Here is a 57,671-nt window from a genome sequence, read left to right as displayed (position 1 = left end):
CGTCCAGTTTGCGGGCGTTGGCTTCGACGAACTCGGCGGTGCGGTCGCCGATCAGGCCCTCGGCGTGTCCCAGCCGGATCGCCTGGCTGAAGGAGGCCACCCCCTGCCCGTGGACCTCCTTGCCGATGTACGCCGACAACAGCCGGGCGGCCAGGCGGGAGTACTGCGGCTCCTCGCCGATCATCTCGGCGGCGGTCTGGATCGACAGCTGGTCCAGTTCGGCGGTGGTCGCCCCGTCGTACAGCCCGCTGATCGTCTTGGTGGCCACCCGCAGCGGGTCGATGTCGGTCAGATCGCCGGCGCAGCGCTCCACCGCACGGACGATCTTGCCGACATCGACCGGCTCGGCGGTGCCGTTGCGCTTGCGAACGCGCATCTGTGCCCGCCGTGATGCGGGCATCTCGTTGGCCGGCAGGTCTTCGGTGACCGTCACAGCTCTCTCCTCGCGAACTCGGTCAGGTACCGAGAACGCGCAGGAGGCGTCGGCAAGGGGCGCGTACAGCCTCGCGTCCGGTGCCGTCGGCCGTCCCGCGCGGCCTCGGAGCAGCCGTGTACGCATGGCCGTACACGGCGCGGCCGGCAGGTCTTCGGACTTGTGGGCATGATCTTGGCGCCTACTGGCCGTCGCTTCCCAGGCCCTGTGGCCCAGTGCGCCTGACGGCGGTCGTTCCCACTCACCGCTGCGGGGCAGTCCCGGATTCCCACCGGGTTCCCTCTTGCCCCGGCCGCCCTGGCCGGGCGGCCGGACCGGCTGCAGAGACACCATATATAGACGCGATCAAAAAGTCACACCCAACATCTCGTGTTGAGGTGGCTCATCGAGGCGCAGAGGCCGCGTGAACCTCCGCATGAGACCTCGACCAAACGGCGACCCTGCTCATCACCGCCTATGGCATCGGTGACGCCACCGGCTGATCACCGAGGCAACGGACCACGGCATGGCGCAGGCGGTAGATCGCGGGGTCGAAGGCAGGCGGGCGGCCTCCTTTCGACCCCTTGGCCCTGCGGTGGTCCACGCTCACCGTCCAGCCGATCTTCCCGGCTGCGTCCGCACAGGCCTGTAACGCCGCCAGGATCTGTGCCCGCCTTCCCGCCCGCTGCCGGCGGCGGAAGAGGCCGTACACGGTGGACCAGTGGCCGTAGCAGGCCGGCACGTCCCGCCACGGCGCCCCGGTCCGGACCCGCCACCGGGTCCCGTCTATCAACTGCCGCCTGCTCCACTGACCAGTGCCATTCCCCGCCCCACCGGCCAGGCCCCTGCGCACCGACGTCGATGTCCCGCACATTGACCTCGATCGCTCAGAGCCCGATCGGCGGCGTTGGTATCGCAGGGCTACGTGGCCGGCGGCGACCGATCCGCCGACGTCACCGATGAGTGCGCAGACGATGGCATCCCGGGCATCGCGCTCTCGATGGGAGCGGAGGGCTTCGTCGAGGAGCGGGAAGACCGACCGCAAGGCTGAAAGGAGGTTGGCCCGTGTGCCCCCTGGTGGGCTCAAGGGCCTCCACCGCGTGATCGCGGGTCACTGTTCGTGGGTGGATGGGCCGGAGGAGTCCCGTGAAGAGGGCGGGGGAGGGCGGTCGATGAGGGGCGCAGCCCGTCGAGGAGTATGGCGAGATAGCGGCGGTGGCCCGCGCTGTGGGGATCGCCGGGATGTACGGTGGCGGCGGTCATCATGATGACAGCGGCCAGGTCCCGGACCTGTAGCTCCGGGCGCACCACCTTGGCGTCGATGGCGCGACTGATCAGGGGTTCCAGGGAGCGGAGGAGGCGGTGCGCGGTTTCGTTGGCGAATGTCTGGAATTCCAGGGCGAGCGAGTGAATCGCCTGCCGTTGGGCAAGCACGTCGGCGACGGTGGTGAGCGCACCGACGAGGTCTTGCCACGGATCATCGGTGTGGGCGGTGGTCATGGGTTCGATCTCAGTGATCAGAACATGATCGAAGACGGCCCGGATGAGCTGGTCGCGACTTCGGAAGCGGCGATACAGCGTCATTACGCTCACCTGCGCCCGCTCGGCGATCTCTTCAAGCGTGGCTTCCGGCCCGATCTCCTCGAACGCCGCGACCGCAGCGCCAAGGATCCGCTCGTAGTTACGGGCGGCGTCAGCCCTGAGTGCCCGTCCGCTCACCAGGTCACCGGTAGCGAACGCAATCCGTAGACGGGGCTGAAGATCTGGAAATCGAGGGCGGCGTCCGGATCGGCCAGTGCGAGGCTGGGAAAGCGCCGGAGTAGCGCCGGGAATGCGGTCCGCATCTCCATACGCGCCAGCGGCGCCCCCAGGCAGTGGTGCACCCCATGGCCGAAGGCGACATGACTGGCGGCACTGCGGGTGATGTCGAGCGCGTCGGGATCGTCGATGAGGGCGCTGTCGCGGTTGGCGGCGATCGGTGAGGGCACCACGATCGAACCGGCGGGAATGGTGCGCCCGGCGATCTTCACCTCGGTCGTGGTCGTGCGCATCAGCGAGGGCACGATGGACAACCAGCGCATCAGCTCTTCGACGGCTGGCTCGGCCCGCGCCGAGTCGTCGCGGATCATCGCCAGTTGGTCCGGGTGCTGCAGCAAGGCCAGGGTGCCAAGGGCGAGCATGTTGGAGGTGGTCTCGTGCCCGGCCAGCAGCAGCAGGCCGGCGATGCCGATCAGCTCATCGGCGGACAGGTCATCACCGTGTTCGCGCACCAGCATGCCCAGCATGTCCTCACCCGGGTGCGCCTGCGCCCGGGCGACCAGGTCCGCCATGTAGGCGCGTTGCTCCCGCCGCGCCGCGTTCCGTTCCTCGACCTGCGCGGATAGATCCAGTTGGCGCGCGGCACGGTGCTGAAACTCGCCCCGATCGGAATAGGGGACGCCGAGCAACTCGCAGATCACCATTGATGGCACCGGCAGCGCGAAGTGTGCCACCAGATCAGACGGCTTGCCCGATCGCTCCAGATCATCCAGTGCCGACTCCACGATCTCGGTGATCCGCGGCTCCAGCCGGCGCATCCGGCGCACCGTGAACTCCGGGGTCAGCATCCGCCGCAGCCGCGTGTGTTCGGGCGGGTCAAACGCGATCAGGTGCCCGGCCCGCGACTTCGCCTGCTCCTCCTCGCTCAACTCATCGTCGTCGGGGAACCGCATGCGGCTGCTGAACCGGGTCGCATCCGAGAGCACTTCCCGGACGTCCTCGTGACGCAAGATCAGATATGCGGGCACCCCGAACGCCGTCATCTGCCGTAGCACACCCTGGTCATCTCGTACCTGGCCGAGCTCCTCGACCGGGTCGAGCCCGTTGCGCCGCATTTCCAGCGGTAGCTCCGGCGTATGCGTCATCGTCTGTCCACCCATCCTCGTGATCGTCTTCCCGACGCTATCAGTTAAGTGTTAGTAGTCTTTCACTTTTCGGGCGGCGCCGTGCCGAATGATCAAGGAGGCGCGGATGCGCAAGCGGGTGATCGGCTCGGGGACCGGCTTGAGGTCCGGGGGAAGAGATGTTCCTGATGGTGATGAAGAACCACTCGCCCGAGTTCAAGGCCGACACGGTGGCGTTGGCGTTGTCGAGGCCGGATCGGACGCTCACGTCGACCGCGCGGGGCCTGGGAGTCAGCCGCGAGATCCTGCGAGTCTGGGTTCGCGCCGCGCAGGCTCGCGGTGAAGGCGGACCCGGGAGCTGGTCAAGGAACACGCCCGGCAGAAGGCTGCGTGGGAGGGCCGCCACGCTCACCGACCCATCGCCTCTTTGACCACAAGACCACGAAACGCTTGAGGTCATCACGCTCGTCTTCCAGCTGCCCAAGCTCCTTCGTGATGTGGTCGATGCCGTGCTCGGTCTTCTGGGAGCCGATGAAACTCCTGCCTGGCACTGGGCGTGTCCCAGTCCTGGTTCTACGAATGGAGGAGCCGGATCGGACCGGGCCGGTTCCTCCTGCTCAGACTCCGTCAGCTTCCCGTTCCCGCCGCCGTTCCCGCCACCGGCCTGCCCGCTGGCATGCCGGTCCATCTGTCGAGTCGGCACGGAGCGCGGTGCTGGTGTCCCACCTGCCCGTTTCTCCGTGCCGCTCGCCGAACCCGGCGTACCCGTCTCCGAGTACCGGGCTCTCCACGGCCTGTGCCGTCAGGCGTGTTCAGGGACCATCCAAGGGCTGGGAATCTCGTCGCCGCGGTAGCGGTAGCGGGTGGCCGCAACCGCCGATGCCGTCGGAGCCGATGTCGGCCAGGGGCAGGTTACTCGTATCGGTCTAGATCATCCGGACGCCGAGCGTTTCGAGCTGCTCCACCATGGCGGGGATCTGGGCGTTGAACGCCTCGCGCCGCGTGGCCTGAGCGGGGTCGCGCAGCGGCTGCACGCCCGCCATCAGGACGGTGACTCCCGGGTCGGCGATCTCGTGGATGAGGCGGCCCCCTCCATGGCGACGAGCAGCCCACCGGCCAGCGCGATCACCGTCAGCGCCGCGACCAGGCGGCGCAGTATGCGCGCCGCCGCTGCCAGGCCCCGCCGGCCCTTGACCGCCGAGGCCGCGAATAACTGTGCTTTCATCAGGTCTCCCCCAAGAGGCGGGTGCTGCGCGGCCGTTGTTGATCCTTTGTCGCGTGCGTTCCCGCCGGTGCGGGTCGCGCCTCCGAGAACGGCCGGCGGTGCGCCGGCCGCACCTGGGCCGCGACGGCCCCTACGTTTCCCGGAGGATGGATTCGACGAAGCGGTGGGCAGGCTTGGCGAGTCGATCGTGCAGTTCGAAAAAGGTCTCGGCGGCCCGCACGCCGTTCCAGTCCATGGGCAGCACCTCGGCAGGGAGCCCAGGATCGGAATATGGCAGGCGGCGCCAGTCCGTGAGGGCGCCGACGTGGTCCACGAACGCCTGAGCCGAATCCATGCTCGGGCAGTCACGATAGCGGCTCAGGATAGGGCCGTACCGATCCAGAAACTCATCGTAGAGACCCTGCAGGCGGGGCAGGTCCCACCAGCCTGGAATCTGGGCTTTGATATCGGCGAAGGCAAGATGTTGGGCCTGGAAAAGATTGACGTAGGCACTGAGTTCGTAACGCTCAAGAACATCACGCGCCTCGCCGAACAAATTGGCAGGTGCGATCCAGACTCCCGCGGCCACTGTGCCGAACCCCAGCCAGGACAGTTGGGAGCGCAACTGGTGTCGCTTGTCGCGCTCTGTTTCGGGCACGCTGAAGACGGCCAGCAGCCAACCCTCTCCGAAGGTCGCCCGGCGTCGTTCGAAGATGCGCCGGTCGCCTTCGCGCAGTATCTGGTAGGCGGCTTCGGTCAAGGCGTATCCCGCGGTTCCGTTGACCTTGGCGGCGGTGAGGAGACCGCGCCGCTTGAGACGGGAGGTCGCCGATCGTACGGCCGGCGCGTCCACTCCGCATCGGGCAAGCAGCTTGATGAGCGAGGCGATGCTCATCCAGCCGCCGGCTTCGCGTGCATATATGCCGTAAACGGTGACGATCAAAGCGCGGGGCTGGTGGCCCCTTCCATTGGCTTCGTCGTCATCGACCACGATGGGGCACCTCTGCGCTTACGGACGCACTCCTGGTGGGTGGTGTGCTCCTCGCCGGACATCAACGGGCTCAATGGTATCGACTCATCAAAGCGCACGTTCGACACGGATCTCCGGGTCGATCAAGTACCCCGGGCCTGGTCCTGCGCCGGTTCGGCTCACGGGCGCCACCGCGCGTGCCCGCCGGTGGGCGTGCCTTCGCGGATCAGCCGCAGCCGCGGCTTGGGCCCGTCGGCGCGGCCCGTCTGAGGTTTGCGCCGGCCCGCTCGCCAAGGATCCGGCCAGATCGCCCCGGACCCGGCGTAGTCCTGCTCGACGGCGGCGTGCAGCGTCCAGTTGGGTTCGTAGAGATGAACCCGTCCCAATGCGCACAGGTCGGCACGGCCCGCCAGGATGATCGAGTTGACGTCGTCGTACGACGAGATCACCCCGACCGCGATCGTCGGAATACCGGCCTGATTGCGGATCTTGTCGGCGTACGGTGTCTGATATGACCGGCCGAAGGCCGGCTTCTCCTCTGCCGTGACCTGGCCGGTGGACACATCGATGGCGGCGGCGCCAGCGTCGGCGAACGCGCGGGCGATCTCCACGGCGTCGTCGCCGGTGATGCCGTCCTCGACCCAGTCGGTGGCCGAGATCCGCACCGCCATCGGCTTGTGCCGCGGCCAGACCTGCCGCATCGCGCGGAAGACCTCGATCGGGTAACGGAGCCGGGCGGCGAGGCCGCCGCCGTACTCGTCCGTGCGGCGATTGGTCACCGGGGAGATGAACGACGACAGCAGGTAGCCATGCGCGCAATGGAGCTCCAGCAGGTCAAAGCCCGAGACGTTGGCATATCGCGCCGCGACGACGAACTCCTGCTTGATCTCTTCCATCTCGGCGTGGGTGAGTTCGCGGGGCACCTGGTTGACCCCCTCCCTGTAGGGCAGGGCGGACGGTGCGACGACCTCCCAGTTGCCCTCGGGGAGTGGCTGGTCGATTCCCTCCCACATAAGGCGGGTGGAGCCCTTCCGCCCGGAATGGCCGACCTGAATGCCGATTTTCGCGTTGGTCTCGCGATGCACGAAGTCGGTGAGCCGACGCCAGGCGGCCGCCTGCTCCCCGGTCCAGATACCGGTGCAGCCGGGCGTGATGCGCCCCTTGCCGGAAACGCAGACCATCTCCGTCATGACCAGGCCGGCGCCGCCGAGCGCTTTGCCTCCCAGGTGGACCAGGTGGAAGTCGTCCGGCATGCCGTCGACGGCCCGGTACATGTCCATCGGCGACACCACGATCCGGTTCGCGAGCTCCAGTTCGCCGAGGCGGAAGGAGTGGAACATCGGCGGTGTGCCCGGCCCGTCTCCATGCCGGTGTGCCTGCCGCTCGGCGAACCAGGCGTCGATGCGGCCCACGAACTCGGGGTCGCGCAGCCGGAGGTTGTCGTAGGTGACCCGGCGGCTTCGGGTCACGATGTTGAACGCGAACTGCTCGGGCTCCTGGCCGACGTACTGGTCGAGGTTTTCGAACCATTCCAGGCTCGCCTGGGCCGCCCGCTGGGTGGACTGGACGACAGGCTTGCGTTCGTCCTCGTAGGCGGTGAGCGCCTGGTCGAGGGTGGGCTGTTCGTGCAGGCACGCGGCCAGGGCGAGGGCGTCCTCCATGGCCAGTTTGGTACCCGAGCCGATGGAGAAGTGGGCGGTGTGGGCGGCGTCGCCGAGGATCACGATGTTCTCGTGACGCCAGCTTTCGTTCCGGACCGTCGTGAAATTGATCCACTTGCTGTTGTTGGCGAGGAGCGCGTGGTCGCCGAGTTCCTCGGCGAAGATCTCTTTCACCCGTTCGATCGACATGTCGTCGGACTCACCCGGTGCGAGTTCCCGGGCGGCGAGGGTGTCGAATCCGGCTTTGCGCCACACGTCCTCGTGCATCTCGACGATGAACGTGCTGCCCCGGGCGTCGAACGGGTAGCCGTGTCCCTGCATCACGCCGTACGGCGTTTCGCGGACGTAGAACTTGAAAGCCTCGAAGACCTTGTCCGTGCCGAGCCACATGTACTTGCAGGCGCGGCGCTCCAAGCCGGGGTGGAAAGAGTCGGAGTACTTGGACCGGACGGCCGAGTTCACCCCGTCGGCGGCGACCACCAGGTCGTGGGTCGCGGCGAGCTGCGCTACGTCGGGCGCCTCGGCGAGGAAGTGGACCTTGACCCCGAGTTCGCGGCAGCGCTGCTGCATGATCTCCAGCAATCGCCTGCGGCTCAGCGCCGCGAAACCGTGGCCCCCACTGGTGAGCACCTGTCCCCGGTAGTGGACGTCGATGTCGTCCCAGCGGGCGAACTCGGCCTGCATCGCATGGTAGATAGCGGGATCAGCGTGTTCGATCCCGCCGAGCGTCTCATCGGAGAACACCACGCCGAATCCGAAAGTGTCGTCAGGAGCGTTGCGTTCCCAGACGGTGATCTCGTGTTCCGGGCCCAACTGCTTGGCCAGCGCTGAGAGATACAGGCCTCCCGGCCCGCCCCCGATGACCGCAATCCGCACGGTGCCTCCTCATATGACGACGATCGACGCTAATGTATCGCGAGTTCGAAACGACCGTCAAGAAAGCGCATCACGTAGGGCCGTCCAGGACCGAGGCGGCACATCAGTCGCGGGGAATCCTCAGTCTCTCGTCAGGGATCACCGCGGTGCCGAGGATCTCGATCAGGGCGTCCGGCTGCCACAACCCGGTGCATCCGATGCCCGCCATGGCCGGATAGACCGGTCCTGCCATCTCTCGCCAGACCTTGCCGATCTCCTTGCCGTGTGACTGGTAGTCGGCGATGTCGGTGAGGTAGATCGTGATGCTGACCAGGTCCGCCGGCTCTCCGCCCACTTCGCGCAGCGTGGTCAGCACGTTGCCGAACGCCTGCCGGAACTGTGCGACGATGCCGCCGGCCACGATGCGCATGTCGCGGTCCAGTGCGGTCTGCCCGGCGAGGTGAAGCGTGTTCCCGTGCAGCGTGCCATGCGAGAAGCCGCTCGGCGTGGGCAGGGCGGCGGGGTTGACGGGGACGGGCTTCACGGCATCCTCCAGGGTTCGATGATGGTATTGACAATATATGACGGCCGTGAAGAATGCGACATATCTACCTTGGGTTGACACCCGCATCCCATCGACCTGAAGGACACTCAGCGCGCATGAACCCCACCTCGGAGACCCTGACGGCCGCGCTCACCCTGACCCCGGCGCCGCCGGAGCGCTTTGACGAGGCATATCTCGCCACGTCACAGGACTGCCCGTGGCCCAAGGCGTACGGCGGTGACCTCGTCGCCCAGGCCGCCGTCGCGGCCATGCGATCCGTCGGCGGCGACCGGAGCCTGCACTCGATGCACAGCTACTTCATGCGCCCCGTCGAGATCGGCGTCGAGATCCGTTACGAGGTCGAACGCCTGAGGGAGGGGCGCAGCTACACGACCCGGCACGTCCGCGGATACTCCGGTGGCAAGCTCGCGTACATTGCCATGGCCTCCTTTCGCAGTGCGGAGCCGGGGGGTGATCACGCGGCGGCGATGCCCGAGGGCCTCCCGGATCCCGACGCGTTGCCGACCAGCGCCGCCTGCCTCGACTCGATCCAGCCGGGCACCCGAGCGGGCGGCACCATGACCAAGGAGTCGAAGGCGTACTGGTCGTCGGGGCGTGGCTTCGACATGCGGCACGTGCCGAGCCCGGTCTACCTCACGGTGGAAGGTGCGACGGCCCCGCACCAGGCGGTCTGGGTCAGGCCGTTCGACAAGCTCCGCCCCGTCGACGGACTCACCTCGCGCATGCGGGACCTGGCCGCACTCGCCTACGTCTGCGACTACACCATACTTGAGCCGATCTTGCGCGTCCTGGGCCTGCCATGGGCGCTCCCGGGGCTCACGACCGCCAGTCTCGACCACGCCATGTGGTTCCACCGCCATGAGCCCGTGGACGACTGGCTGCTCTACGCCCAGGAGGCCGGATCGGCCCAGAACGGGCGCGGCCTGGGGCTGGGCCGCTTCTTCAGCCGCGATGGACGGCATCTCGCGACGGTCGCGCAGGAAGGGGTCATCCGTGTGTCCTGATCCCGGCCTCCCCATCGACTCCGGCGACGCCGTATGAGCGACCGGCCCTCCGTCACGTACGTGGTGCGGGTCGAATGGAGTGACACCGACGCCGCGGGGCACCACCACAACACCGCCGTGACCAGGTTTGTGGAGGCCGCCGAGGCCGCGTTGACGCGCGAGCGCGGGCTCACCGGCTACTTCGGCAGCGCGCCCCGAGTGCGTTACGAGGTCGAATTCGAACAGCGCCTGTACTTCGGACAGCAGGTCACCGTCATGCTGAACGTCGAAGCCATCGGCACGTCCTCCATGACCTTCGGCTTCGAGGTCTGGGGTGAGGAGTTCGACGGACGCCCCCGGCGGCGCGCCGCGAGGGGCCGCTACGTGACCGTGCACGTTCCTCTCGGCGAAGACCGGAGCCGGCCCTGGCCCACCTCCTGGATCGCGGCCCTGAGCTGACGACGGCATGCCCGGCCCGCGTCGCGCACCATCCGATCCCGTCCCGTGTGGCCGAGGCGAAGACCGTCACCCCGGCTGGCTATTGACAATTGGTGACGGCCGTGAAAAATACGAGATACATCGCAGTGGATTCTGCGTGACCACATCTTCCCCGCACCCCGCCGCACCCCTCGACTGACGTCTGGTGCGCGTGCCTGAGGCTTCGGTCCCGCTCGACCAGATCCGCCTCGCCATCGACGCACACCGAACGACCGAACGACCGAAACGGAGCCGACCATGACACCCGACTTCAGTGCGTACCGCCTCGAAGGCGACAACTCGATGTATCGGCTACCCAGCGGACTCGTCGCTCCGGTGGTGACTCGCGGTGGCTGCGAGGACGCCGGCGCCGCCGACTCGGGCGGGGCCGTTCGGGTCTCGGGCGTCAGCATTCAGCACACCCCGGCCACCAGGTTGTGGTTCGGCAAGGTCAGCAACGAGCCCGGTTACCGCTCGGTGTCCCACCATCACGGCGAGGCCGAGACCGGCGGTTACGTCTTGTCGGGACGGGCGCGCATCTACTTCGGCGAGAAGTTCGAGGACTACATCGACATGGTGGAGGGGGACTGGGTCTTCGTGCCGCCGTTCATGCCGCACGTCGAGTGCAACCTCTCGCGCAACGAGCCGCTGGTATGGATGACCACTCGGACACCGGAGAACATCGTCGTCAATCTGCCCGATGTCGCCGATGACGGTCTGCCCGACTGGCTGGATCGATGACCAGCGGCACGCTCCCGGACCTGTGAACTTTCCGCACGGAGATCACGCCGGCGGTCATGGGAGCCTCGGCGTTTCGACCGCCGGCCCCGCCGTCGGCTTCTGGAAGGACCCCCCGTTGCCCCTTTCGCCCTCCGCACACCTGGACACCTTCGCTCGCGACCACTTGCCTCCCGCCCACCTGTGGCCGACGATCGAGTTCACCACGCCGGACCTGCGGTACCCGGACCGGTTGAACGCCGCCACTGAGCTCATCGACATCCCCACCGCGACATATGGGGCCGAGCGGCCGGCCCTGCGCACGCCTGCCGGAGAGACCTGGTCGTACGGCGAGCTGCGGACGCGGGCGAACCAGATCGCGCAGGTGCTGACCGAGGACCTCGCCCTGATTCCGGGACAACGTGTCATGCTGCGCTCGCCGAACACCCCCTGGACGGTCGCGGCCTGGCTCGGCGTGCTCAAGGCCGGCGGCATCGTGGTCACCACCATGGCCGCCTTGCGCGCCCCCGAGATCACCGCGATCGCCGAGCGGACGCGGCCTTCCATCGCGCTGGTCGACCACCGGTACACCGCAGACGTCCACACCGCGCTGTCGTCGATGACGGTGGTGGAGTACGGCGGGACCGGCCCGGCGGATCTCATCGCCCGCGCCGCCGCCAAGTCCGGCGAATTCGCCAATGTGGAGACCGCCGCCGATGACGTCGCTCTGCTCGGGCCGACTTCCGGCAGCACCGGCGTCCCAAAGATCACCACGCACTTCCACCGCGACATCCTGTCCATCGACAACACCTTCGGCCGGCATGTCCTGAAGCTGGTCGCGGACGACGTCGTCGCCTGCTCCGCTCCCTTGGCCTTCACCTTCGGTCTCGGCATGCTGGTCGTGTTCCCCCTGCGGGCCGGCGCCTGCGCCATGCTGACCGAGGCGGCCACCCCGCCGCGGCTCGCGGAGATCGTCGAGCGGGAGGGCGTCACCGTTCTCGCGACGGCGCCCACCGCCTACAAGGCGATCCTGCGAGAAGGGAGGGAACACCAGCTCGCCGGATTGCGGACCGGGGCATCGGCGGGCGAGCACATCCCTCAGGCCACCTGGGAGGGGCTGCGGGACACGATCGGCCTCCGGGTCATCGACGGCATCGGCGCCACCGAGATGCTGCACATCTTCATCTCCGCCGCCGGCGAGGACATACGTCCTGGTTCCACCGGCAAGCCGGTGCCCGGCTACCGCGCCGCCATCCTGGGCCCTGACGGCTCCGAACTCGGGCCGGGCGAGCCGGGGCTGCTGGGCGTCATCGGCCCGGTGGGCTGCCGCTACCTCAACGACGACCGTCAGAGAAACTACGTACTCAACGGCTGGAACGTCACCGGTGACATCTTCTACCGGGACGGGAACGGCTACTTCTTCTACCAGTCCCGCAGCGACAACATGATCGTCTCATCGGGCTACAACATCGGCGGGCCCGAGGTCGAGGCCGCCATCGACACTCATCCCGACGTGGTCGAGTCCGCTGTCGTCGGGCGGCCCGACGAGGAACGGGGCTCGGTCGTCTGTGCCTTCGTCGTGCTCCGCGACGGCGTGACCGGCGACGCCGCCAAGGCCAAGGAGATTCAGGACCACGTCAAGCAGGTCCTGGCCCCCTACAAATATCCGCGGGATCTGCGGTTCCGCGACTCCCTACCGCGCAATTCGAGCGGCAAGCTACAGCATTTCCTGCTCCGCGAGATCGTGCGGGACGAGCAGGCCGCGCCGCGGCACGGCCGCTGACCTTGGGATTCATCCTCGTGACCACACGCCGCGAGGTCATGGCCCAGGCGTGACCGGCCGATCCCCACCAGCCGGGGACCGTACCGAACTCCACCCTTGACGCCGTCTCTTGCCGCTATATACTACCGAGAACTAAACTAAACGGACCAGTTCAATCGTCCGGCCACGTCACGGCGACCGACGCCCGAGACCGCAGACGTATTCAAGGCCGTCCTGTCTCTTGGGGCCGACGTGACTTTGTCACACCATGTTTCGACTGGCTCGGCATTGCGAGCTTCGTCGACCTGATCACCGATTGATGGCTCTCGACAAGGCCGTGGAGAGGTCCTGTCGAACCGCCGGGGCGAAGGGTCGTGATACCCCAGCTCCGAGCCTTGGAGAGGGGAACAACTCATGTTCGGTCGGGAAGCAGGTTCGGAGCGGGCGGGCTCGCTGAAGGAGGCGGTTCGCCTGGCGCATGCGGCCACCCGGGAAACCGCGGACGTCCTGGCGAAGAGAATCTACGCGAACCCGGAGCTCAGCGACCAGGAGTATCGCGCCGCGGGCTGGTGTCGTGAAGCCCTGGACAAGGCCGGCTTCACCATCGAGGACGTCGCCGACCTGCCGACAGGGTTCGTCGCGGAGTACGACGCGGGGTCGGGTGGGCCGACGATCGGCCTGCTCGCGGAATACGACGCACTGCCGGACATCGGCCATGGCTGTGGCCACCATCTCATCGCGGGGTCCGCAGTCGGGGCCGGACTCGCACTCGCCCGGCTCCGGGAAGCGTTCTCCGGTCGCATAAAGGTTTTCGGTTGTCCTGCCGAGGAGGTCCTCACGGGAAAGCCGCGGATGATCGACGCCGCGGCGTTCGCCGGCGTCGACGCCGCCCTCACCTTCCACGCGTACCACTCGACCAGCGTGATGACCAGTTGCATGGGCATCCGCACCTTCGAACTGGCTTTCCGGGGTAATTCCTCCGCGACCGCCGATCCCTGGGCCGGGGTCAATTCCATCGACGGGGCGGCGATGACGTACCAACGGATCAACTCCTTGCCGGAGTCGACCCGTGCGGGCATCCGGGTCCACCGCTTGGACACGCAAGGAGGCGATGCCTTCAGCGCCGTCCCGGAGCGGTCGACGTGTCATGTCGCGGTCCGCGCGGACGACGTGGCCGAGCTCGAACGCCTTGCCGACACCGTGGTGGACTGCGCGCGGCGCGCCGCGGAGTCGAGCGGCAACACGCTGGAGGTCGTCGAGGGAAAGGGGAGCGAGCCGATCCGCTACGACCGGTCACTCGGCGGCGCGATCCAGGCGAACCTCCGTGAACTCGGCGAAGAGGTGGTGGACTGGCCGGCCCTCGCGTTCACCGACTTCGGCAACGTCAGCGGGCTGATCCCCGGAGTTCTGTTCTCCGTCGCCACCTGGCCGGGCGACGTCCCGTTCCACACCCGGGCGGCCGCGGAGCACTCGGGCCGGCCGAGGGCGTTCGAGGCGATGCACACGGGTGCTCTCGCCATGGCGCTGACAGCCATCGACTTCGTCACCACCGACGACTCCCCCGGATCCGAGGCCGCTGCGGAGTAGGACACCGCGTGCCACCTCCAAACGGCGGCGGGCCGGGCTCGGTGGGGCGAGCCTCGGCGAACGCCGGTTTGAGCGTGGACCGATACAACAGCCCCGAGACTCCGGACGAATCAACCGATAGCGATCGTGGTGCCTGCTCGCCGATGACCACCAGTGCGAGCTGTTCGTGCTCAGCCCAAACGGAGGTTCCGTTGCCCCCCACCAGCATCTCGTCCGGTCGGACGCGTGTCGTGCTCGCCGTACTCTTCCTCACGTTGTTCGCCTACAACGGGCTGGAGACCATGCTCGCGCCCGCTCTACCGCTCGTACAGGAAGCGGTCGGCGCGACGACGCCCGCGATCGCCTGGGTCTTCACCGGTGTGCTGCTGGCAGGCGCGGTCGCGACCCCGGTGGTCGGACGGCTCGCCGACACCCGTGACAAGCGCACGGTCCTGCTGTGGGTGCTCGCCATCGTCATGCTGGGCACCGCGGTCGCCGCGCTCTCGACGTCGATAGTGGTGCTCACGATCGGACAGTTGCTCCAGGGCGCCGGGCTCGGGCTGCTGCCGGTCTCCGCGGGCATCATCCGCGACACGCAGCCGGCGAGCGCGATCAAGTCGGCCAACGGCCTGATGATAGCGGCCGCGACGCTTTCGATGGGGGTGGGACTGCTGGTCGCGGGCCCGATCGTCAGCGTGTTGCCGTACACGTGGCTGTTCTGGCTTCCGCTGGCGCTGTTGGTCGTCGCGTTCGCCGTGGCGTGGTTCGTGGTGCCGTCCTGCCCACCGGGGGAGTCGGGGTCGGTGGACTGGCCGGGGGCCGCCCTGCTCGGGCTGGGTGTGGCCGGGCTGCTGATCGCGATCACCCTGTCCGCGTCATGGGGGTGGCTGTCGACCGGGACGCTCGGCCTGCTGGGCGCGGCGGTCGTGCTGCTGGCCGTGTTCGTGGTCGTGGAACTGCGCACCGCGCGGCCTCTGATAGACCTGCGGCTGCTGGCGAACCGGCCGGTGCTGCTGGTGTGCGCGATCTGGTTCGTGATCGGGTTCGTGAGCATCGCGGTGTACGTACTCGTGCCGATCCTGGTGCAGTTGCCAGTGGAGTCCGGGATCGGGCTGGGCGCCTCGGCGACCCTGACCGGCCTGATCCTGTTCCCGATGGGGATCATCGGCTCGATGGTCGCTCCACTGACGGGCCGGCTGGAGAGCGCGATCGGCACCCGCGGCGTCATGCTGGTGGCCACCGCCGCGCTTGCGACGTCGAGCGCATCGCTGCTCGGGGCCATGCAGCTCTGGGTGCTCTTCCTGGCGACGGGCCTCGTCGGAGTCGGCATCGGCCTGGGGCTCACCCAGGCGATGAACATCGTCGCGGCCTCCGTTCCCAGCGAACGGCTGGCCAGCGTCAGCGGCATCACGTTCGTGATGAAGGCGGTCGGTGGGTCACTGGGCGGGCAGATCGCCGCCGCGCTGCTGGCCGTGAGCGGTGCGCCGCTTCCGACGTGGGGCGACTTCAGCTTCGCGTTCGTGGTGTTCGCCGTGGTCGGCGTGGTCGCGGTGCTGCTGAGCGGAGGGTTTCCGGCCAGGATCACTTCGGCGCCCGAAACCGTGGCCATGGCGAAATGACAGGACCGACCGCGGAAGGTCGATCCACGACCGTCGGTCCTTGAAATGAACCGTTCGATTGAGATGGGTTGGACATGACACTTCAAGAGGCTGGGCCGATCGCCACTCCCGCATCGGGCGCGCTTCGCGGATCATGGGAGCGGGAACTGGCGGTGTTCCGCGGCGTCCCGTACGCCGTCCCGCCGGTGGGGGAGCGCCGGTGGCGGCCCGCGAAGCCGCTCCCGGCTTGGTCCGGGGTGCGGGATGCGACCTCCGACGGCCCGGTGTGTCCACAGCCCCGTTCGGGGCCGGTCGTGGACCTGATGGGCGATCAGATACGCGCCGCATCCATGTCGGAGGACTGCCTGACGCTGACGATCTGGTCCCCGGGCCTGGACGAACGGCGCCGCCCGGTCCTGGTCTGGATCCATGGCGGAGGGTTCATCGGAGGCGCCGGGTCGTGGGACGTCTACTCGGGGGCCAACCTCGCGCGGCACGGAGACGTCGTCGTGGTCGCGATCAACTACCGGCTCGGGCCGTTCGGCTACCTGTACGTCGATGGCGACGATCCCACCGGAGGCAACCTATGGCTGTCCGATCAGCGCCGTGCCCTGGAATGGGTGGTGGCGAACATCTCGGCGTTCGGCGGCGATCCCACCCAGATCGTCGTGGGCGGACAGTCGGGTGGAGCCTGGTCGACGATGGCGCTGTTGGGGATGCCGGATCCGCCGCCGGTGCGCGGGGCGGTACTGCTGAGCGCGCCGGGGAGCCTGCGGCCGCGCGACCGGACGGAGTCGATCGCGTTCACCGCTCGGTACGCCGAGGCGCTGGGCGGTGGTGAGCTACGCGCCGTGGACGCCGAGTCCCTGGTCGCCGCGACAGCGCGGCTACGGCCGAAGCCGGGCCGCTTCGCGACGGTCCTGCCGCCGTACATGCCGACCGCGCACGACCCACTGGTGACCGAGGACGTGCCGGCGCGGTTCGCCGACAGGGCCGGGATCGATGTACTGATCGGGTGGACGGGGGATGAGATGGGCTTCTTCCTGGCCCAGGACCCAGCCGCGGTCGGCTGCACCCCGCAGCAGGTGGTGGCCCGGATGCGGGAGACTTTCGGGACGCACGCGTCCGATGCGTATGGCGTGTACGGCGACGGCGGGCGCACGCCATACGAGGTGCTGCGGGCCTACACCTCCGACGAACTGTTCCGCATGCCGGCCCTCAGCCTGGCGCGCGGTCTGGCGGAGCGCGGGCGCCGGGTATGGACCTATGAGCTCGCGGTCGAATCCCCGGCGTTCGACGGGCTGGCGGGCGCCGCGCACTGCGTCGACATTCCCTTCGCGTTCGACCTGCTCGACACCTGGCATGCCAGTGGCAGCAGGCTGCTCGCCGGGATGAACACCGCGGCGAACCAGGTGCTCGCCGACCGGCTGCATGCCGGGCTCATCGCGTTCATCCGCGACGGCGACCCGGCCACCCGCGCCACCCCATGGCGACCCGCGGCCGGCGGCGAGATCCCCACCATGCGGTTCGGCCCGCACGCGGCCGAGTCCCCGGTGGCCCCGCAGCTCGTCGAGATCTGGCGAGAGGCGGCCGCCTCTGCGACGTAGACCGCGCTACGTGACGGCCTCGCCGCGGATGCCGTACGCGGCGAGGAAGACATCGACCGCCGCGGTCGCGATGCCGGAGATCTCCTTCTTGGAGGGCAGCATGGCGGGGTCGAGGAGTGCGTAGAGCCGGCGTGCTTCCAACATGCCCACGAACTGGAGGGCCGCGGTGTCGATGTCGTCGATGTCCAGCCCGCCGGCGGAAACCAGCTCACGCAATGCCTCGCTCAGGTGAGCGATCGTCGGTAGCGGACCACCCTCCAAATAGAGGCGCCCGACCTCGGGCTGCTTGTGCGCTTCGGCGACGACAAGGCGAAGCAGGCCGACGGTGCTCGGGTCGAACAACACCAGGGCATAGCGTTCTGCGAGTGCGGTCAGCCGCGTGCGGGGGTCCTCGTGCGGGTCGCTGTGGTGGTCGATCTCCTGGCGGATCCGCTTCGCGGCGCCGCCGATGATCTCAGTGAGCAGCTCGTCCTTGCTTCGGAACTTCGCGTACACAGTCGCCTTGGACACATTCGCCGTCGCCGCGACGAGATCCATCGTCGCGGCTCCGTACCCATGCTCCAGGAACACCTCGTGGGCCGCTCGCACGATCGCCGACCGCTTCCGGTCCGGATCCCGGCCTGCGCCGTGAACATGGCGTTCACCGGTCGCAGGCGCCCTAGCTCCTTGAGGTCCGTCCATGGCATGAACCCTACCAAGACTGAACGGACCAGTTCAGGCGAGTCGGTGGCGAAATGGCGCCAAAGCGGCGCGGCCGAGCATCGGGCACCTTCGCAGGCCGGTATCACCATCAAGCGGTGTTTCTTGATTTCGGCCCAGCCGACGTGAAAGGCGTTGCCGAGGGCGGCGGTGGGCCCCGGCCGGCACTCAACGTACTGGGCAGCGGCGAGCGCGACACCGGCGTCGACAACCTCGTCGGCATCTTCCACAAGATCTACGCCAAGACCCCGCGGAGAGGGTTGTCACTGTCGAGGCGAGGCCCAGCATGTACCAGAGTGCGTGTCCGAGGACTGAGCCCCCACCGGACGCACATGGACCGTCTTTATACGTGCACATCGGATCTACCTGGCCTGACGTGGGTTCCATCCCCTGGTCGAATGCGCAGGATCAGATGAAAGAGTCCCTGTTCTCAGTGAGCCAGGCCAGGTCCGCCTGGTGGCGCTCGCGCGCGATACGATCCCGCTCGAAGAGCGCCTCGGTCTTCGTCAGCACCAAGGTGTACGGTCGGCCCAGCCGCCTGGTTTCGTGATGGATCGGCAACTCGGCGTCGTCGATCCGGGTGTGGACGTGCCTGCGCTTCTCCTTCGCCAGCGGCCAGTCGAAGTCACGCCGTTTCGGGTCCTGAAGGAAGGCGCCGAGGACCTTGCACAGCTCACACTCGCATCCGGCGGGCAGGGCGATCGACCAGTCGTCCTCCGTACGAGGGGGCCGGGCGAGCGATGCCCGAATGCGTTCGGCGCAGCCGGTGGCCAGTTCGCCGAAGCCAGCGGTGTGCGGCTTCACTACGCGCAGCGCGGCCGTTACCAGTACGAGGGCCTGGTCACCGCCTGTATTCGCGACCGTGATGGCGCCGTCCAGTACCCTGGTCGATCCGGTCTGCGCGGCGGCCGCGATGATCCCGGAGAGCGGCTCTCCATGGGCGGTCAGCCACGCCGCCGAGCGGCTGGTGAGCGGCGAGACGAGTACGGGGCGGATGCGGTCCATGAACCACGTCCACGACAGGTCCACGATGTGGCGCGCGGTCGTGTCGTCGTCCGCGCTCAGCAACGTCGCGCACAGCCGCGGGAGATCGGCGAGCCATCGCAGCGGCTCCGGGGCATGGACGTAGGGGCCGAATCCCCAGCCCGTGCTCCATTCGCGTAGTAGGTCGCCGATCCAGGCGTCGCCATGGCGCGCCGCCAGCCTGGCGAGCGCCGGAGCTTGATCGGGCGCCAGCAGCTCCAACGGGAACGGGCTCAGGAGCAGGGCGGCCGTTTGCGCGTCATCCAGTGCCCCGGCGGTTCGCAGTGCCCTGCCGAAGAGTTCAACCTGCCGACCGGACTGAATCGAGGCGTTCCAGAAGGGGCGCAGCGATTGCGCCGCTTCGCGCGCTTTCGCGACCTCCCCGGCGCGGGCCATCTCACTTAGCTCGTCCAGCGCCCAGCCCGGGGACGATTCGGCCCTGTTGGCGAAGTTCCGGCTACGGGGCCAGATGATCAGCGCAGCTCGCCGATACCAGCGGTCCAGGGTGTTGCCGTAGTTGCCCATGTAGCCCTCGTACTGCGAGGAGTAGGGCGTCAGATCGGTCGTCGGGGTCGTTGAGGCCACCTCCGCTTCACCGAGGTCTAGTGAGATCTGCTCAAGCCGTCCGGTTTCCGGGCCGATCCAGTGGGCGAGTGTGATCGTGCATTCGATCAGGTCGTTGAGGACGTAGCGCCCGTCGTCCGCGTCGCCGGAGTCCTTATGGCCGCCGGGGTCCTCCTCGTTCTCGTCATGCTCGCGGTACCACGGATCCTCATCGGGATCGTAGGCATCCCAGGTCTCCTGGATCTCCGCCAGGGCCAGGGTCGCCTCGCACCCCGCCCGCTCGGCCGCGGCCCGCAGCGAAGCGACGCCTGCGGCGTCGGAACCCTTCAGCCGGGACCAGCTCAGCCCTCGGGCGGTGTACTCGTGATTGAGCAGGTACGCCAAGCGCTTCGGTCGCTCGGCACGGCCGCCGTACGGCGGGGCGACCGGGGTGGTGAAGTGCGAGTGGAGGCAGTCCGCGAGCTCACCGACCAAAGGGCCTTCCGCGACCGGGCCGATGCCGTCCCCCGCCAGCAGCAGGTTGTAGGTAAGGGTGATCCGGTTGCCCGACTTCACGGGGAGAACCTGGTGGCGGCAGTCGGCGTAGAAGGCTACGAGCGAGACATTGACCCTTGATCCGCGGTGTTTCGTGGCCTGGCCTCGATGATCGATGACTAGCTCACCGCCGGCATACGCGGACGGCAGCGTCACCACCAGTGTCCCGACCATGGCGTCGTCCTTCTCGGAATCCTGGTGCGCGACGAAGAACTGCCCGGTCTCGTACAGAAGCATGGAATGCAGCTCCGGCATGAGCCGGCAGTGCGGTGGCAGGCCCAGCTCGTCGCGCATTCCGTCCAGGACGCCTTCGAACGCGTCCGTCCAGGCGACGTGCACCAGGTCGCTGGGGATCTCCCAGGTGTCGCGGACCTCCGGATCGGTCAGGGTCTGCTCGCCGCGCCCGAACCGCGCACGGCGGCCGAGCCGCCGCAGTTGCGCGGCCTGCTCATCGGAGATGGGAAATCGCAGAGGACCGACCCCATCGACCGCCACCGACAGGGCGCTTTTGGGCAGCTTCCGATGAACACTCGACGCGCCGGGATCTGTCACCCCATCGAGTAACTCAGTCAGTCGTTCGCGGGCGGTAGTGGGCATGCGGCACCTCTCAAGCGCATCTCTGGGGCGTGGCCAAACTATCGCGTACATAGAGCCTGAGCCGTCTCGACCGTTGCCCCGGCAGGGGGCCCGGATGCTACGGTCCGGGCTTACCTCCGAGTGCCGAAGTCGACGGGTGCATGCCAGGCTCTCCCCGCGGAACCCACCTGGCAGGTCCGGGCGTAGCAGCGCCAGTACCACTCGCCGTTCTTTCTGCGCCGAACGTCGATATCGCTGCCACCACACCGCCCGCACGCAGGTGGGGAGGAGAATTCGGCGGCGTGTTCGTGTTCGAGGATCCTTCTGGCGAAATGGGCGCCGCGCATCGTCAGCATGATCTCGCGGGTCCTGCTCTGCGACAGAGCGTTCAGGCTGCCGAGCATGACGGTCCGCTCGTCGATGACCACGATCTTCTGGTGCATGTGATTCACGGACACGACGGTGTGCGCCACCGTGCGTACTTGGTTGATCAGGTCGAGGTGTCTGTCCTGTAGCCGGTCGGAAGGGTCGCGGAGGAAAACGGTGATTCGGACGCCGCGCGCCGTCAGGCGGCGCTCTTCACCGGAAGCAGTCGTGAAACGGTGCTCCGCCTCTTGGAGTTCGGTGCGGCTGTGCGTCGCGCTGTCGGCGAGGACTTCGGCCTGGCGGACCAGATCGGCACGGCGCCGGTCGGCCACATCTCGGGCGGATGCCGCACGTTCCGCAAGGTGGAGTTCCCGTTCCATGGCGGCGTCGCGGGTCTGCCGCGCGGCGGCGAGAGGACGTTTGGCGCGTAGCCGGGCCAACCCGCTGCGCGTCTCCAGGTCGTTCATCAGGCGTTGCGCCTCGGCGGTCGCGTGCGCCGCCTCCAGGGCCGCCGCCTCGGCCTGGGTCGCGGCCTGATCGACGCGGGCGGCCTCCGCGCCCAGTTCGTCCACCTGAGCCCACAGGCGGCGGTCGGGATGCATGGCGGCGTGAGCGGCGCTCGCCTGGTCCCGTTCCAGCTTGGCCGCGGCGAGGGCATCGGCGAGTGAGTCGAGCCGCGTCCGGTGGAGGGCCACGGCTGCTTCACAGCGCTCCGGTCGATGCTGGGGCGCTCCCAAGAAGATCTCGTCCTGAGCGAAGCGAGCGGCGTCGAATCCCGCCAGCGCCGTGCCCAGCTCGCCAAGCCGGCGCAGCCGGTTCCGTACCACCACCAGCCGCGCCGACAGATCGCGGCGCTTGTCGTCGGTCGCCGTGAGCCGAGCGCGTACCAGGAGAGGCAGAGAGACGTCCGCGTTCTCGGCGACCTTGCGCAACTGCGGCGGGCCGACTCGTACGATCGCCCCATGCGGGTGGCGGCGTTCGTCGAGCACACCCAGCAGCGCGTTGTCCACCGCGATGTTGGTGGCCGAGACGAGCAGGACTCGCTTGCCTGCGGCGATCAGGTCGCCGATCGCCTTCTTCAGCACCATGGTCTTGCCCGTGCCCGGCGGGCCCCAGACCAGCCACACTCCGGTACCGAGACACGCTTGGTAGGCCGTCTCCTGCGGTGGGAACAACCCTGCCGGCGGCCGGGTCCGTGAGAGCTCGCCGCCGGGCTTCCGGTGGGCCAGCATGTCACCGAGCGGTGCGCTGCCGAGCGAGGCGAGGCCCTCCTTGAGCGCGTCCACCAGGAACGTGGGCGGCTGCTGCATCGACCACAGGTGCGGGTCGGCCGGGTCGGCGAACTCGGCCACCCGTACGGTGAGTGTGGATTCGCTCTGTGAGACGTCCATGACCGGGAAGCCCTGGCTGACGCTCCCCTGCTCCGCGCCCGCCAGCCGTAAAGCGTCAAGCCGATCGGGGTTCGGTTCCGTGCCCCGGACATCCACGACGTAGAGCCCGTCGCCGGTACGGATCGCGCGACCGAGCCGCCGCCAGCGCGGCTTACCTCCCGTTCCTCCCTCAGCAGCGATCCATTCGTCCAGCGCTGTGGCTATTTCCTCACGCCAGCCCACGTTCCACCCTGCCCTCCCTGCTCCTTCACGATAGACAAATCTTCATTCCCGTTTCAGGAGCCGCGGCCGCAAATCGCACAGGTGGGTGAGTCGCGTGACAGGTTTCGCTACGAACGACCGGCACCTCATTGCCAGCCGGATGATCAAGCCGCATGGTGCTCGTCGGCCGTCTCCACGCTCGCGATGGGGGCGCAGCGGGGCAACGTCGAGCGGGGCACCCATCATCGGGGAGACCGCTCGCTCGTGTGCCTGTAACTTTCCGCGACGGATCGTGATAATAGGGAAGGCCGAGGGCCAGGAGCCGTTACTTTACGGCCCGATCGGCCGATAGGCTGCTCCTTCCACGAGCTTCGAAGATCGAAGAATACGGGCGGGATGGACGTCTTCAAGGTTCACGAGCAGTTGATCGCCGACTATGCTGCGTTCACATCTGGGTTCACCGAGATCGCGGATGAGCGAATCAGGGAGCATGTTCGAGATCGCCTAGCCGCCGGAGATCAGTGGCCCGACCCCTACCTCTCCCTGAACCCGAACTTCGAGCCAGGCGGTTCGATCAGCGAGTTGGTTCGACAGCGCCGTCTGCTACCCGAGTGTGAGCAGATCTTCCGCGTGGGCAAGACGGCTGAGTCCGATGGACAGGTGCTCAGTCTTCACCGGCACCAGCGAGAGGCCGTTGAGATCGCCCAGAGCGGTGCAAGTTATGTGCTGACGACCGGCACAGGCTCGGGGAAGAGTCTGAGCTACATCGTCCCGATCGTGGACTGGGTGCTCCGACAGAAGGCGAGCGGGACCTATCAGCCCGGCGTGAAGGCCATCATCGTCTATCCGATGAACGCCCTGGCGAACAGTCAGCTGCATGAGCTCGGCAAATTCCTCCAGGAGGGATATCCGCCTGGGCGTGAGCCGGTGACCTTCAACAGGTACACCGGTCAGGACAGAGGGCAGGATCGCCGGTCGATCTTGGCCGATCCACCGGACATCCTGCTCACCAACTACGTGATGCTCGACCTGGTCCTCACCCGCCCTGACGAGCGGGACAGCCTTATCACCGCTGCGCGCGGACTGCACTGGCTCGTCCTCGACGAACTTCACACCTACCGCGGACGCCAAGGGGCGGACGTCGCGATGCTCGTCCGGCGGGTCCGTGACGCGTGTGAGGCAGATCAGATTCAGTGCGTCGGCACCTCCGCGACGATGACCACGGAGGGCAGCGAACGATCGCGGAAAGCGAAGGTCGCAGAAACCGCCGGCCGTCTCTTCGGGGTCCCGGTCTCTCGCGCGCACGTCATTGGAGAAACGCTGGAGCGTGCCACGGCTGCCGACCCCGCGGCGGTGGCCGGCCTCGAACTTCCCGTGCGCTCATACGAAGCCTTCACCGCGAGTCCTCTCGCCGCCTGGGTAGAGTCCCAATTCGGAATCGTGGCCGACCCGGAAACCGGGAAGCTGATCCGCCCACCGCGGCCACGCACGGTGCCGGAAGCCGCCGATGAGCTTGCCAAGCTCGTCGGCCGCAACTCAGACGATTGCACGACAGCGATCCAGGACATGCTCAAGTTGGGCGCATCGATCGCCCACCCCCGGACGCAGCGGCCGGTCTTCGCCTTCCGGCTGCACCAATTCCTTTCCAAAGGAGACGACCTCTACCTCAGCATCGAATCCGAAGAAGATCGATACATCACCAGTCGCTACCAGACGGTCGTCCCCGAGACCGGAAGAGAAGATCACATCCTGATCCCCGCATCGTTCTGCCGCGAGTGCGGTCAGGAGTATTTGACCGTCCGAAAAGTGGACGAGCGTTTTGCCTCGCGCCGGGACAGCGACGCAAGTGGTAAAGAGAGCGACGGTTACCTCTACATCTCGACGGACTTGCCCTGGCCGGACAGCGTCGAGACGGCGATCGAGGATCAGCGAGTTCCCGAGTCGTGGTTGGAAACGCGGAGCGACGGCTCTCCGGGCGTGACCGCGAGCAAGCGGAAATACCTTCCCAATGTCGTTACTGTCGCGGCAAACGGTCATATCGCCGAGGAAGGCACACGGGCGGCTTACATCCCCGCTCCGTTCACCTTCTGTTTGGCCTGCCGCACATCCTACGAGCAGGTTCGCGGCAGCGACTTCGCCAAGCTGGGGTCACTATCGGTCGAGGGCCGGAGCTCTGCAACCAGCGTGATCAGTTCCACGGTGGTCCGTAGCCTCCGCGAAGACGCGGCAGTGAGCAGGCCCGAGACCAAGTTGCTGGCGTTCACTGACAACCGGCAGGACGCGAGCCTGCAAGCCGGGCACTTCAATGATTTCGTGCAGGTCGTTCAGCTCCGCGGTGCACTCTATCGAGCGCTCAGCGCTGCCCCGGATGGCCTGACCCATGAAGTCATCGCCCAGAAGGTCACGGACGCGCTCAACCTCCAACTGGCCGACTTCGCGCAGAAGCCCGAGGCCAGATTCACCGCGGAGCGCAACACGTGGAAGGCGCTCCGTAATCTGATCAACTACCGGCTCTATCTCGACCTTGAGCGTGGCTGGCGCATCACCATGCCGAACCTGGAGCAGACCGGCCTGCTCAAAGTCGACTACCTGGACCTACCAGAGATAGCAGCCGCCCAGGATCTGTGGGACGGGACGCACTACGCGCTCCGCGACGATCCGGCAAAGGCCCGTGAGGACCTGCTGCGGACTCTGCTGGACGAGTTGCGCAGGGTGCTGGCGATCGACGCCGACTGCCTGACCGAGCCAGGCTTCGCCCAGCTAAAGGAGGAGAGCCGACACTACCTCGATCAACCCTGGGCCATGGAACAGACGGAGAACGTCATTTATGCAGCGGTCGCTTACCCGCGCGCCGGAGGTCATGGCGGCCTGCGCTCCACCAAAGACCTGCACCTGACCGGCTTCGGCGCCTACGGCAAGTACCTGCTCCGGGAGCACCATGGGCTCACCAGGGACGATGCCCACGCCATGATCCGTGACATGCTGGCCGTCGCTGAACGGTGCGGCCTGCTCGCCGACGAGCGGGGCGGGTACCAGCTCAAGGCATCCGCGATCCTTTGGCGTTTGGGCGACGGTGAGTCCGGTGCTGAAGACCGGATCAGAAAACAGGTCGCTGTGGAGAGAAGGCCACGGGTCAATCCGTTCTTCCAGCGTTTGTACCGGGAGAAGGCTGCGAATTTGGCAGGGCTCCAGGGGCGTGAGCATACGGCTCAAGTGCATAACGAGGTCCGTGCACAGCGCGAAGAGCAGTTCCGGAGTGGGGACCTACAGGTGCTGTACTGCTCTCCGACCATGGAACTGGGGATCGACATCGTCAGCCTCAACGCCGTAGCGATGCGCAACGTACCGCCGACTCCGGCCAACTACGCACAGCGGGCCGGGCGCGCCGGCCGATCGGGACAGCCCGCCCTGGTCGTCACGTATTGCTCGTCCGGCTATGCGCACGACCAGTACTACTTCCGGCACAGGGATCAGATGGTGGCCGGTTCAGTAGCCGCCCCGCGGCTGGACCTCACCAACGAGGATCTGATCAGTTCCCACGTCAATGCGATCTGGCTCGCGGAGATCGGTCTGCCGCTCGACAGCTCGATCGCCGGGATCTTGGACATGGACCGGCCCGGCTTCCCACTGCGGGCCACGGTCGCCACAGCCGCTGCCGCTCGGCAAGCGCAGTTGCGCGCGGCCGAGCGGTCGCGCATGGTGTTGTCCGAGCTCACCAATGAACTGAAGATCACATCCTGGTGGCATGACGACTGGATCGACCGCGCGGCTCAAGATGCTCCCAAGGAATTCGACAACGCTTTTGAGCGTTGGCGCGAGCTCTACCGAACGGCCCAGGCCGAACGGGAAGAGCAGCACCGAATCATCGGCGACCTCTCAACGAAGAAGAGCGTCCGCGAAGCGGCGATCAGCCGGCGCCGCGAGGCGGAGAACCAACTGAAGCTGCTCCGCAGCGAGGACTCCGAAGACTTCCAGACCGACTTCTACTCCTACCGCTATCTGGCGTCGGAAGGATTTCTGCCCGGCTACTCCTTCCCGAGGCTGCCGTTGCGGGCCTACATCGCGGCGCGCAATGGCAAGAGCACCGATGTGGAGTTCATTCACCGGCCCCGGTTCATCGCCATACGTGAGTTCGGCCCCGACGCCCTCATCTACCACGAAGGCGCTCGCTATCAGGTCAAGGAGGTCCAACTCGCGCCCACCGAGCAGGGCGGCGGCGGCCTGGACACCCGGTCGGCCCGGCGCTGTGAGTACTGCGGTTATCTGCACGACGCAGTGGTCGGCATTGACATGTGCGAGTCGTGCGGGGGACGGCTCGGCAAGACGATGAACCGCCTGCTGCGGCTGCAGACCGTCAAGACGGTCCGCCGAGACCGGATCTCCTCCGACGAGGAGGAGCGCCGCCGGGCCGGCTACGATTTGGTGACCTCCTACCGCTTCAATGACCACGGGGTACGACCGGGCCGCCTGGACGCGGAAGCGACACGAAATGGCACAGCGGCCTTGGCACTCTCCTACGGAGACTCGGCGACGGTGCGGGTCACCAACATGGGCCGCAGGCGCCACACCAGTGCCGGTTTCTGGATCAATACACAGACGGGTCGCTGGCTGTCGGAGAAGGACGCCTTCACACCGGAACTCAACCATCGTGACGACGCGTCGCTGGTGCAGACCAAGCAACAGGTCATCCCATACGTCGAGGACCGCAGAAACATCCTTGTCTCCAGGATGACCAGGCCGGCGAGCGACGAGGCCGCGATCAGCTTCATGTACGCCCTGGAGCGTGGTATCGAGGCCGAGTTCCAATTGGAGGACAGCGAGCTCGCCAGTGAACTCCTTCCCGATGAGGCGGATCACGGCCGGGCCTTGTTCATCGAGAGTTCCGAGGGCGGCGCGGGTGTGCTGCGCCGCCTGGTCATGGAGACCGATGCTCTCGCCCGGGCGGCACGGAAAGCCTTGGAGATCGCTCACTTCGATGTCGTCACCGGAGAGGACACCGGGGGCACCGTTAACGGCGAGCGGTGTGCCAAGGCATGCTACGACTGCCTGCTTTCGTTCAGCAATCAGCCCTACCATGAAATGATCGATCGGCATCTCGCCCGAGACCTGCTTCTGGAACTGTCCATGGCCGACGTGCCGGAGCCGCCCGCCTCCTCGCCGCAGGACATCTGGGAGCCGGTGCGCTTTGACGCGGAGCCCAACGACCCGGTTCACGCCTTCGTGTGCTGGCTGGAGGAGTGGGAATATCGCGCACCCGAGCAACTGTCAGCCGACCTCGGTGGGGCCACCCCGGACATGGTCTACCCAGGACAAGTCGCTGTCTTCATTGACGGACCGGACAACAGCAGCGGCCCCGGCCGAGATGAGGACGCTGAAGAGGAACTTCGGGACCGCGGCTGGAGCGTCGTACGTGTTCCGTACCGTGGGGACTACTCGCAGATCGTCAAAAAGTATCCGAGCGTGTTCGGGAACAGCCGCAGGGAGCCGCATTGACCGCTGTCTTCACCCCCGGTTCGCTTGTCAGCGCTCGCAATCGTGACTGGGTGGTCCTTTCCGGCTCCACCGACGACTTCCTCATCGTCCGGCCGCTCGGTGGCGGGGATGACGAGATAGCGGCGATCCTGACCGGGATCGAGCCCGTCGAACAGGCGGCCTTTGCCCCGCCGCGGCCGGATGATGCGGGCAACTCCGCGAGGGCGGGGCTGCTGCGTACCGCTCTGCGCATCGGCTTCCGGGCGACGGCCGGACCGTTCCGGTCCATGGCGGGGCTCGCCGTCGAACCTCGGCCCTACCAGCTCGTGCCGTTGCTGATGGCACTGCGCCAAGAGACGGTACGGCTTTTGATCGCGGACGACGTCGGCATCGGCAAGACCATCGAGGCGTCCCTGATCGCCGCCGAACTGCTCGCCCAGGGCAGCGCGACGGGCCTGACCGTGCTGTGCAGCCCGGCACTGGCCGAACAATGGCAAGACGAGTTGCGTGACAAGTTCCGGATCGACGCCGAGCTGGTCCTCCCGAGCACGGTCAAGCGGCTCCAGAAGAACCTGATCGGCGACGACCAGTCCATCTTCCACTACTACAAGCACACCGTGGTCTCCACCGACTTCATCAAGGCTCCCCATCGGATGAAGGAGTTCATCACCTCCTGTCGCGACCTGGTGATCGTGGACGAGGCGCACACATGCGTCGCGGACGGCACGTCCACGGGCGGGCGGACCCAGCGCTACAACCTGGTCCGTGAGCTCGCGAAGAAGCGGGAACAACATCTGCTCCTGGTCACCGCGACCCCGCACAGCGGCAAGGAGGAAGGGTTCCGCAACCTCATCGGGCTGCTCGATCCCGACCTGGCCGGGCTCGATTTCGACGATGTCAAAGACCGGGAACGCCTCGCGCGGCACATGGTTCAGCGCCGCCGCGGTGACATCAAGGGCTACCTGAACGAGGACACCAGGTTCCCCTCCGCCCGGGAGACGCGTGAGGAGCGCTACTACCTGAGCGACGATTACCGCAAGCTTTTCCGCCAGGTCCTGGCCTATGCGCGGGAGACCGTCCGGGATGACTCGGATGGCCAACTGCGGCAGCGTGTCCGGTACTGGTCGATACTGGCGCTGATGCGGGCCCTCGCCTCCTCGCCCAAGGCGGCCTCCGCGACGCTGCGGACCCGGGCCAAGGGCATGGAGAGCGAAACCCCGGAGGAAGCCGACCGGATCGGCCGATCCACCGTGCTCGATACCGACGATGACGAGGCGGCCGAGTCGATCGACGTGGTCCCCGGCGCCGATGACCTAGACGAATCCGACCAGAGCGAGCGGGCCCGGCTGCTCCGCTTCGCCAAGGCCGCCGACGCCCTCGCGGGCATGCGAGACGCCAAACTCGCCAAGATCGGTGACGTCGTGGAAGGCCTGCTCGCCGACGGCTTCGACCCGATCGTCTTCTGCCGGTTCATCGACACCGCCGAATACGTCGCCGCCCACCTGCGCGAGCGGCTTGGACCGACGGCCACGGTCGGCTGCGTCACCGGTACTCTTCCGCCGAGCGAGCGTGAGGGCCGGATCGACGAACTGCGCGGCGTCGAGGGCCGGCACGTTCTCGTGGCCACCGACTGCCTGTCCGAAGGCGTCAACCTGCAGGACGCCTTCCAGGCGGTGGTCCACTACGACCTGGCCTGGAATCCGACCCGTCACGAGCAGCGCGAAGGCCGGGTCGACCGGTTCGGGCAGCCCGCCGACAGGGTCCGCGCGGTGACCATTCTCGGTGCGGACAACCTGATCGACGAGATCGTGATGAGAGTTCTCATCCGCAAGCACGAAGAGATCAGGAGGAGCCTCGGCGTCAGCGTACCGGTTCCGAACTTCTCCAATCAGCTCGTCGAGGCGCTCATGGAGGAACTGCTCACCTCCAACACCGAGACATGGGAGCAACTTCCTCTCGACGGATTCAGCGCCACCGACCTGCATGCCGAATGGGAGAGTTCAGCCGAGCGGGAACGCCGTTCCCGCACCAAGTTCGCGCAGGCGGGCATCAAGCCAGATGAAGTCGCGCGGGAACTCGCGGAAATCAGATCCAGCCTTGGCACCCAGGGTGAGATCGAAGAGTTCGTCCGTGAATCTCTCGATGCTCTGGGATCCTCGCTCGTCGATACGGATTTCGGCTTCACCGCCGTCACCGCCACCATCCCCGCGGGACTGCGCGACGCTCTTCCTGCTGGACAGCCGCAGCCCCTGCCTTTCCATCGCGACCTGCCCGTGCCGCGCCGCCATGCGCATTTGGACCGTACTGATGCCGGCGTCGCAGCGATCGCCCGTTACGTCCTCGACAGCGCACTTGACCCGAAGACCTCCGGCCCTCGGCCGGCCTGCCGCTGCGGTGTGATGCGAACGAACGCCGTCGAGCGCCGGACGACGCTCCTCCTGGCCCGGTTTCGCATGCACCTGACCCTGCCCGGACGAGATGGTGAACGGCCGCTGGTCGCCGAAGAGGCGCGGGCCCTGGCCTTCCGGGGACGGCAGGACGATCTGGACTGGCTGCCACCGGAGGAGGTGGAAGCACTGCTATCCGCCGAGCCCAGCGGCAATTTCGCTCCCGATCTCGCCCGTGATGACCTCCAGCGGCTTCTTGTTCCCGGTGCTGACGGCCGGTCGAAACTGATGGCGCAGTTGCGGCCCGCGCTGGACGCCGAAGCCGACGCGCTCGCCGTACGGCTGCGCGATTCGCATCGGCGCGTTCGCGAGGCCACCCGGCAGAGCGGTGTCAGCAAGGTTCAGGTGGCGGCCAACAAGCCCGCCGACCTACTCGGTGTGTACGTTTACCTCCCGGCGGTGCATCGATGAGCAGATCCGCGTTTCCTTCGCTGCGTACGGCAGGCGGTCTGCTGCCCGCAGATCTGTTCGAGCGGGTCCTGGAGGTCAGGTCCGGCGAGGACGCGCTGAAGGGCCGAGAGCCGGGCACCTATGGGCTTCTGCCGCATGAGAACGTTCGCGAAGCCGCAGCAAGGGCCTTCGACTACATGAAGTCCGCCTGGACCGGCTTCAGCAAGGAGGTGCAGCGGGCTGAACAAGAGGGCAGATCACCGAGGGCCCGTGACCGGTGGCTGCTTCCGTTGTTCCGCCAGCTCGACTACGGGGTGCTCCAGCCGTCGGGCGGGATCACGGTGGAGGACGTCACTTATCCGGTCAGCCACCGCTACGGACCGGTGCCGATCCACCTCGTCGGCTGGAAGGTCGATCTCGACCACCGCACCCCGCGGGTCACCGCCCAGGCACCCCAGTCGATGGTGCAGGAACTGCTCAACCGGAGCGACGATCACCTGTGGGCGATCCTCTCCAACGGCAGTAGGCTCCGGCTCCTGCGCGACACACGGTCTCTGGCGGGCTCCGCGTACGTGGAGTTCGACCTTGAACTGATCTTCGAGGAGCAGCTCTTCCCCGACTTCGTGCTGCTCTACCGCCTCGTGCATGCCACTCGGCTCACGGTGCCGGAGGGAAAACCCCCGGCCGACTGCTGGCTGGAACAGTGGCGGGCCGACGCCGTCCAGGTCGGCGACCGCGCCCTCCGCCGCCTCCGGCTGGGAGTCGAGCAGGCGATCAATACCCTGGGAACCGGGTTCCTGCGGCATCCGGCCAACGACCGGCTCCGCGGTCATCTGGAAGGGCGCAGGACGCCCGCCGAGCTTTCGGCGCAGGCCGACACCATGGGTGAGCTCACCGCAGGTGCGGGGACCCTGGAGAAGCCGGCCAGGCTGAGCAAGGAGGACTACAACCGCGCGTTGCTCCGGTTGGTCTACCGGCTGCTGTTCTGGTTCATCGCCGAGGAGCGCGACGTCCTGCTGATGCCGATCCCGGAGGACCCGGAGCTCGTGGAGGAACGCAAACGGATCCTCGCCGCCCGGGAGCTTTATGGCACGTACTTCTCCGCCCAGCGGCTCCGTGACCGCGCCGTTCGCGGTGGCATAGATCATCACGATGATCTCTGGGAGGCCGTTGAGCTGGTCATGCGCGGCCTCGGGGAGGAGCAAGGCCGTCCCGAGCTGGCCATTCCCGGCCTCGGTGGGCTCTTCGAGCGGATCACCGAGCTGCCCGACGGCACACGGCTGGACCGAAGCCGTCCCGATGAGCTGGACGCGCCGCTTGCGGGGATGCGGATCGACAACGCCCACCTGCTCACGGCCATCCGCCACCTCGCCGTCGTGGACACGGGTGTTCAGCGCCGACCGGTCAACTTCCGCGAGCTGGGCTCGGAGGAACTGGGCAGCGTCTACGAATGGCTGCTGGAGTTCCACGTCGACCTCGACACCACCACCGCCGACCGGACGTTCACCCTACGTAGGGCCGACGGCAGCACGCGCAAGACGACCGGCTCGTACTACACACCGACCTCCCTGCGCGAGGCACTCCTCGACACCACGCTCGATCCCGTCCTCGACGAGGCGGCTCGCTCGGCCGACACGGTGGAGGGCAAGGTCGCGGCGCTTCTGAACGTCACCGTCTGCGACCCCGCCTGTGGGTCAGGCGCGTTCCTGGTCGCCGCCGCGCACCGGATCGCCCGGCGCGTCGCCCAGGTCCGCGTCGGTGAGGACGAGCCCTCGCCCGCCTTGGTGCGGCACGCGATGCGGGAGGTCGTCTCCCGCTGTATCCATGGTGTCGACCTCAACGAGATGGCCGTCGAGCTGGCCAAGGTCTCGCTCTGGATCGAGTCGGTCGAGCCGGGCAGGCCGCTCGCGTTCCTGGACGCCAACATCCGCGTCGGCAACGCCTTGCTGGGTACGACACCCGTGTTAATGGACAGCGGTATTCCGAAAGAGGCGTTCAAGCCGATCGAGGGGGACGACAAAAGGGTCGCGGCGGCCGTGGCCAAGGAAAGCGCGGAAGCAGCGGACCGCGCCGCCAAAGGCGTCGTCCTGGGCACCCTCTTCGACCTGGATGAGAACGACCTTTCCGCCGCGCGCCTCGGGGCGCGCACCCGCCAGATCGTCACATCGTTGCCGGACGACCTCGCGGGGGCCGCGGTCCAGCGTCGGCGGCTCCGCTTGATCGACAAAGAGCGGTTGCCCGTCAAGCGGGTGGCCGACGCCTGGTGTGCCGCGTTCGTCCAGGAGCTCACCGCCGAAACCCGGCTCCAGGCGATCACTCGGTCCACGCTGGACTGGATCGGCGGCGAATCGTTCGACACGCGTCAGCAGCGGATCGCCGAGCGAGTGGCGGAGCTCGCCAAGACGTTCCGTTTCTTCCATTGGCACATTGAGTTCCCGCATCTGTTCCAGGAAGCGGAGCACGGGCAGACGGGTGAACCGACCGGGTGGACCGGCGGTTTCACCTGCGTCATCGGTAACCCGCCGTGGGAGCGGGTCAAGATCCAGGAGAAGGAGTTCTTCGCGTTCCGGGATGAAGACATCGCCAACGCCAAGAACGCCGCAGCTCGCAAGAAGGCCATCGCGGCCCTCGCCGACAGCGCCGAGGAGGCCGACAGGCTGCTGTACGCGGCCTTCGTCACCGAACTTCGTAAGGCCGAGGGGCAGGCGTCGTTCCTCCGCGACTCCGGCCGCTATCCGCTGACCGGGCGGGGGGACATCAACACCTACGCGGTGTTCGCCGAGACCGGACGCATGGTGATCAATGATCGGGGGCGGGTCGGCATGGTGCTGCCCACCGGTATCGCCACCGATGCCACCACGCAGTTCTTCTTCAAGGACATGGTGGAGGCCAAAACCCTCGCCTCGCTCTACGACTTCGAGAACGAGGAGAAGCTCTTCGAGAATGTCGATCACCGGGTTCGGTTCTGCCTCTGGAGCGGAACGGGTCGGCAGGCGCCGCAGGATCGGATCCACCTCGCGTTCCGGCTCCGCCAGGTTCCGCAAATAGCCGACCGACGCTTCACCCTGACGCCTGAAGACATCACGCTGCTCAATCCCAACACCGGTACCCTTCCGGTGTTTGACTACAAGCGGAATGCCGAGATCACCGTCGAGATCTACCGGCGGGTCCCGGTCCTCTGGCGCGACTCGCCTAATGGCGGTGAGGGCGTCAATCCGTGGGGGTTGTCGTTCTTGGCTATGTTGCATATGGCCAACGACTCCGGGCTCTTCCGTCCCAGCGCCGCCGAGAACGAGACACTGCAGGACATGCTCGACAATGGCTGGGAGTTCGACGGTAACCGCCTTGTCCGAGACGGCGAGCGGCTCTTGCCGCTGTTCGAGGCGAAGATGCTCCACCACTTCGACGACCGGTACGGCACCTACGAAGGACAGACCCAGGCGCAGGCCAACGTCGGCACCCTGCCACGCCCTAGCGCTGAGCAGAAGGACGACCCGTCCTACCTCACCACTCCTCGGTACTGGGTCCCCGAGAAGGAGATCAAGGCCCGTCTCCGGCCGGCCGAAGGCTCCCGGAACAACCGGCGCGTCCTTCGCTGGGACCGGGAGTGGCTGCTCGGCTGGCGCGACATCTGCCGCAGCTCAGATGTTCGAACAATGATTGCTTCGGCACTACCTCGATCGGCGACCCCCGACACCACGCTTTTAATGCTTCCAGGTCAGGGCCCAGCAGCGTGCCTCCTGGGGAATCTTTCGGCGTTTGTTCTGGACTATGTGGTCAGACAGAAGAGCAGCGGAACACACTTGAAGTACTTCACAGTTCGCCAGCTTCCGGTGCTGTCGCCCGGCGAGTACTCCGAGGGTTGCCTGTGGGATTCCGGCGAGCGTCTGGACCGCTGGGTTCGAACCCGGGTGCTGGAACTGACCTACACCTCCTACGCCATGGAGCCGTTCGCCCGCGACCATCTCGATGATGGCCCGCCGTACCGTTGGGACGACGAACGCCGCTTCTGGCTGCGTGCCGAGCTGGACGCGGCCTATTTCCACCTCTACGGCGTGAGCCATGACGACGTCGACTACATCATGGACACCTTCCGGGCGTTCAGGAACACCCGGCCCGAGGAGTTCGCCCGCACGAAGAAGGCCATCCTGGAGATCTACGACGCCATGGCCACCGCGATCAGTTCGGGCCGTCCGTACCAGTCGGTCCTGGACCCGCCGCCAGGGGCCGGTCCACGCCACCCCTCCCGACCGCGCGCCGAGTAGGAGATCACCGTGGCCTTCGCCGACCATATCGGACCTCTGCTGCGCGCCACTTTAGAGGTGTTGAGTGCAGTGGACCGTCCGCTCACCCGACGGGAGACCTTCGACCGTGTCGAAGGACGGGTGGAGATCGCCCCGGAGTACCTGACGGCCACGTCGAGCTCGCCTGAACCGCGCTGGCGACAGCAACTCGGCTGGCGCATCATGGAGGCGGCAGCGCTCGGCTGGGTGACCCGGCGTGGCGGCTGGGCCATTACCGAGGCAGGGCTGCGAGCTCTGGAGACCTACCCTGAGAACGAGCTCTCCCGGCAACTCGCGGCTCAGTACCGGATCGAGTACCAGAAAGGCAAGAAATACGCTGACCCCAAGTGGGCACCGGTAGCCGAGGCACTCGCCCGCCTGGAGCCAGGCTCGTGGACCAGCCACGGCGACCTCGCGGCGTTGAGCGGCTTGGCCTGGAACTCGATCTCGGGGTTCCTCAGCGAGCAGCGGCCTTCCTCCGCACACCGCGTTCTCCGCAATGACGGCCAGATCTCCGGTGATTTCAAATGGTTCGACCCGGCCCGCACCGACAGTCCCCGTGAAGTGCTGGAACGCGAAGGGCTCACGTTCGACGAGGCCGGCCGGGCAGACCCCGAACAGCGACTGACCGCGGACGACTTCCGCGGCATGTTCGCCGAACTTCCGGTCGAGCCCGTCACCCGCCGGGCGTGGCTGGTACGCGGGTCCTCAGTGGACGGCCGTGACCTGGTGCCGATCTGGCTGCACAAGGGATCAGCGTCGCTGGCCGCCGCCAACCTGCCGGAGTTCGCGGCGCCGATCGAGCGGGACCGGCTCAAGGCGATCGTCGAGGAGAATTACCAGCACAAGTCCTACGCGGCACGGGAGACCAAGCTCGCCGAGTTCGATGCGTTCTGTAATCGAATGCGCCCCGGCGACTACATCGTCACCACCACGCAGGGCAAGGCGTACATCGGCCGGATCACCGGTGAGGTGGCCTACGTCGCCTCCTCCGATCAACGATCCAACCTCCGCCGTACGGTCGAGTGGCTGAACGAGACGCGGCCCGTGCCCTTCGCGCACCTGCCGCAGCCGCTCCCGGCCAAACTGCACAGCCAGTCCGACGTGACCGAGCTGACGGAGAACATCGCCGCGGTCGAAGAGTTGCTCACCGCGCTCGGCATCGAGCTTGGGGACGTCCAGTCCGAACCCGTCCGTGAACTCGCCTTTCCTGCGGTTAGCCAGGAGCTCGCTGATGAGATCCTCATCGAGCGCCCCCAGTTGCAACGCCTGGCCGACCTGCTCTGGGAGAATAAGCAGCTCATCCTGTACGGCCCGCCGGGCACGGGCAAGACCTTCATCGCCCGCAAACTCGCCGGCCAGTTGGCCGAGCCGGGCGCGGTCAAGCTGGTCCAGTTTCACCCATCGTATACCTACGAGGATTTTTTTGAAGGTTTCCGGCCGGTCCAGCGCGCTGACGGTCAGCTCGCTTTCGAACTGCGGCCCGGCCCGTTTCGGCAGCTCGTCGAGGCCGCGCGCCAGCACCCATCCGATCCGTACATCCTCCTCATCGATGAGATCAATCGGGCGAATCTCGCGAAGGTCTTCGGTGAGCTCTACTTCCTCCTCGAATATCGAGACGACGCCATCGGCTTGCTCTACTCGGCCGAGACCGACTTCACGCTCCCGCCGAACGTCTTCGTCATCGGCACCATGAACACCACCGACCGATCCATCGCCCTGGTCGACACGGCCATGCGGCGGCGTTTCCGGTTCGTCGAGCTCCACCCTGACCTCCCACCGATCAAGGGTCTGCTCGGCCGCTGGCTTGCCGAACTCCAGGTGAAGGACGAGCTCGCTGTACACAACCTGGACGCGCCTGAGCTTCTCGACGCGCTGAACGTCCGCATCGAGGACCATGACCTCGCCATCGGCCCGTCCTACCTGATGAAGCCCGGGGTCTACCGGAAGGAGGACGGCTTGGACATGGTGTGGGACACGGCGATCCTGCCGCTGCTGGCCGAACACCATTACGGCAGCCCGCCCAGTGTCCTCGACCGTTATCGATCATCAGCGCTCCGGCGCTCGCTCGCCGTGTCCCCAGACCTCCGGCCCACCTCCGAGCCAGGGACCGAATGACCATGGTCGGCAGGCCGGCGGGAACGTGTTCTGTATTCCTTCAGAGGAACGTCGGCTGGGACCACACTGGGCTTGCAAGGGGATTTCGGTGATTCGCCTGACAGTCGGTGAGAACGACCAAATCGAGGCGATCCTCACTTATGAGCAGGGGCGGAGGTTGGCCGCCTCCGACATCGTGCGGGCCCGGCCCTCGCCATACGACTCCGCGGTGTGGCAGATCACCCCGCAAGGCAAAGTCGGGGTCGCCCGAGTCGGAGACGTCGAAGTGTGGGTGACGCCGAAGCTGGCGATCGACCGGCTGCTGTTCCTCGTCGGATACGCTGCCGATCCGAAAGGGTGGCGAGACGACCTCGTTCAGTTGGACATACGGCAGAGTCTCATCCCCGCCGTCGCGCAAGCGCTGTGGCGGCAGGTGGAGCGTGCGCTCCACCAAGGTCTGATGCAGGGCTATCAGACCTTCGAAGAAGCCTCGCCCGTGCTGCGCGGCCGGCTCCGAGAAGGTGATCAGCTTCGCCGACACCACGGGCGGGCCATCCCTATGGAGATCCGCCACGACGACTACACCGTCGACATCCCCGAGAACCAGATCTTGCTGGCCGCCATCACCCGCCTGCTCACCGTGCCCCGCGTGGACGAGCGGTCCCGGCGGCATCTTGCGGCGCTGCGCATCAGGCTGGCAGCCGTCACCAGCCTGATCAAGGGGACCACCTTGCCTCACTGGCGGCCATCTCGGCTGAACGCGCGCTACCACACGGCGCTGAGGCTGGCCGAGATAGTGTGGCGTGCGACGTCGCCCGAGCACACGCCCGGTAGCGTGGCCACCAATGGCTTTCTATTCGACCTGACCAAGATCTTTGAGGACTTCGTCACCGTCGCGGTCTCCGAAGAGCTGCATGCCAAGTACGGCGGCGCCGCCTACCTCCAGTACTCCTGTTATCTGGACGAGGCGCTCGCCGTACGAATGAAGCCCGACCTCGTCTGGGAGTTCGGCGGTATTCCGCGGCTGGTCGCCGATGCCAAGTACAAACAGGAGAAGCCCGCCGGGTACCCCGACGCGGACCTGTACCAGATGCTGGCCTACTGCACCGCGCTTCGATTATCGCGTGGACATCTCATCTACGCCAAAGGGAATGCGCCGGCGGCTTCGCATTTGGTACGGCACGCGGGAATAGAGATCGTCTGTCATGCGCTCGACCTGGCCTCGCCTCCCAAGGCGATCCTGGCACAGGTCAACGGCATCGTGTCCGAGTTCTTCTGATCGAGGTGAGGGAGCGGCCCATGGCCCGGCTTGCGATCGATAGTGGTTTCCTGTGGGAGTTCGGCAAGCTCAACCCGGTGGTCCAGGACCGGGTCCAGGAAGTCTTCGCCAAGTTCCAGGCCGGTGGCTCGGGCATCAACCTGGAGAAGATCCACAAGGGGAAGGACAAGCGGTTCCGGTCGATCCGAATCGATCAGGGGCACCGTGGCATCGTCTTGGCTCCTGAGAAGGGCGACCTCTATCTTCTGCTCAAGGTGGATGAGCACGACGCCGCCTACGCTTGGGCTGAACGGCACCGCGTGTCGATCAACGAAGTCGCCGGCGTCATCGAGGTGATCGACGTCGTCGGCGTGGAGGAGGCCACGGGGGAGAACAACGCGATCGGGGGCACGGCCGGCCTTTTCGACCATGTCAGCGACACCGAATTGCGCACGCTTGGTATCGATGAGCAGACCCTTATGTTCGCTCGCTCCGTGACCCACCAGCTCCAACTGGAGGAAGCCCGAAAGCGGCTGGGCGACGCGCAGTACGACGTACTCATAGGTCTCGCACTCGGCATGACGCCGGAAGAGGTGTGGAATGAGGTCGCCCCGCAAAGGCCCATGGACACCAATGACCTGCTCGCCGCCGCAGAACGCACCACCCGCCGGCTCGTCCTGGTCACCGGCCCTGAAGAGCTGATGGACGTGTTCCGCCGGCCGTTCGCATTGTGGCGTGTCTATCTGCATCCCAGTCAACTCAGGGTCGCTCACGCCAACTATGGCGGCCCCGCCAGGGTCACTGGAGGGCCTGGCACCGGGAAGACCGTCGTCGCCCTCCATCGAACGCGCCATCTGGCCAGGCGCGCTCACCAAGACCGCTCGGTTTTGCTGACCACGTTCACCAAGACTCTCGCCGGATCCCTCGAAGACGGGTTGCGCATGCTGGCGGACGACCCCGACCTGCTCCGCCGCATCGACGTCCGGCACATCGATCAGGTCGCGTACCAGATCGTCGCGCGTGAGCATGGCCGGCTGGACATCGTCCGTGGGGCGGAGGAGTCGTCCAGATGGGCGGACCTCAGCTCCGGCGCTGAGGCGAAGTTCCTCGCCGAGGAGTGGCGGGAGGTGGTCTTGGCTCAGGGGATCACGTCGCTGCTGGAGTACCAGCGGGCCAAGCGCACCGGGCGTGGAGCGCGGCTGAGCTCGGCCGCCCGTGAGCCGGTGTGGGAGGCGATCGAAACGTTCACGGCCGGGCTGCGCGCGGATGGCAAATGGACGTACGAGACCGTCTGCCTCGAAGCGACCCGACTGCTCGGCACAGGAGGGCAGCAGCCGTACAGGCATGTGATCGTGGACGAGGCCCAGGACCTCAGTCCATGGCAGTGGCGGTTCCTACGCGCGGCCGTCGCACCAGGGCCGAACGACCTGTTCATCGCCGGTGACACCCACCAGCGCATCTACAACCACCGCGTCTCGCTGCGCCAGGTCGGTGTCGACGTAGCGGGCCGCTCGGCCCGATTGAAGCTCAACTACCGCACCACGGCCCAGATTCTCGCCTGGAGCGTCGGCCTCCTGCGCGGAGAGCTCATCGACGACATGGACGGCGACCTCGACTCGCTAACCGGATGCCGTTCCGATGTCCGCGGCCCCTGGCCGCGCTTGGAGGGATTCCCGACTCGCTCAGCGGAGCTGTCCTTCATCGCCGAGCGAGTAAGGCACTGGCTCGAACAAGGTGTGGAACCGAACCACATCGGAATTGCCTTGCGCTCTCGCGCGACCATCGCCGGAGTGGTGACATACCTGGCCGAGCACGGCATCGCGGCGACGAGTCTGGCAAGCGAGGCCTCCCATGAGGGCAAGGTATTGGTCGGCACCATGCACCGGATGAAAGGTCTGGAGTTTCGTTGTGTCGCTGTGAGCGGGGTCGCCGAAGGGGTTCTTCCGGACGGCCTCGAACTCCAGCGCGAGCGTTGTCTGCTCTTCGTCGCCTGCACCCGGGCTCGGGAAGAGCTGGTCATCACCTGGGCCGGTCGGCCTAGCGGCCTGCTCCCTGGGTGACTCAGGGAGTCCTCAAACCCTCAGAGTCAGGGCGTAGTTCTAGTCGCGTGCCGGTCATCACTAGATCGCCACTGACCTGAACGGGCAGGCGACGGTAGTGCAAGTCGCCGGCCTGGCCGTAAGTGACGTTGTCGACCACGACCCAGACAGCTCGCGTGACAGTATCGGCCGAGGTCTGGAGCTCGCCACGGATCTTGATTCGTGGCGACCCCACGCCGTCGTCATGGAGATCCTCGATCATCCCTGTAATGGTGGCGTGCCCGACCCTGGCCAGCTCCCTGAGCTGTTTCGCCGCCTGGCCGAGCACACTGGCCATGGTGGCGCTGAAGCGGATGGTCTCACTGGAGGGGGCGGCCAGCCCTCGAGCCCAGCCGAAACTCACGTCGAACGGACGGTCCGTGCCCTGACCCGCGAGCCCGGAGAGCGCCTCGCAGAAGTCGGCCGACAGGCCGTCTTCGACATAGTCTTCAATGACGTCGAAAGTCGCCGTGCCCCGGATTACGCGATCACAAGCGGTATGCGCGGCTCGAAGTGCTCGTTCCAGGGTCTCCAGTACTTGGCGTCCGAGCGGGGCGGGCTCCTCATCGTCGAAGAGCGAAGCTTGATGGTGAGACGATGTCGCGACGGGGATCCGCGCAGTGAAGATGTAGCTGCCGGGCTTGCTGACACCAAGCCTGACCTGGGACAAGAATTCCTGCACCCCGCTACTGCGGCGTCCTGAGAAGATGAGGCGAGCGCCTTCTTCGAACGTCCGGGCGGACGTGTCCAAGATCTCAACGATGCTGTCGACCGCCTTGGCTCCAGAGAGCAGGGGGATTGTTCCGGACGGCGTCGCGGGAAGCGTCCTGATGTCCAGCGTGTCCACCAACGGCTCGGTTATGTCGAGCCTGACATCCTCTTCGGAACGCTCTTCCAAGGCGGCGAGCTTGACAACCGCCTCATGGAGGAGCTCATCGTCGTCCGGGTAGATCCGCTGAGGCGGGATAAGGAGTCGGGCACCAGTGGCAGACCACACTTCGGCGCCTCGCCATGTTCCTTGCCTCTGCCACCCTCTGCTGGCGAGGTAGCCCATCAGGCTGTCCGGATCGATCGTCGGCCGACTCACGAGCCCACCTCCGCTAGATCCGGGTCGAGCAGCTCTCTCAAGCTCTTGACGGTGAGAATGTTCTTCTTGGGCACCCGAACGGTCACCGTGCTGTTGCAACGCGGGCTCTCGATCTGATCCCGATCCGCCAACGATAGCCAGTAGGCGGCGTGGCTGAGGAGCAGCCCCTCCTGGTCACCTTTGGCGTACTCGGAGACATCGTCAGGAACGATCACGAGAAAGAGAAAGCGGGGGATCCTGCGCTCCCCGCCGGCGAGCGCGTTGAACCGCTTTTGGGTCAGCCTCGGATAGATCCAGTCATCCTTGTCGCCCTTCGGGCGGGCCCACGTCTTCACCTGGACCCTCATGGCCGGGAAGTCGCCGCGGATCTCGACCGGCGCGGAGATGTCGAAGTCGACACCGGTGCAGTCCGGCGTCAGAGCACTGGCCTGGAGCCCCGCGGCGGCGGCCAGTACTTGTACGAAGCATTCTCCGTACCAACCTTGGTGATTGTTCTTGTCCAGGCACCACTCGCAGGACAGGACGGCCTCCCACTCGAAGGCGGCCTCCCCAGGGCTCGCCGCGACAAGATCCGCTGTAACAGTAGCAAGCGAGTGCTTGACGCGCCCACCGGTCGACCCACACCGCGTCATCACGAACCGCCCGCAGCAATGCGCTCTTCTCGACACCGGCCGCGACCAGCACGGCCATCGCCTGGGGCCCACCCAGGTTCAGCGGGCCAGCCGGTCTGCCCCGCTCGCGTTCTCGTCAGAGGATCGCCTTGTCGTGCTGCGCTCTGTGCGAGGTGGTCTGCGTTGAATGCGATTCTCTGTGGCGCCGTCGTCGATGGCATAAACCCGTAACAGGTCGCTCCGCCACGAGGCGGCGAAGCCACAGGCGTCTGACAAGTTGGTCCGAGCGACTGTCGCGGGTTGTCGGGGTGGCGGGCTCAAGCTGATCAGGGCTGCTTGATCGTGTCGTTGGACTTCCACCCTCGATACACGGTCGTGAAATCGGATTCGTAGATGCCCGCGTTGCCCACGGGGACGCACCAGGTGAGCCGGAAGTTCTTCGGCCGGTCTTGGGAGTCGATGGTGAGCTTGTAGGTAATGTAGGAGGTCGGACTCACCTCGGCCACGTCCCCGCCTAACCAGGCGCCGAGAAGATCTCGCAGGCGCCCGCTCGTCTTCTCGATGGCGAGGACCCCGGAATAGGCACGGCCCTTTCGTTTCATCCGTGTCGAGTTCGCCACCACTTCCCGGATGGTGGAAGGGCTCGCCATACCCGCGATCATCAGGGCGTGCCAAGCAGGGGTCTCCGGCTGCATGCCGGACAGGTCCTCGCCGTTCGAGCCTGGCCTGCCCGGATACACGGTTGCACTCGCGAGAACGACATAGCGGCCCCCGGGCTCCACGCCTTCGTCGTACGGGTTGACCCTGAAATCGAGATCGTCGTGGCTCTGGCGGCTCACCAGGCGACCGGTTGCCCGGCCCCCGCTGTTGCTCTGGGTGAAACCGCCCTCGAAGGAGAAGTTCGCAGCCGGTGTGGCCGCAAACGCGAGATCCAGCGCGGCGGCGAGCTCCGCTGATGTCTGCGGTGGTGGCGCCGGTGGTGGAGCTGAACTCGGCGGAGCGGTCCCGTGCCGACCGGTACCCGTCGTCGCAGGGGCGCTCAGCGGTGTCGCGGTGGAAACGTCAGACGATCGCGCTTGGGAGCCAGTGCCGTGTGGGAGGACCTTGAGAGCGATCGCCGCGCCTACGCCCGTGCCGAGCACGATCGCGAGGATGAGGACCGACAAGCCCGCGCGGCGGCGGGTGCCGCGCGGCGCAGGGGCCGAGGGGGTCGGCCAGGCCGGATCCGCGGCAGGCATGATCCAGGTTCGATCGAGCCGGGCGGTGAGGTCGTCGATGGCGGTGCGTCCCTCGATGGCGTGTTCGCCGTGGTGTCCACGCCAGGTTTCGACGATGGTCGTCAGGATTTCCTGCACCGACGGACGGAACGAGGGCTCCTTGGCCAGGGCCTTGTCGATCAGGGCCCGGAGAGGGGCGGGGACCGAGGATGTGTCGACGGGCTCGGTCATCGCCCTCATCGCCAGGACCTCTGGTCGGCCGATTCCGTAAGGCGGTTTGCCCGATGCGGCGTAGACGGCGATAAGAGCCCAGCCGTAGACGTCGGCGGCGGCGTCGACCGGGGTATCGCCGTACTCTTCCGGGCTGACCCAGCCGGGCGACCCGACCAAGGCCCCGGTCCTGGTCATCGCAGTTCCGTCGAGCACTCGGGCGATGCCGAAGTCCACAAGCTTGGGGCCGCTGGGGGAGAGAATCACGTTCGAGGGTTTGAGGTCGCGGTGGACCACGCCTACCGCGTGGACGGCGACGAGTGCTTCGGCCAGCCCAGCCATGAGGCCGAACCACTCATCGCGCTGGAGCGCTCCATGTGATCGGACTCTGTTTTCCAGCGTCGGCCCAGGGACGTATTCTGCCGCCAGCCATGGGGCGACCGCATCCGGGTCGCAGCCGAGAATCCGCGCGGTGCACGTGCCGTTCACCCGCTGAAGAACCGAGATCTCGCGGGCGAATCTCGCCCGGAACTCAGGGTCGGCGGCAAATGAAGCATGGACCAGCTTGACGGCGGTCCTGGTGCCGTTCAGGTCGAGGCCGGCGAAGACCACACCCATGCCACCTGCTCCGAGTCGGCCCACGACGCGGTACGGTCCGATCTGGAGCGGATCCTGAGCGCTCAGCGGGAGCAGAGCCGCAGGAGGGTGCGCTTGATGGGTCACCGGTCTCCGTTCGAGGGTAGAGAGGCGGTTGATGCCGGTCGCCGGGTGGGTGAGCGTTCTTGCCTCATGATTGCCGCGCAGGAGAAGGTTCAGGCGCTTGGCGGGCAGCATGTGACCGTGCCGAGGCTGAATCGCCTGGATGATGTGATTAAGGGCGAGTTCTTGCTCTGATAGTCAATCGACTGATACGTCATTCGTCGCCGATGCCTTCGCCAGCACCCAGAGCCACTATTCGCCGAAGGTTGCCCGTGACCCGAAGCAAAGTCGCATCCTGGGACCGTTGTCACCACGGACGACCTCCCTTCTCGGACGTGGAACGAGGCCGGCTCCATCGTGCAGCCCCTGCGAGCGCAACTCGACGCGAGCGAGGCCGCCGATGGTCGCCTCAGTCCGGCGGTCGCCCTGCTTCCTGCTGACGTACTCGGCGCGATGCAGCACGACGTTAGGGAGGTATAGCTATGCGCTCGAGTCAGCGCGGGAAGCGTTGCGGCGGCTGGATCCGGATCTGGTGACCGCACCGCGGGTGCGGTGGATCTTCGCGCATCGCCTGTGCGGGGTGAGCTTGGCCGGTATCGCCCGGAAAGTTGAACGAGCGTGGGGTGCCGTGCCCGTCTCGTGGCGACAGGAAGCGCAATGCCCATCGGTCGGGGGCGGGGTGGACGTTGCCCACGGTCGCGTCCATTTCGGAGAATCCACGTCACACCGTGTGGCAGGTGTGGAACCGGCGGGCCGGAGCGGGTGATTCGTCGGGCCGATGCTGTGAAAAACCTCTATGTGCGTGAGCATCATCTGGTTGAAATTCTTGCCCGACACTTCATTGGTGATCTTCGCGTGGGCTCCCGTAGCGATCCGCGCCAATTGGCGGGACTCGCGCGGTTGGATGGCTTGGCCGTGCTGTGCGGTAGATCGACCCGCACCGTGATCAACGCGCAGGCGAACGAGTCCGCCTAGGCTGAGGGTGTTCAGGGCGAGTCGTTCCCATCTGCCCACGGGGAAAATCTGGGTCCGAGGCGCACATGCCCCAACGCTATCCCCAGCGTCATTCACCACATCCGCCTTGTCCGATCTCCTAGGGACTCACGGGCCTGGTCGGTACTGGAATGTCGCGGAAGAGCGTCCGCATGCGGGAGCCGGGTATGGCCGCAGGGCCACGGCCCAAGTTCGACATGGAGAGTCTCGGATATCGTCATGCCGGTCTGTGGGGTAGTGTCATGTGCCGGATTGCGGCATGGTCATGTGTTCTGTCGCGAGAATTCGCCGTCGGCCATGGTGTGGGGGCGGCCGGCGGGCCGCCATCGTTTTATTCCATTATTGTCGCCGATCTCCAGGAGTGACGACATTTGATTGACGCTTAGGGCGGCCGTCGCGGTCTAGGGGGCGCATGCGGGGCGTAGGGGGCGGTAACTCGTGGTTCGTTCTTTAGAAATGAATACGCAATCTGATTGAGCTGCCCGATCGATGGACTCCCAGCTCAGATGCGATGTCACCTCGCGTGCTGCATGTGAAGCTCAGCGGCCGTAGTGAGGCGAAGGATGTGGTCATGGCGCCTTTTGCTTGCGCGGCGAACTGAAAGTTTGCATTTTCAAAGCAAGTGTGATCTATGTCACATATCCGCTTTGGCATCCCTTGGGAGGTGCTGTCGCTGCTGCGGTGAGTAATTGACGCTTTACGTGCCTCAACTGTATTTGCAGGTAATCCTCGATGTTCTGCCGGGGGTCCAGTCGGGCAGGGGCGTAATAATCGCCTTCGGCTAGCTGGGCGTTACATGATCTTTTGTGGACCGATCTAACGGAAGATTTACATTACCAGTTCGGATTCCTACCCTCGGGGCGTCGCAGTGACCGAGATCACCCGGGGTGACTCATGAGTTCTCCGCTGTTACGTTCGGTCCGAACCTCGCGCAACACCAACAGAAAACGGTGGCGCCACCCGCTCCGCCGGCTCCTGATCATCACCATGGCCGTCACGCTCACGGCCTCCCTCGCTCCCGCCTCGCCCGCCCTCGCCGACAGCCAGGCCCCCGTCACCGGCAGCGCGTTGCTGACCAAGATCGGCACCTGGCTGACCACGCCGCTGACCTGGCTGCGCGAGACTTTGGAACCCGAGCCCGAGGGCGGTACGCGTCCTGCCGAGGGCATGGCCCCGCTTCCCGGACGCGCCGACCCGCCGCCCACTCCTCGCAAAGCGGCCAAGCCCGGCAAACGCGTCAAAGAGCTGACCGGTGAGCGTACCGCGCACAACAAGCTGTTCGAGCTCGAAGACGGCCGCCGCCAGGCCGAGGTGTCGGCGGTACCGGCGCACTACCGCGACGCCAAGGGCGTCTGGCGCGACATCGACCCGCGCGTTCGGCCGGTCGCCGAGCAGGGGTTCGTGCTCGGCAACGACGCCACCGGATTCAGCTCCCGCTTCGGTGACACAACGGGCAAGCTCGCCCAGATCGCCCTGGGCGACCGCCGGGTGACCATCGCTCTGCCCGGCGAGGCCAAGCAGATCACGCCCAAGGCCGAAGGCTCCAAGGTCACCTACCCGGGCGTGTGGGACGGGGCCGACCTGGTCTACGTGGTCACGCCGGAGGGCCTGAAAGAGCTGATCGTGCTGTCCAAGCCGCCGACCGCCCCGCTGAGCTTCACCGTCAACAGCGAGGGCCTGAAGCCGGTACAGAACGCCGACGGTTCCATCGCCTTCACCGCCGATGACGGGACGGCGGTGTTCACCGTACCCAAGCCGTTCATGGCCGACTCGGCCAAGGACCCCGCCTCGCCCTACGGCCTGCGCCACACCGACGCCGTCAAGCAGGACCTCGTCGAGAAAGACGGCCAGACCACGATCACCATCACCCCCGACTCTGGCTGGCTGGCCGCGCCCGACCGCAAGTGGCCGGTCCTGATCGACCCGACCTTTCGCCTGTCGCCGGAGCGATTCGACACCTACGTCGACTCCGCCAAGAAGACCACCAACTTCGACGCCGCCTGGCAACTGCCGGTCGGCAAGACCGCGACCGGGATCAACCGGGCGCTGATGCGGTTCAACATCCCCTCAGAGATCCCGATCGGCTCGCGGGTCGACGAGGCCCGCCTGGAGACGTACTTCGACCAGGCGCTCGGCGAGGCCGGCCCGGTGACCGTGGAGGCCCGGGAGATCACCTCCGAATGGGACTCCTACGACGTCACCTGGAACACCCAGCCGACCTACTCGTCCACCGTCGCCGCCACCGTCACCCGCCGGCCCGGCGAGGTGTCCCGCTGGCATGCCTTCAACGTGACCTCGGTGGTGAACGGCTGGCTGTCCTCGGCGGAGGCGCCGATGCACGGCATCGCGCTGAAGGCCGCCGACGAGAGCGCCGCCGGAAAGGTCGGCGGGCCGGTGTACGAGTCGAGCGAGGACCTGTACGGCGGCGACGGCATGATCGGCGACACCGCCAGCCACCCCAAACTGATCATCACCTGGGGCAAGCCGTCCGTGACGCTGAGCCCGGGGCCGGTCGCAACCGCGCTCGGCTCGGACCTGACCTGGACGCCGTACGCCGACCCGACCCCCGGTGACGCGTCCGATGACCTGGTGGAATACCGGCTGTATCGGTACTGCCCGTCGGGCTGCCAGAACGGCAACGGCCAGTCCACCAGCGATGACGGCCTTGTCGCCACGTTGTCGCCGGATGTCGCCGGCTACACCGACACCAGCAGCGGCGGCGACCCGTACGCGGTCTACGACCCCGCCTACACCCACGAGGCCACCTACCGGATCGAGGCGGTGCTGGCCAACGGCGAGGTGGTACCGTCCCAGGAACTGCGGGTGATCCTGCCGCGGCCCGGTGAGATCACCACCGTGGTCGCGGGCTCGGCCGACACCACGCTGGCGTCCGGCGAGCCGTCAGCGGGCCACGACGGCAAGCGCCTCCAGGTCGGCAACACCGCCACGGCGCAGGGCAACACCCGAGCGGTGGTGAAGTTCGAGGACTTCGCCGCCAAGGTCCCCGAGGGCGCGCAGATCACCGACGCGTCGCTGTCACTGTGGAGCGCGAACGCCACCGGCTCCGGCGTACGCCTCGACGCGCACCGCCTGACCAAGGGCTTCGACGAGTCCGCGACCTGGGCCACTCCATGGACCACCCCGGGTGGTGATGTGGCCGCCCCGGCCCTGGGCTCGGCCACCGGCCTGACCGCCGCCCCCGGCTGGCGTCGCCTGACCGTCACCGGCGCGGCCAAGGCATGGATCGCCGACCCGGCTGCCAATCATGGACTGCTGGTCAAGGTCGCCAACGAGGCCGGTACGGCCAAGCAGTCGATCTCGTTCCTGTCCACCGAGGCCGACGAACCGCTGCTGCGCCCCCGGCTGCGGGTGACGTACCGGGACACCTCGGACGGGGCCAGTACCTTCTACGCCCCCGGCACCCCCGACCGGCTGGACACCGCTGCACAGACACAGGTCCCGGTCGTGGTGACCAACACAACCGACCACGTGTGGCCGGCCGCGTCCACCGAACTGGGCTACCACTGGACCCAGCCGGACGGCACCGACGTCTCCACCCCCGCCAACCAGATCAAGACCCGGCTGCCCGAAGACCTCGCTCCTGGTCAGAGCACGGTGGTCGCCGCCGCGGTGACCGCGCCCGAGCTGACCGGTGAGGGCACCAACCACGCCGAGGCCGCCACCCTGAGCTGGGACGTGTGGGACGGCACCGGCTGGAAGTCCGGCTCCCACCGCCTGCCGCGCCTGCCGCAGCGGGTACGGCTGGAGGCCCCGACCAGCGACCAGCTCGGGGCGGAGAAGTTCTACACCTACTCCGGCAAGAACACCGGCGCAGGCGGAACCGCCCTGGTCAACGCCTATTCCGGGAACCTGGTATGGGGCTATAACGCGTTCTCCAACCCCTCGCGCGGGCCGCAGACCTTCGCCCGGATGACCTACAACAGCCTGGACACCAGTTCCTCATCGGCCGGGTACGGCTGGTCGCTTCAGACATCGTCGCTGCAACGGCTCGGTTCGCCGCTGACCTTCCACCCCACCTGGAGCAACTGGCCCCAGCAGCTCCGGCTGACCGACGGCGATGGCACCACCCACACCTGGAAGCTGGACACCCACGGACGTCCGAGCAGCCAGTGCAACCCGTCGATCTGCGACTACACCCATCCGAAGGGCGTCCACCTCTACCTCCAGCGGGTGGCCAGGCCGGACGACCCGACGCGGATCTCGCGTGATCCGCTGCGGCAGTGGGTGTTCACCAAGCCGGACCGCACGCAGTTCTTCTTCGACGAGGACGGCTACCAGTCGGCCATCGTGGACAAGAACGGCAACACCATGACGTTCAGCTACGAGCGTCGCACCAAGTGCTGGAACAAGGTCACCAAGTTCCTCCAGCACATCACCGACGCCACCGGGCGCCGCACACTCACGATCGACTACTACAAGCGTGGACAGGACTACACCTACATCGATGGCGCAGGTCGCGAGGTCTCGGCGCGCCGGCTGTCGAACTCCCACATCATCGACAACATTAAGTCGATCACCGACATCGCCGGACGGAAGGTCACCTTCACCTACACGCTGAAGGGCGAACTGGCCCGTACGGTCGACGGGGCCGGGGATGCCCAGGCCAAGACGTTCGGGTTCGACTACGACTCGGGCTGGGGGATCGGCAACACCAAGCTGACCGGCGTCACCGACCCCCGTGGCAACACCACGAGGTTCACCTACCACCGCACGCACTCGCTGTTCTGGTGCAAGCTGCGGGTCGCCTCGATCGTGGACCGGCTGGGCGGGGTGACCGGCTTCGACTACGACACCGGCCCGTTCACCCGCGCGGTGCGTACCACGGTCACCGATCCGCTGCGGCATTCGACGCGGTACCTGCTGGACGCGTACGGCCGGGCGACGTCGATCACCAACGCCAAGAACGAGACCACGGCGGCGGAATGGGACGACGACCACAACACCATCAAGCTCACCGAAGCCAACGGTGCCCTCACCACCTGGACCTATGACACCAAGACCGGCTTCCCGCTCACCCTTCGTGATGCGGAGGCCAACGCCAACGGCACCGCCCCGACCACGCTGGTCTACCAGACCGGCCTGAACGGCCACGTCGCCGACCTGGTCGAGAAGACCTCGCCGGAGGGTCGCAAGTGGGCCTTCGGCTACGACGCGCGAGGCAACCTGAAGACCGTCACCGACCCGCTCGGCGTCGCCTCTTCGGCGGCGGGCGACTACACCACGTCGTACGAGTACGACGGGCACGGCCAGTTGCTGAGGTCGGTGGACGCCAACGGCAACCCCGCCTCCTACGGTGACTACCACGCCACCGGCTACCCGGCGAAGATCACCGACGCGTACGGCAACATCACCACCACCGGCTACGACGTGCGCGGCAACGTGCTGTCGGTCACCGACGCGCTGGGCAAGAAGACCACCCAGACCTACGACGTCTTCAAACGCCCACTGGAAAACCGCGTCCCGAAGGACCAGGCCGCAGGCAAGTACATCACCACCCCGGCGCCCGAGTACGACCGCAACGACAACATCACCACGATGACCGCCCCCAACGGCGCGACCTCCAACGCGGTCTACGACAGAGCCGACCAGCTCCTCGAATCCCTGTTACCCAAGGACACTCCGGACGGCCCGGAGCGCAAGGCCAGCATGACCTACGACCTGGCCGGCAACCTGATCACCCAGACCGAGCCGAAGGGCAACCTGACCGTCGCCCCCGGCGACTTCACCACCAGCTACGTCTACGACCCGATCTACCAGCTCACCGACGTACTGAACGCAGAGCGTCACAAGATCACCTACACCTACGACAACGTCGGCAACGTGACCAAGGTGGTCGACCCGCGCAAGAACGCCACCACCGACCCGGCTGACCACACTGTCACCACCACCTACGACCGCAACCACCAGGTGAAGACGGTCAAGGACGCCGCCGGCCACCAGACCGCCACGACCTATGACCGCGACGGCCTGGTCACCGCCACTACCGACCAGGAGGGCAATACCACCCACACCGTCTATGACCGGCGTGGGGCGGTGATCGAGACCAAGGTTCCGCACTCCTCTGCGGACGGGGTGGTCAAGTACACCATCACCCGGTTCGAGTACGACCAGGTCGGCAACAAGACCAAGACCATCACTCCACGCGGTGTCGAGACCACCGACGACCCAGGCGACTTCGTCAACGAGACCAAGTACGACAAGCTCAACCGGCCGATCGAAGAGATCCACCCCTTCGACCGCGACGACGCCCGCTACAACACGCCCGACTCCGTCCGCTACGTCTACGACGCGGTGTCCCGGCTGAAGGAGATCTCCCACCCGCCATCCCACGGGCAGGCGGTCCGCAACGTCTCCACGACGACCTACTGGGACAACGGCTGGACCAAGACCAGCACCGACCCGTGGGACATCCAGACCAGCTACGACTACAACGAACTGGGGCTGCAGACCAACCGCACCGTCACCTCGGCGGGCGGCTCCTCCCAGCGCGCCCAGGACTGGTCGTACTACCCGGACGGCAAGACCAAGACCCACTCCGACAACGGCGTCCCGCTCGACATCGACGCCGTCCTGGCCGACAACTCCGACACCACCACCAAGACGACCGGCACCTGGACCCGCCCAGCCGGTTCGCCGACCAAGTCGGCCGATCTCGGCTATGACCACGCCGTCGCCTCCGCCGGGACGGGCAAGTCATCCCTCACCTGGAACCTGACCCCGCCGGAGACCGGCACCTACAAGGTCCAAGTCCGCTACCCCGCCGGAGCCACCGCCACCAACGCTCGATACCTGGTCAAACACGCGAGCGGCACGGCGGACGTGACGCATGACCAGACCAAGAAGCCCGACACCTGGGTCACCCTCGGCGAGTACGAGTTCACCAAGGACACCCCGTACTCGATCACCCTCACCGACAAGGCCAACGGAACCGTGGCGGCCGACGCCGTCCAGTTCGTCCGCGACACCGACGCCGCCGACGGTGAGAAGAAGGACTTCACCTACTCCTACGACCCCAACGCCAACCTGATCGGCATCCTCGACCGGACCAGCACCGCCAAGATCGACGACTGGGACATCGCCTACACCGGGCTCAACCAGATCCAGCGCATCATCGAAAAGCTCGACGGCACGGCCAAGAACACCACGACCTACGCCTACAACGAGAACGGCGCGGTCACCCGCCGCACCCACGACAAGACCATCGCCGACTACGGCTACGACGTCCGCGACCTGGTCAACTCCATCACCAACCGCAAGTCCACGACCGACACCGACCCTAAGGTCACCCGCTACACCTACACCCCGCGCGCCGAACGCCTGACCGAGACCAAGGGCAACGGCAACACCGTCACCTACGACTACTTCTTGGACGGCCTGCTCCGCCACAGCCTGGAAAAGAAGCCGAACGGCACGGTCGTAGCCGAGCACACCATCGGCTACCAGGGCAACCTGCACCGCGCCCGCGACGAAGCCAAAATCCAGAACGCCGATGACCCAGGCAAATATCTGGAACACACCTACACCTACGCCTACGATCCTCGCGACCGCATCGCCAAGACCGTCAAAACCCCGGTCAGCGGTGCAGCGTCCACCGAGACGTACTTCCACGACGCCAATAGCAACGTCTACGAGGAGAACGTCAAGGGCAAGGAGACCACCTTCGCCTACGACCGTAACCGTCTGATCTCCACCACCACCGGCGGCGCTACGGCGAACCACAACTACGACCCCTACGGCCGCCTGCGGTCCATCACCGGCGGCGGGACAACGCTGGAGAAGTACGTCTACGACGGCTTCGACCACGTTAAACGCCACGAAAAGCTCGGCGAGGGCAACGAGACCACCGTCACCACCTACAGCTACGACCCGCTCGACCGGACCACCTCCAAGACCGAGAAGGAAGGCACCGACCGCGCCAAGACGACCGCCTACTCCTACCTCGGCCTTTCAGAAGAGGTCCTGGATGAGGAGGTCGCCGGCAAACTCACCAAGTCCTTCCAATACGGTCCGTGGGGCGAGCGCCTCTCCCAGGTCAAACCGAAAGACGACGGCGGCGAGGAATCCTCCTACTACGGCCACAACCCGCACACCGACGTCGAAACCCTGACCAAGGAGAACGGCGACACCCGCGCCACCTACGGCTACACCGCCTACGGCAAGAACGACGACAAACTTTTCACCGGCGTCGACAAGCCCGACCCGGATGACCCCGCCGCCAAGGAGGAGTACAACCCCTACCGCTTCAACAGCAAGCGCTGGGATAACTCCACCGGCATGTACGACATGGGGTTCCGCGACTACAACCCGGGCCTCAATCGCTTCCTCACCCTCGACGCCTACAACGGCGCCCTGGCCGACCTATCCCTCGGCCTTGACCCCTGGACCGCGAACCGTTACGCCTTCACCGGCGGAAACCCCATCAGCGGAATAGAGCTTGATGGGCATATTCCGGAGGACTGGGCGAATGGGAAAAATGGGGGGTACCGCGGGTATCAGAAGCATATAACTGAACGAGCCAAGAAGTTCCCCAGAAATGCCAATATCACTCTTCCTGAAGAACACCCTTGTCGGCATGGATGCCCCAATGTGCCTGAACCGTCCTGGGTCGACAGTAATATAGCCAACTGGAGTGGCTATCTCGATGGAACTGCATGGCTACTTACTCACGATTTCACTGGGCAGTCAGTGCTCGACTATGTGCGATGGAAGAAGAACACCCTGGAGTGTGGATGTGATCTAGATCCACTCGCCTACTGGCAGGGGTTCGCTGAAGGCGCGATGCCATCCGCCCCAATACCCGGCACTGGTACTGTTATGGGGCCTCGCGGAATTCCTGGCGCGAAGCTCCCGCCTGGCCGCCCTACAAAGGAAGATCTGCAACAGGGTATCGGGCTGCTGCCTAAAGACTATATAAATCGCACGGTCGGCATTCTAGATGTTGGCGGCGACCAGCTTCCGCTGATAAGCGGAAGCGGGCAATCGCAGCTCCTAAAAACTCTTCCAGGCCGAACTTCGGAGAACTCCAAGCATGTAGAGGCGCATGCCGCTGCCTTTCTGCGTATGAATAAAGGAATACGCCAAGCTGTACTATACATAGACTATCCTGAAGGCGCATGTGGGTATTGTCGGTCAGCATTGCCCACAATGCTGCCTCCAGGGACGAAACTGTGGATAGTCTCACCAAGAGGAACGGAAAAATATGTAGGTAATTGGAGATAATGGAGCAAGACCCGGGGGCCGTGCCTCAGATGCGGCCTCCGGGTACTTTCCATGCGCCGGACCAGCCTGTGCGAGACTCGATGGGAGTTATACACAAACTCTACTTAGGGTGAGCAAATGGCTGTGTGCGCCAGTGGCCAGCCTGAAGACTAGCCCTAGGCTGACAAGCGCACAGCCTAGGGCTTACTACCGGATTGGCTGTGTGTATGATATGCTCCCTGGCATGGAAGAGCTTCTGAACATATCCGACGACAGTCTGATACGGTTCATGACTCGCTGGTACGGTCCTCCATCGAAAAGCCCAGATTCGACCTCCATTGACTGTCGGGTTTCGGCTTCTCGGAATTTAATGAAATGGCACCAACTGGCAGGCTGCTGGGATGCTGAAATTACTCACCAGAGCAGTGCCGTTCCCTTGTCGGAGCTGGCTGAGAAAAATGGATTCATCGAATTCTGGGTGGAGTCCCAGGGGTGCTGGTCATGGGCTATCTCCTCAGATGCAGAGGATTTCCAGGTCTTCGATAGAGATCCTGAAATAGAAGAAGCCTGGGCGCCTACTTCAGAGAATCTACCCGATTTTCTATTGCATGCCACGGTATATGAAGCAATTATAGGCGCTCCTTACAGCAAGGGTGCGGAGGTCGATTTCGACCAGCTTGGTGTCATTACTAAGCGGTTCAAAAGGTTTCCGCTTCCGGCGTGGCGTTGGCCATCGCTACAGCATCGCATCCTCGTGGGAGAGGATGTGTTGGCTCTTATTTCTCCGAAGGCTGAAGGGGGAACTGATAGAGACACAATCTGCCAGCTACGTGTGGTTGGCGGCAGTCCTGGAAAGCTGGCATCTATTGGTGATGAGGGTGATATACCGTGGGTGTACCGGTCCAAGGATGAATCGGCATTCCGGCAAGCTGACGAGCCGATACCTGACTTTTTAAGTTGATTCAACCTTCGTGTATAAAATTGTCCTTTGTGGGCAGTGCTTGCGAGAGCTCACTTTACCTGATTGGTGTGTGCGTCCTTGGCGGCCTGGCCCTGGACCTTTCGGGGTTGCTAGGATTCATTTTGGTAGGGTATCGGCGACAGATAGAGGAAGGGCTCTTCTTCAGAGTCTGGCCGAGAAAATGGCCTGTGGGGCGATAGAAAAACCTCGGCTGGCGGTGGCCATTGCATGCGAGATATTCATCTGCGATATGATGTTCGGTAAATAGTGTAGGCGTACGATGAAGCTGTGCCGCTGACCCCTATCTAATTGCGCGCACTAGTACGGCATCACCATTCGCGGCGTGGCCAGGACATGCTTGATGAGTCGATGCGATCTTGTAATCGGATGCTTGCACAACGAGAGCAGCCGCTCGTGATCATGTCTGTGTGACGAGTACAAGATTGAAAGCGGCTGCTTCGCTCATCCTCAAAGCCTGGCGAGTACAACAGAACCTGGACGAGCTGGTGATCGCCATGGCGCCAATGTTCCGCCGGGTCGAGCCACGCGCAGAGGCCGGTAAGTACATCCGCGCCCTCATGTCCGACCTTCCCAAACGCAACGGGTGGACGATCGCCGAATGAGCAGGCGACCGCAGCCCCGCGGCCACCCAGCGCCTGCCGAACTGCCCTATCTGGGACACCACCGACGCGATGAGCGTTGTGCGCCGCTTCGCCGTCCCCCACCTGGACGCCGCCGCCCGCCCGCACGCCCTGACCATCGGCGTACTGGATGAGACCGGCCAGGAGAAGCACGGCACCGCGACAGCGGGCGTCAAACGGCAGCACATGGGCTGCGCAGGCGGCATCGACAACGGCATCACCACCGCCTTGCCCCTGGACCTGACCTTCGCTACCAAAGGCGAACTGGCCATCGGCCTGCTGCGCGATGCCTACGCCGACGCTGTGCACCTGGACTTCGTGGTCGGCGATGAGGTGTACGGCACCTGCACGAAGCTGCGCACGTTCCTGGAAGAGCACGGCCAGGCCTACGTGCTGCGGGTGCGCGCTACCTTCATCCTCGCTCTCGGCGGCGGCACCTCACTGACCGGCGAACAGGTGGTGGCCAGGCACCTGAAGCAGAAACGCAAGTGGACCATCCACTCGGCCGGGACCGGCTCCAAAGGCGAGCGCATCTATGCCTGGGCCTGGATCGCCACCGCCCGCCCGGTCCACTACCTGCTGGTCCGTAAACACTGCGTCACCGGCGAACTCGCCTTCCACTACTGCCACGTCCCCGCGGGCCGGCCCGTCACCCTGCCCTGCCTCATCGCCGCCGGGCTTCCCTGCCCAGTATGCGCGGGTCAACGATCTCGGCCATCCGAAGGTGGTGTATCTTCGGGAGGCGGAGGTCCTGGATGAGGTGGATGCCTGGCTGGAGACCGCATTCGGGCCGACCGCGCTGGAGCGGACGATCGCAGTGATGGCCGAGCAGACCGTCGATCCCGGCGAGGCCGTGCTGCATGCGGTCCGGAAGCGGCTGGCGGAGTGCGACCGTAAACTCGGCCGCTACCGGGCTGCGCTGGATGCGGGCGGTGACCCGGTGGAGGTCTCCGCGTGGATCAATGAGACGAAGAGCGAACGCGCCCGCCTGGAAGGTGAGCTGAAGGCCGTTCCTGCCGCGCAGCGGATCACCAGCGAAGAGATCAGGGCGATGATGGAAGAGGTCGGCGATCTCGTGCGGCTGATCGCGGACGCCGATCCGGACGACAAGGCCGAGCTCTACACCAAGCTGGGGTTGAGGCTGATCTACTACCCGGAAAAGAAGTATGTGGAGGCTCGGGTCGAACCGGAACCCCCACATGTGCAAGCGGTGTGTGTCCGAGGGGGGAGCCCCACCGGACGCACATGTCCCCCTGTTATCCCCATCCCTGTACACCGCATTCCCATGGCCTGACGTACTTACCCGTGTCGGGCTGAGCACTCGGTCGGGCGACCCCGCCTGCTCGGTCCGAGTTCACGCGGCCACGACGGTTGCCCATGTCGCCGAGGCTGCCT

31 protein-coding genes, 1 pseudogene and 1 riboswitch (1 of these 33 only partly in view) are annotated in these 57,671 nt (G+C 66.1%); of the genes and pseudogenes, 18 read left to right on the top strand and 14 right to left on the bottom strand.

Going from position 1 to position 57,671, the window contains the following annotated elements; all coding sequences use genetic code 11:
- From DP939_RS05945 to DP939_RS05930, 4 genes are all read right to left on the bottom strand, one after another.
- On the bottom strand, positions 1-433 hold the 5' portion of the coding sequence (locus DP939_RS05945) for a ribonucleoside-diphosphate reductase subunit alpha (protein ID WP_225878078.1). 1,934 nt of this gene lie to the left of the window's left edge; only the first 433 of its 2,367 coding nucleotides appear in the window; its start codon is at positions 431-433; the stop codon falls past the left edge of the window.
- A 128-nt stretch (positions 434-561) separates the two neighbouring features.
- Positions 562-767, bottom strand: a riboswitch (cobalamin riboswitch).
- A gap of 120 nt (positions 768-887) precedes the next feature.
- Positions 888-1,286: a transposase gene (locus tag DP939_RS49235; RefSeq protein ID WP_225878077.1), complete on the bottom strand. Its 399-nt coding sequence runs from the start codon at positions 1,284-1,286 to the stop codon at positions 888-890.
- 209 nt (positions 1,287-1,495) lie between these two features.
- Entirely contained in the window at positions 1,496-2,131 is a 636-nt protein-coding gene (locus DP939_RS05935) for a TetR/AcrR family transcriptional regulator (RefSeq protein ID WP_199564978.1), read from the bottom strand.
- Complete coding sequence (locus DP939_RS05930) at positions 2,128-3,315, bottom strand: cytochrome P450 (RefSeq protein WP_113979587.1); 1,188 nt, start codon at positions 3,313-3,315, stop codon at positions 2,128-2,130. The genes DP939_RS05935 and DP939_RS05930 overlap by 4 nt, the downstream gene beginning before the upstream one ends.
- Before the next feature lie 158 nt (positions 3,316-3,473).
- On the opposite strand from DP939_RS05930, the gene DP939_RS05925 reads away from it, so the two are divergent.
- Positions 3,474-3,725, top strand: a complete 252-nt coding sequence (locus DP939_RS05925) for a transposase (RefSeq protein ID WP_318656270.1) — start codon at positions 3,474-3,476, stop codon at positions 3,723-3,725.
- Positions 3,726-4,336: 611 nt separating this feature from the next.
- On the opposite strand, the gene DP939_RS05920 is transcribed toward DP939_RS05925, so the two are convergent.
- From DP939_RS05920 to DP939_RS05905, 4 genes are all read right to left on the bottom strand, one after another.
- Entirely contained in the window at positions 4,337-4,519 is a 183-nt protein-coding gene (locus tag DP939_RS05920; protein ID WP_113979586.1) for a hypothetical protein, read from the bottom strand.
- Positions 4,520-4,649: 130 nt separating this feature from the next.
- Entirely contained in the window at positions 4,650-5,489 is an 840-nt protein-coding gene (locus DP939_RS05915; RefSeq protein WP_113979585.1) for a PaaX family transcriptional regulator, read from the bottom strand.
- Positions 5,490-5,647: 158 nt separating this feature from the next.
- Positions 5,648-8,005, bottom strand: coding sequence for a bifunctional salicylyl-CoA 5-hydroxylase/oxidoreductase (locus tag DP939_RS05910; protein ID WP_113979584.1), 2,358 nt, complete (start codon positions 8,003-8,005; stop codon positions 5,648-5,650).
- A 103-nt stretch (positions 8,006-8,108) separates the two neighbouring features.
- Positions 8,109-8,528 carry a RidA family protein gene (locus DP939_RS05905; RefSeq protein WP_225878076.1) on the bottom strand — a complete coding sequence of 140 codons (420 nt, stop codon included), beginning with the start codon at positions 8,526-8,528 and terminating at the stop codon, positions 8,109-8,111.
- A 116-nt stretch (positions 8,529-8,644) separates the two neighbouring features.
- On the opposite strand from DP939_RS05905, the gene DP939_RS05900 reads away from it, so the two are divergent.
- The 7 genes from DP939_RS05900 (at position 8,645) to DP939_RS05870 (ending at position 17,259) form a co-directional block, all read left to right on the top strand.
- Positions 8,645-9,553, top strand: coding sequence for an acyl-CoA thioesterase (locus DP939_RS05900; RefSeq protein WP_113979582.1), 909 nt, complete (start codon positions 8,645-8,647; stop codon positions 9,551-9,553).
- 33 nt (positions 9,554-9,586) lie between these two features.
- Positions 9,587-9,991, top strand: a complete 405-nt coding sequence (locus DP939_RS05895; protein ID WP_113979581.1) for an acyl-CoA thioesterase — start codon at positions 9,587-9,589, stop codon at positions 9,989-9,991.
- Positions 9,992-10,267: 276 nt separating this feature from the next.
- The gene (locus DP939_RS05890) at positions 10,268-10,750 is read left to right on the top strand and encodes a cupin domain-containing protein (protein WP_113979580.1); all 483 of its coding nucleotides are present in this window, start codon (positions 10,268-10,270) and stop codon (positions 10,748-10,750) included.
- Positions 10,751-10,865: 115 nt separating this feature from the next.
- Positions 10,866-12,509, top strand: a complete 1,644-nt coding sequence (locus tag DP939_RS05885) for an AMP-binding protein (protein ID WP_225878075.1) — start codon at positions 10,866-10,868, stop codon at positions 12,507-12,509.
- Between the two features lie 393 nt (positions 12,510-12,902).
- Positions 12,903-14,075, top strand: a complete 1,173-nt coding sequence (locus tag DP939_RS05880) for an amidohydrolase (RefSeq protein ID WP_113979578.1) — start codon at positions 12,903-12,905, stop codon at positions 14,073-14,075.
- A 191-nt stretch (positions 14,076-14,266) separates the two neighbouring features.
- Entirely contained in the window at positions 14,267-15,673 is a 1,407-nt protein-coding gene (locus DP939_RS05875) for an MFS transporter (RefSeq protein WP_199564977.1), read from the top strand.
- A gap of 74 nt (positions 15,674-15,747) precedes the next feature.
- Positions 15,748-17,259 (top strand): carboxylesterase/lipase family protein, encoded by a 1,512-nt coding sequence (locus DP939_RS05870; protein WP_113979576.1) that lies wholly within the window; start codon positions 15,748-15,750, stop codon positions 17,257-17,259.
- A gap of 6 nt (positions 17,260-17,265) precedes the next feature.
- Here DP939_RS05870 and DP939_RS05865 read toward each other — a convergent pair whose 3' ends face one another.
- From DP939_RS05865 to DP939_RS05855, 3 genes are all read right to left on the bottom strand, one after another.
- Complete coding sequence (locus DP939_RS05865) at positions 17,266-17,940, bottom strand: TetR/AcrR family transcriptional regulator (RefSeq protein ID WP_113979575.1); 675 nt, start codon at positions 17,938-17,940, stop codon at positions 17,266-17,268.
- Between the two features lie 426 nt (positions 17,941-18,366).
- Entirely contained in the window at positions 18,367-20,676 is a 2,310-nt protein-coding gene (locus tag DP939_RS05860) for a 2OG-Fe(II) oxygenase (RefSeq protein WP_113979574.1), read from the bottom strand.
- A gap of 110 nt (positions 20,677-20,786) precedes the next feature.
- A complete protein-coding gene (locus tag DP939_RS05855; protein ID WP_113979573.1) occupies positions 20,787-22,634 on the bottom strand; it encodes an AAA domain-containing protein in 1,848 nt (615 codons plus the stop codon).
- Positions 22,635-23,009: 375 nt separating this feature from the next.
- Between DP939_RS05855 and DP939_RS05850 the strand changes: the two genes are divergently transcribed.
- From DP939_RS05850 to DP939_RS05825, 6 genes are all read left to right on the top strand, one after another.
- Positions 23,010-28,106: a DEAD/DEAH box helicase gene (locus DP939_RS05850; protein ID WP_113979572.1), complete on the top strand. Its 5,097-nt coding sequence runs from the start codon at positions 23,010-23,012 to the stop codon at positions 28,104-28,106.
- On the top strand, positions 28,103-30,943 hold the full coding sequence (locus tag DP939_RS05845) for a helicase-related protein (protein WP_113979571.1): 2,841 nt from the start codon (positions 28,103-28,105) through the stop codon (positions 30,941-30,943). Before DP939_RS05850 ends, DP939_RS05845 begins: the two co-directional genes overlap by 4 nt.
- Before the next feature lie 440 nt (positions 30,944-31,383).
- A complete protein-coding gene (locus DP939_RS05840; RefSeq protein ID WP_225878074.1) occupies positions 31,384-35,187 on the top strand; it encodes an Eco57I restriction-modification methylase domain-containing protein in 3,804 nt (1,267 codons plus the stop codon).
- A 9-nt stretch (positions 35,188-35,196) separates the two neighbouring features.
- On the top strand, positions 35,197-37,323 hold the full coding sequence (locus tag DP939_RS05835) for an AAA family ATPase (RefSeq protein ID WP_113979569.1): 2,127 nt from the start codon (positions 35,197-35,199) through the stop codon (positions 37,321-37,323).
- A gap of 88 nt (positions 37,324-37,411) precedes the next feature.
- Positions 37,412-38,581, top strand: a complete 1,170-nt coding sequence (locus DP939_RS05830) for an McrC family protein (RefSeq protein WP_113979568.1) — start codon at positions 37,412-37,414, stop codon at positions 38,579-38,581.
- Positions 38,582-38,601: 20 nt separating this feature from the next.
- The gene (locus DP939_RS05825) at positions 38,602-40,620 is read left to right on the top strand and encodes a UvrD-helicase domain-containing protein (protein WP_113980072.1); all 2,019 of its coding nucleotides are present in this window, start codon (positions 38,602-38,604) and stop codon (positions 40,618-40,620) included.
- 1 nt (position 40,621) lies between these two features.
- Here the strand turns inward: DP939_RS05825 and DP939_RS05820 are convergent, their stop codons facing one another.
- The 3 genes from DP939_RS05820 to DP939_RS05810 all read right to left on the bottom strand — a co-directional run bounded on the left by DP939_RS05820 (position 40,622) and on the right by DP939_RS05810 (position 44,597).
- A complete protein-coding gene (locus DP939_RS05820; RefSeq protein WP_147267891.1) occupies positions 40,622-41,725 on the bottom strand; it encodes a hypothetical protein in 1,104 nt (367 codons plus the stop codon).
- Positions 41,722-42,357: a DUF4365 domain-containing protein gene (locus tag DP939_RS05815; RefSeq protein ID WP_113979566.1), complete on the bottom strand. Its 636-nt coding sequence runs from the start codon at positions 42,355-42,357 to the stop codon at positions 41,722-41,724. The genes DP939_RS05820 and DP939_RS05815 overlap by 4 nt, the downstream gene beginning before the upstream one ends.
- Positions 42,358-42,662: 305 nt before the next feature.
- On the bottom strand, positions 42,663-44,597 hold the full coding sequence (locus DP939_RS05810) for a serine/threonine protein kinase (protein ID WP_113979565.1): 1,935 nt from the start codon (positions 44,595-44,597) through the stop codon (positions 42,663-42,665).
- Positions 44,598-46,442: 1,845 nt separating this feature from the next.
- Here DP939_RS05810 and DP939_RS48615 point away from each other — a divergent pair.
- The 4 genes and pseudogenes from DP939_RS48615 to DP939_RS05795 all read left to right on the top strand — a co-directional run bounded on the left by DP939_RS48615 (position 46,443) and on the right by DP939_RS05795 (position 57,570).
- Positions 46,443-54,695: a DNRLRE domain-containing protein gene (locus tag DP939_RS48615; protein ID WP_158578477.1), complete on the top strand. Its 8,253-nt coding sequence runs from the start codon at positions 46,443-46,445 to the stop codon at positions 54,693-54,695.
- Between the two features lie 223 nt (positions 54,696-54,918).
- A complete protein-coding gene (locus DP939_RS45350; RefSeq protein WP_147267890.1) occupies positions 54,919-55,635 on the top strand; it encodes a hypothetical protein in 717 nt (238 codons plus the stop codon).
- A 515-nt stretch (positions 55,636-56,150) separates the two neighbouring features.
- Positions 56,151-56,969, top strand: a pseudogene (locus DP939_RS05800) (transposase); the annotation flags it as partial.
- 34 nt (positions 56,970-57,003) lie between these two features.
- Positions 57,004-57,570: a hypothetical protein gene (locus tag DP939_RS05795; RefSeq protein ID WP_147267888.1), complete on the top strand. Its 567-nt coding sequence runs from the start codon at positions 57,004-57,006 to the stop codon at positions 57,568-57,570.
- The last annotated feature ends 101 nt before the right edge of the window (positions 57,571-57,671 follow it).

This window comes from Spongiactinospora rosea, assembly GCF_003315795.1.
GTDB classification, from domain to species: Bacteria; Actinomycetota; Actinomycetes; order Streptosporangiales; family Streptosporangiaceae; genus Spongiactinospora; species Spongiactinospora rosea.
This window is presented reverse-complemented; position numbering and strand designations above follow the sequence as displayed.

What these genes read in the sequence shown, in the direction of transcription:
- DP939_RS05890 (WP_113979580.1), top strand. Translation starts at nt 10,268, where the DNA reads ATGACACCCGACTTCAGTGCGTACCGCCTCGAAGGCGACAACTCGATG.
- DP939_RS05920 (WP_113979586.1), bottom strand. Translation starts at nt 4,519, where the DNA reads ATGAAAGCACAGTTATTCGCGGCCTCGGCGGTCAAGGGCCGGCGGGGC.
- DP939_RS05895 (WP_113979581.1), top strand. Translation starts at nt 9,587, where the DNA reads ATGAGCGACCGGCCCTCCGTCACGTACGTGGTGCGGGTCGAATGGAGT.
- DP939_RS05880 (WP_113979578.1), top strand. Translation starts at nt 12,903, where the DNA reads ATGTTCGGTCGGGAAGCAGGTTCGGAGCGGGCGGGCTCGCTGAAGGAG.
- DP939_RS05870 (WP_113979576.1), top strand. Translation starts at nt 15,748, where the DNA reads ATGACACTTCAAGAGGCTGGGCCGATCGCCACTCCCGCATCGGGCGCG.
- DP939_RS05865 (WP_113979575.1), bottom strand. Translation starts at nt 17,940, where the DNA reads ATGGACGGACCTCAAGGAGCTAGGGCGCCTGCGACCGGTGAACGCCAT.
- DP939_RS05810 (WP_113979565.1), bottom strand. Translation starts at nt 44,597, where the DNA reads ATGCTGCCCGCCAAGCGCCTGAACCTTCTCCTGCGCGGCAATCATGAG.
- DP939_RS05930 (WP_113979587.1), bottom strand. Translation starts at nt 3,315, where the DNA reads ATGACGCATACGCCGGAGCTACCGCTGGAAATGCGGCGCAACGGGCTC.
- DP939_RS05850 (WP_113979572.1), top strand. Translation starts at nt 23,010, where the DNA reads ATGGACGTCTTCAAGGTTCACGAGCAGTTGATCGCCGACTATGCTGCG.
- DP939_RS45350 (WP_147267890.1), top strand. Translation starts at nt 54,919, where the DNA reads ATGGAAGAGCTTCTGAACATATCCGACGACAGTCTGATACGGTTCATG.
- DP939_RS05840 (WP_225878074.1), top strand. Translation starts at nt 31,384, where the DNA reads ATGGTGCAGGAACTGCTCAACCGGAGCGACGATCACCTGTGGGCGATC.
- DP939_RS05925 (WP_318656270.1), top strand. Translation starts at nt 3,474, where the DNA reads ATGTTCCTGATGGTGATGAAGAACCACTCGCCCGAGTTCAAGGCCGAC.
- DP939_RS05825 (WP_113980072.1), top strand. Translation starts at nt 38,602, where the DNA reads ATGGCCCGGCTTGCGATCGATAGTGGTTTCCTGTGGGAGTTCGGCAAG.
- DP939_RS05860 (WP_113979574.1), bottom strand. Translation starts at nt 20,676, where the DNA reads ATGCCCACTACCGCCCGCGAACGACTGACTGAGTTACTCGATGGGGTG.
- DP939_RS48615 (WP_158578477.1), top strand. Translation starts at nt 46,443, where the DNA reads ATGGCCGTCACGCTCACGGCCTCCCTCGCTCCCGCCTCGCCCGCCCTC.
- DP939_RS49235 (WP_225878077.1), bottom strand. Translation starts at nt 1,286, where the DNA reads ATGTGCGGGACATCGACGTCGGTGCGCAGGGGCCTGGCCGGTGGGGCG.
- DP939_RS05815 (WP_113979566.1), bottom strand. Translation starts at nt 42,357, where the DNA reads ATGACGCGGTGTGGGTCGACCGGTGGGCGCGTCAAGCACTCGCTTGCT.
- DP939_RS05900 (WP_113979582.1), top strand. Translation starts at nt 8,645, where the DNA reads ATGAACCCCACCTCGGAGACCCTGACGGCCGCGCTCACCCTGACCCCG.